Here is a 57,671-nt window from a genome sequence, read left to right as displayed (position 1 = left end):
TGGAGAACGCTGCGAATCGACCCTTAAGCAAGATCGAACAGCGCCGCGACAGTGAGGTGTTCAATCAGACGGGCTACAGCGGAAGGCACGCATCCAGCGTTCCAGGTGGCGTAGTAGTTGCAATCCGGCACGCGGCATGCGCCGCCCGACGCGGGTGACTACGTGAGCCTGAGCCTGACGAAAGCGTGGACAATCGACGTGACGCGCCACCAGCAAGCCATGTTCCAGCTCGCGAGCAGCAGCAAAAGCCGGAAGCAGGGTTATATTTATTTCAGAGAGTACGGCGTGTTTGAGTACCGCCAGCGAGTTGGTTTGAATATCGATTGACGGGCGCAGGCCTGCCTCGCGAAACCCCTCGTCTACCAGTTGGCGCACCCCATGCCCCACATGCCACATGGCCATGGGCTGACGAGACAAGGTCTCCATAGCCACTGGAGCCGTCTCCTCGGCCAGCGGATGCGAGGGCGGCATCAGCACCACCAGTGGCTGCAGACTCGAGTGCCAAAAGCGCAGCTGTGGATGCACGCGCTCATGATACATCAGCCCAATGTGTGCCTCGTCCTCCACCACGGCGTCGATGATTTCACGAGTACTGCCAGTGTCGATTTTCAGTCGCACACCACGGTATCGCTCGCTGAAGGCCCTCAGGGGTGTGTCGATCAGATCGCCCACGAAGCCCTCACCAACCTGCAGCGTGATTTGCCCCGTTTCCAGGCGCTGGTAGGCATCCAGCATTTCACTGAATTCATGATCGAGTTGCCTGCGACGATGGCAGTAATCCAGCAGCATCTCACCCACAGCCGTCGGCTGCACCCCATGGCGTGTGCGCTCCAGCAATGACGCCTCCAACGCCGCCTCGATCAGTGACAATTGACGGCTAACCGCTGAAGGAGCGATATCCAGTCGTGCCGCTGCCCGGCGCACCGAGCCTGCCTCGACCGTTACCTGGAAATAGACCAACCGCTGATGAGGAATGTCCATCGTGAGCGCCTTTTAGATTGGTGCTATTAGCGCACCACTGGCTTACATGGTTTAAAACGGCTATTCCCTCCTCGACCATTCTTTATAGCTAATCCTGCGCGACCACTGCTCGATTACGCCCTTGTGCTTTGGCTTGATAGCTCGCCTGATCGGCCCGCTGCAAGGGTGCATCGATGGTTCGGTCGCTATCTCGAAACGCCGTCACACCCAGGCTCAACGACACCCGATACTGCTTGCCGGCATGTTCGACGCTCAGCGTCTCGACGGCTAGGCGTAGCGCCTGTGCGGTATTCTGCGCCTGCTCCAGCCCACAGCCAGGCATCAGCACGGCAAACTCGTCGCCGCCATGGCGTGCCAGGTAATCGCTCTTGCGCACCTTGAGGCCAATCGTCGCGGCGATCCGCTGAAGCATCTCGTCGCCCAGCGCATGGCCGCCCTCGTCGTTGATGGGCTTGAAGTGATCCAGATCGAACAGGATCAGCGCCGCTGAATTTTGACTTTTCTGCCAATCGGCAAGCGCTTCTTCCAGGCGCCGCTCGAAACCGCGTCGGTTGAGCAGCCCGGTCAGTGGATCGTGCTCGGCTTCCCAGCGTTGCAACGCTTCCATTTCACGACGCTGGGTGATGTCCTTCAGGGTACCGACGAAACCCAGCGGCTTGCCACTCTGCAGGCGAACCAGCGTGGCGTGTGCCTCGACCCAGATCGTTTCCCCACGCGCGGTAATGTAACGATACTGACGCTGGAAATCGCGCCCGGTGGCCAGCGAGTCCGCCCATAGATCTATCACGTCACCACGATCGTCGGGGTGCACGTGATTCAATTGCCCCTGCTGCCGGTACTGGTCCAGGGTGTAGCCTGTCAGGCTACTCATGGCGGGGTTGATGTAACGGATCTCGCCGTCAGGGTCGTAGACGAACATGCCAATCGGCGAAGAGGCCAGCACCGCGTCCAGGAAGGCCTGCCGGTCGAGCAGCCGCCCTTCCGCCTCGCGGCGGCTATGCGCCACGCGGTTGAAGGTTTCGGCGACCTTGGTAAGTTCGGTCGTGTGGGTTCTAAGATCGACCTGGTCGCGATGGCCCTGGCCCACCGCACCGATTTGACGCTCCAGCCGATGCAATGGCAGCAACGCTATATTCAGCAACCACCACAACAGCGCGAACATCACCACCACGGTGAGCGCTCCCACCCACCACAGGTTTCGTACGAACCATTGCAATGGCGCGAAGGCCTGTTCCAGCGGCACGAAGACACCCACGATCCAGCCCGCCGACCACACCTGCTGATAGGCCTGCAGCGCCATTTCACCACTGACCAGCGGCCCTATTGCGGTCCCCTCCCAACCGGACAGCGCCAGGTCCAGCCAGGGATTCTGTTGCGCCGATGGCACTGGGCGTAGCAGCCAATCATAATCGGGATGCACCAGAACCTTTCCCGCAACGGACATTACCGCCGCGAAACCCTGACCACCAATACGAATGCTGCGCAGCTTGTCGAAAAAGCTACCGTGCAAGACACTGATCACGCCTCCCAACACACCCGCGAAATCACCGTTGCGATCGTGCAGCGGCACGCTGATCATGACCAGCGGCGTCTCGCTGGCCCGACCGAAGAAAGGCTCGCTGACGTAAGGACGACCAACGTGGCGCTGAAACTGAAAATACGTTCGATCGGTGACATCCAACCCCGGCCGCCCTTCCTGCCAGGGCCAGTCGGCCAGCACGCGTCCTTCGGATCCGATCACGATCATCCCATCGAACAACGCCAACAGCGCATCATGCTTACGCAGTTCGCCACGTAGCGCCGGGGCATCGAGAGGTTGGGACGGGTCCAGTGTCCTGGCCAAGCGCTTTAGCACTTTGATGCGCAGATCGATTGACTGCTCGATATCCGCGGCGATCAGCCGCGCTTCATAATCCAGGTGCGCGTTGTTGGCCTGGCGTATCAGCGACTGTCCCGATTGCCATGTCCACACCAGAATCACCGCCACCACCACGACCCAGCCAATCGCCAGCCCCAGCAGCAGGCGCTTGTGCATCGACCTGATTCCCATCACCAGACGGCGCGCTATGCCTATGAGTCTTGTGGAAAATGACACTCTCAACTCCCTACCACGCCCAGATCAGGTTTATGGCACCTCGAACGCCAACTTGCCGTCACCTTATCGTTATCCAAACGACGATATAGGAATAATCATTTCCCAACCAGCCTCGAAAAAGTCCGCGCCAATTGGCGCGGACTCTGATCCGACCGATGACTACACCCCTTTCGGCTTCAACTCCCTGCGCCGTTTCGTCTCGTAGACAATCGCCAATATCACCGTGAACAGGATCAGTAAAAGCCCCAGGGCATTGACTGCCGGCGTAAGCCCGGTACGCACCTTCGAGGCGATATATACCGTCAAGGTGGTGTCGTAACCGACCACGAACAACGAGGTATTGTAGTTCTCGAAAGACTGCAGAAAAGCAATCACCGCCGCCGATAGAATCGCCGGCTTGAGAAACGGCAGCAACACACGCCGAAACGCCTGCCAGGGCGTGGCTCCCAGGTCGAGCGCGGCGCGTTCCAGCGTGCGATCGAAACGTTGTAGACGCGCCATGACCATCAGCATCACATACGCTGAGATAAAAGTGGTCTGCCCCAAAATTGTCAGGAATAGCCCACCACTGACATCGAATTGACGCCAGAAAATCAATGTCGAGATACCGATGATCACACCGGGCGTCAGTAGCGGCGAAAGAATCAACCCATAGACGAATGGCTTGGCGCGGCTTTCGACCGTGGTCAAGAATAACGCGCTGGCCACCCCAATGGGTATTGCCATGCATAACACGCCACCCGCCACCATCAAGCTATTGCCCAGCGCCGCCCACATGCCTCCATCGGCCCACAGTTCGCCGAACCACTTGAGCGTGGTGCCATTCCACGGAACGATCGTGGGAAAGCGGCTGTCGTTGAAGGTGGCCGCCGCCATGATCGTCAATGGCAGAAACAGATAAACGAAGAACACACCGATATAAAATCGCAAACCCCAATCGAGCAACCGCTGTGCGCTCATGGCGATTCCCCTATTTGGCGATATCGGCCAGACCGACCTTGAATAGCCGCATCACCAGCGACATGAAACCGATGCACAGCACCAGCAGCATGAAGGCATAGGCCGCCCCCTGGTTCCAATCGCCACCGGCGAAAAACCAGTTGTAGATGATCTGCGTGAACCACCGGCTGCCCGGCGAACCCAGCAGGGCCGGCACCGCATAACTGCCCGCTGCTAGCATGAACGTCATGATGCAACCAGTGGCGATGCCCGGCTTGGCGTGGGGAATGACGATGCGCCAATGGGTGCGCAGGCTGCCGGCGCCGAGATCGCGCGCGGCACGAATCTGATTGCCATCCAGGCTCTCGATCGCGTTATACAGCGGGAATACCATGAACAGGATGTACGCGTAGACCATGCCGATCAGCACCCCGGCATCGCCGCTCATGTAGCGAATCGGCCGCTCGATCAGGCCCATGGACAGCAGCAACTCGTTCAGAGGGCCGCTATAGGCCAACAGGATGAACCACGCAAAGGTGCGCAGAATCTCGTTGACCCAGAACGGGATGACCAGCAGCAACAAGCACAGCGCCGCCTGACCCGGCGAGGCCACCTTGGCCAGAAAATAGGCCAAGGGGTAGCTCACGCATAGCGTCAGCAGGGTCACCAGCACACTTGACCACAGCGTCTTGAAGAAGATCGCCAGATGGATCTCGTTATTGAACAGCGTGACATAGTTATCCAGCGTCCAGTGGTCCTTCGGACCACCGATTTCAGCCGGCAACAGGCTGGGCCGGAACGAATAGTCGATCATCTGCAACTGCGGCAGCGTCACCATGGCGATCAACCATACACCCAGCACGCCGACGACGGCCATGGCGATGGCACTACCGAAGCGCGCCTTAAGCTGGCGAAACATGATCGCCCTCTTGAGCCTGAACACCACCCGGCGACGCCGCTTCCACCACCTCGCCGGTCTCGGTATCGAGGCGTGGAGAACCGTCGTCGACCAACACCCGGGCCTGGCCTGGGTTGTAACCGACGTGCACCCGCTCACCGGGCGCCAGTTCGACTGCGCCATCCGCGCCCTGGCCAAGCAGGATGCGCAACCGCTCGCCGTTGGCGGTTAGCCGCGCCTCGAGCATACGCCAGGCACCCTCGAAACTCAGCGTTTCGACCTCGACTTCCAGTGTCGACTGCGGGGATGACTCGAGCTTCGCGATGCACGGCTGTTCGGGCCGCGCCACGTCAAGTTGTCCCGGGCGCACAACGCGGAGGTGTTCGGGCCGTACAAATAGCGCCGCCGACTGCCCCACCGCCATGTCGCCGCCCGCACAACCGGCAAGCCGACCTAGACCGTCGATCTCGATGATCGCAAGCTCTCCACGGCGCTCGACCACTTGCCCCGCCAAGCGGTTGTTCTCGCCAACGAAGGCGGCAACGAAGCCGGTTTGCGGATGCCTATACAGCGTCTCGGGATCGGCGACCTGCTGAATGCGGCCCGCCGACATGACCGCCACGCGATCGGACATGGTCAACGCCTCGCCCTGATCGTGGGTGATATAGATGAACGTAATCCCGGTCTTGCGCTGAATGGCCTTGAGCTCGTTGCGCATGTGCTGGCGCAACTTGAGATCCAGTGCCGACAGCGGTTCATCGAGCAGCAACACCCGGGGCTCCACCGCCAGCGCCCGGGCGATGGCCACACGCTGTTTCTGGCCACCCGAAAGCGCCGCTATCGATTTATCGCCGCTGCCGGTCAGCGCCACCAGATCGAGCAACTCGTCGGCCTTATTGCGTCGCGTGGCGCGATCCACCCCGCGCACCTGCATGCCGAACTCGATGTTCTGATACACGCTCATCAGCGGAAACAGCGCCAGGTTCTGGAAGATCATCGCCGTGGGTCGCTGGTTGACCGAAACGTTGGTCATCGGCTCGCCACCAATCAACACCCGCCCCTCGCTCGGCGTCAGAAAGCCGCTGATCATGTTGAGCAACGTGGTCTTTCCGCATCCGGACGGCCCCAAAAAGCTGAAGAACTCACCCGACTCGATGGTCAGCGAGGTCGGCTCGATGGCGGTAAAGTCGCCGAATCGCATGACCACTTCTTGCAGGGTGACGCTACCGTCCATCGGTACCTCGTCTTATAAGATCGCCGCTGCGCGGCTCGAAGTCGGAAGAAGAAAGTACGACGCTTCGCGTCTTGAAGCTAGAAGCTAGAAGCTAGAAGCTAGAAGCTAGAAGCTAGAAGCTAGAAGCTAGAAGCCAAGAGTGGCTCGGCCCTTGGTTTTTTCTTCAAGCCGCGCAGCGGCGCTCTTCTAGCTTCCAGCCACGTTAGTGGCGCTCTTCAAGCTTGTGGCTATGCACTCAAATAGCGATCCTGGTACTCATTGCGCAACGCCACGTACCACGGCTCCTGTATCGGCCACCACCACAGATTGGCCAGATCCTGCTTGCTGTAGGATTCCTCGAAGAACTGTCGTGTCGCCTTGGGCAGCAGTTTTTCCGCACCCACCGAGGTGGAGTTATAACCGGTGGATTCGACGAACATGGCGCCCGCTTCCGGGGTGTAATACCAATTGATCAGTTCGTAAACGGCATCGACATTCTGGGCGTTGCGCGGGATCACGAAGCCTTCCATCCACGCCAGGGCGCCTTCCTTGGGAGCGGCATAAGCGATATCCATGCCTTCGCTCTGCAGGCGGAACGCGGTGCTGTCCCAGGTCTGGCCGATGATCGCACCATTGGTACGAAACGCGGCTTGGGCCTCGTTCTCGGTGGTCCAGAACTGCGCGATCATGCCCTTGTGCTTGACCGCTTCTTCAAGGATTACCTCGAAATTGGCACGCATCGCCTCTTCGTTTTTATAGGATTCCAACAGCGGGCGCGGTAGCTTGCCCTGGCTTTCCAGCCACAGGCCGATGCCGACCAATGCCGAATGACTGCGCACGGTCACGCCCTGGCCATTATCCGGGTTCCACAGATCGCCATAGCTAAGGTCGTTGGGATCGACCGCCGCATAGCGACGGTCATAGGTAAGCGCCTCAGTGCCCCAGTCGCTCGGTGCGAAGTAGCGCTTGCCATCGACCACGCCACCCACCTCGGAGCCCTCGATGGCACTATCCAGACAACCGTCCCAGTTGATGCGTGAAACATCCAGCGGCTGAACCAGTTCGTAATCGAGATAGCCCGGCACGCGATCGACCGTGGGCATGATCACGTCGAAGCCGCTGCCGTCGGTGGCACGCAGCGAGTTCATCAACTCGTCGTTGGTGCCATAGGGCGTGAAGGTCGCGTTGACCCCGGTCTTCTCGCGAAAGTCGGCGAGCATTTCATCGGAGAAATAGCCCGCCCAGGCATAGATGCGCAGGGTCTGCTCCTGGGCCAAGGCCTTGTTGATATAAAAACCGGGTAGGCTAGCGGCGGCGCCCGCAGCGAGTGTGCCCTGCACGAAACGACGGCGTGAGATCGACATGACGGCTCATCCTCTTTCTTATGGTTATGCGACATTGCTACAGCCCCACATGATGGGGGCGCAAGCATGACACGCGGATGACGATTGAATGACGGTTCAAGTAGCCTAACCGGCTTCGGGGCGAAGCGCCATGCGCTACATTCACGTTTTCAATACGGTCCCGACGAAACAGATCGCCCCCAGCCAGTAACTACCCTTATCTGTATTCTGACTATAGACTATGACCATGGTCACACATCGCGGAGAAGCCACCATGGAAACTGAAATCTCGAAATCCAAGTTCAAGGCCCACGCGCTAGAGATATTTCGCCGCATCGAATCGAGCGGAAGCCCCGTCATCATTACCGATCACGGCCGCCCCAGCCTGATCATTCAAAGGGTTTGTGCTGGCCGAGTCTCGCATCCGTTAGAACGGCTGAAAGGCTCGGTACTGCACTACGACACTCCTTTCGACAGCGTGGCGGAAGAGGATTGGGAGGCGCTGCGGTGATCGTTCTCGATACTCATGCACTGATCTGGTGGGTCTCGGATGGTGAGCGTTTGTCGGAATCCGCAGCGCTTGCCATACAACACGAACTGGAGAATCAAGGCGATATACTCATATCCGCCATCTCGGCCTGGGAAGTGTCGATGCTGGTGGAAAAAGGGCGAATCGCGCTAAGCATGGACCTGGATGAATGGCTTGATGCCGTTGAGAGCATCGAGCGAGTCTCCTTCATCCCTATTACCCCTCGGATAGCCGTGCAATCGGCACGTCTGCCAGGTGATTTTCATCAAGACCCAGTAGACAGAATGATCGTCGCCCTGGCACGAGAGTTAAACGTCGCGCTGGTCACCGCCGATGGTAAGATTCAAGACTACCCGCATATAAAGTGGATTTGGTAAGTAGATTGCTAATTGGGACAGGTGCAGATCGGGTTTTTCTCATCGAGATGATGCGGCGTGTCGCATCCGTCACGCCGTGCGCGGTCGAATATTGTCGTAATGCCCGGAACGTCGCGCCTCGGTTAAATCGTAGGCGATCTGCAGCCTGAGCCAGTAGCCTTCGCTGGTACCAAAATAGCGGGATAGGCGCAGATCGGTATCCGCGGTGATAGCGCGGGTACCGCGAGTGATCTCTCCGATGCGCGTGGCAGGCACGTTAATCGCGGTAGCCAAGGCATTCTTGGTCAGCCCCATGGGCTCGATATAATCTTCCAGCAGAATTTCGCCCGGATGAATGTTGGGCAACAAATCGACGGTTCTGGTTTGATGACTCATGGCGTTTCCTCAATGCTAAATCGACGATTTCCACCCATCCATTAAAAAGCCGGCCCAGAGGGCCGGCTTCATTGTCATGCGAGACGTGCTTGAGTGTCGTACAGCTTAGAAGCTGTAAGTAACACCGGTAGCAGTGAAATCGCCGAGATCGTCTTCCTGGTCACGCACGCCACCTTCCAGCCATACGTACATGGCAGGAGAGACGTTGTAGGTGACACCCACGAGAATTTCGTTACGTGAGTCGTCGTTCTCGCCGATGTTCTCATCGTCTTCTTCGATGGTTTCTTCGAGGTCGCTACCGCCGATGTCCACGTACTGGTAAGCGGCGTAGATGTCACCCATGCCGTAGCCATAACGCGCGCCGATACCGTAGAAGTTGACGTCGGGCTGAACGTCTTCAACTTCGGACTCGTAACGCTCGTACTTCAGGGCGACGCGCAGCGCACCCATGGTGTACTGGGCGGTCACGCCGTACTGGTCGCCGGCTTCGAAGTCATCACCAGCAGCAATATCGGCAGTACCGTCACCGTCCACATCAACAGCGGTATTGAATTCACCGTCGTAGATAGCCAGGTTGTCGTAGACACCGGCAATGGAGAACGCACCCACGGTGTACTTCACACCGCTGAAGAACGAAGCACGGCCATCAGCCTCAATAAATGCGTTTTTCTCTTCAGCATCGCCCTTGTACTGGGTACCCACGGCGAACTGCAGGCCGCCGAAAGACGGGGAAGTGTACTGGAACTTGTCGCCTTCGCGATCGTCGGCGCCGTAAATATCGACGATCAGACCGCTGGAGTCGGATACGTCGGCAAATTCGTTGTTGGTGATCGGATCCTGGATCCAGTCGTCGATCAGCGGGTCGTAGGAACCCAGACGCGCGTCACCGAAGTTGCCCTTCAAACCGACATACGCCTGGTCGCCAGCATCACGGCCACGCACCTTGATTTCGTCAGCCTTGAAATCATCGAATTCCAACTTCAGGTAACCGGTCAGGCCATCGTTGATGACGTGCTGAGCGGCAAAGCCGAAGGTAGAACCGTTGTCGGCGATTTCATCAACGGATTCGTCACCGGCATCTAGTGAATAATAGGCGATCTGGATGTTGCCGTAGATGTCGAGCTGCGTGCCGTCTTGGTTGTAGACAGTCGCGGCCTGAGCAGCGGCGGAGGCGCCCAGGGCACCGGCAATAGCAGTCGCTAAGAGCGTCTTTTTCATCGCGATAGTTCCTTTTTAGCTTACTGTTCGATCGTTGTCTGCTTATGCAGCCAGCTTGCCGGGTATCGCCCTTTTATGGTTCGGGCGTTAACCACAGCGAAGCCTTGTTGTTATCCAATGCTCGCAAAAGAACCATATACCGGGTTTTTCAGGAACGCAACAAGAAAAAAACACTGTTTTCAATCTTGCCACGAAAGTCTAAATCCCCGTCGACATGGCACCTCTCGCAAACCGGCGACCCCTGCGCGTTCTTACCGCTGATGAGGCCAACACTCGCACCCTAGTTCTTTCGTATGACGAAAGAATGACAGGCCGCGAACAGCGTTCATAATGCCAGAGGTTTCAAGGGTTTCAAGTCCGCCCGCGTTAATTAAAAGGGGCTTTGGCCAACGCCCCGCTAACGGAGAGGGAAAGCTAGAAGCTAGAAGCTAGAAGCTAGAAGCTAGAAGCTAGAAGCTAGAAGCTAGAAGCCAAGAATGATCACTGTTCCCTGGTTTTCTTCAAGCCGCGCAGCGGCGTACTTCCAGCTTCCAGCCGCGTAGTGGCGCTCTTCCAGCTTCCGCCGGCGCTACGCGCCGGCTATTGCCGCCCATGTTTAGCCAGCAATTCACTCAGCTTGTGATCCAGACCCACGGACTTTTTCGTCTCGGATTTTTTCGCCGTTGCCTGCGCTTGCTGCTGAGCCTGCAATGACTCCAGCTTCTTGTGGGCATGACGCGCCTCGCCCTCGCTGACCGATCCTGCCGGCTGGCCATCGAGATCGACCCGCTCGGCGCCGACCCGCACGGCCTTGAGATAGCGCGGCAGGTGAACGTAACAGGCCAGCGCCCGGCGAACGAGTTTGTCGGGCCAAGGTTCGCGCGCCACCAGGTCCTCGTGTATGCCGACCTTGAGCGGGCGAGTGTGGCCCTTGAAGAAGGTATCGGTATAGCGCCGATACCACTCATCGAGCAGCGCCTGGGGCGACGGCGCCTCGCCGATTTCCAGGCGACTCTGGGGAGATTCACCGCGAGCATCATCATTGCCAAGGTGGGGAGGCTCTTGCGGTCCGGTGGTTTCGATATCGTCAACCACGGGAGCCGGCGAAACGACACGACGGGGTATCGATCGGGGCAAGGGATAACCGCGTTCGGCGGCACTGCGTGGTGCGATTGGCTCGCGTGGGGAAGTGTCCTGGCGGGCAAGCCGGTCACGCAGTTCGGCGTTCTCGGCTTTCAGCGCAACAAGTTGCCGGCGTAGACTAGCGATTTCATCCAGGCCCTGCTGGGCTCTACGTTCCAACGAGTTAAAAAGCGCTGCAGCGCGTTGCGTCAACAAGGGTCGACCTCCATGAACTCGGCTCGCGTTGCCTTCCATTTCCCACGATTTCAAGCGGCTTTTTATAACTACTTATAACTACGGCACAACGACAGATGCGGCTGCCATCGGTCGCTGTTATTCAACCAGCATTCAACCAGTCTGTGCCAGACTGGCAGCAATGACAAATGTCGGCGAGTGGCGACAGGTTAGCGGGCGCTTTCAGCGCCGCCGATAAGCGACGAAGGCATAGCTTGGCCGTTCTCCGCCGCTTTCTTCACCCACGACTCTTTGCACTTCCTGCCACTGCTCGCCAGCGATCTCGGGAAAATATGCATCGCCTTCAATATCGACATCGACCTCGGTCAAATACAGACGAGAGGCGCTGGGCATGGCCTGGGTGAATATCTCGCCGCCGCCGATCACGGCGATCTCTTCGGCGCCATCGATGGTCGCCTGCCAGTCGGCGAGCGCCAGTGCGCCGGCCAGATCGTGGCAGACTCGCACGCCGTCGTGGGCAAACGCCGTGTCGCGAGTGATGACGATATTCAGCCGCCCCGGCAATGGCCTGCCGATGGACTCGAAGGTCTTGCGCCCCATCACCAGCGGCTTGCCGAGCGTGATGCGCTTGAAGAACTTGAGATCCTCGGGCAGGTACCAGGGCAGTTGGTTGCCGACACCGATCACCCGGTTGCGCGACAGCGCGGCGACCATGGCCACCGGCACCCGCGTATCGATGCGCTCTACAGAGCTCGCACTCATACCGCCACCTCGGCCTTGATGTGGGGGTGGGGGTCGTAGGCGTCGATGGCGATATCCTCGAAGCGGAAGGCAAACAGGTCGCTGATATCAGGGTTGAGCACCAGGCGCGGCGGCGTGCGGGGCACTCGCGACAGCTGCAACTCGGCCTGCTCAAGATGATTGAGATACAGGTGGGCATCGCCGAGGGTATGAACGAACTCACCGGGCGCCAGACCGCAAACCTGCGCGATCATCTGGGTCAGCAGTGCGTAGCTGGCGATATTGAACGGTACGCCGAGGAAGATATCGGCGCTGCGCTGGTAGAGCTGGCACGATAACCGGCCTTCGGCGACATAGAACTGGAACAGCGCATGGCACGGTGGCAAGGCCATTTCGTCGACCAGCGCGGGATTCCACGCCGAGACGATCAGCCGGCGTGAGTCCGGGTTGCGCTTGATCTGCTCGACGACGCCGGCGATCTGATCGACGTGACCGCCGTTGGGGTGCGGCCAGCTACGCCACTGGTAGCCGTAGACGGGGCCGAGATCGCCATTCTCGTCGGCCCACTCGTCCCAGATACGCACGTTGTGCGCCTTGAGATAGGCGATATTAGTGTCACCGCGCAGGAACCACAGCAACTCGTGAATGATCGAGCGCAAATGCAGTTTCTTGGTGGTTACCAGCGGAAAACCCCGCGCCAGATCGAAACGCATCTGCTCGCCGAAAACGCTGCGGGTACCGACGCCGGTACGGTCGGACTTTTCGACGCCGGAATCGAGCACCCGACGCATCAGATCCAGATAGGGTTGCTCAAGAGCGGGTTGTTCAGAAACGGGCTGCATGACCTGGCCTGTTGAGAATTCAGGAAGAAGTGGCATCGGTGGCCTTTTCGGCGTCGTCCACGCGAGCATCGTCGACCGGCTGGCGACGCGACCAGGCGATCAGCATCAGCCCGGCCACGATCATCGGTAGCGACAGCAACATGCCCATGGTCAACCAGTCGAAGGCGATAAAGCCCAACTGCGGGTCGGGCCGGCGCACAAACTCGACCGCGAAACGGAACACGCCATAGAGCACCAGAAACAGGCCGGAAATCATACCGCGCCGACGCGGCTGGCGCGACACCCACCACAGGACCGCGAACATCACCACGCCTTCGAGCGCGAACTCGTAAAGCGCCGATGGGTGGCGTGGCTGTGGTCCCATGCCGGGAAACGCCATCGCCCAGGGCACGTCGGTCACGCGGCCAGGCAGTTCGGTATTGATGAAGTTGCCGATGCGCCCCGCCCCCAGGCCGATGGGTACCAGTGGCGCGACGAAATCCGTCAACTGGAAAAACGCCAGGCCATGTTTGCGGGCGAACAGCAGCGAGGCGATCAACACACCGATCAAGCCGCCATGAAAACTCATGCCGCCATCCCAGATTTGAAACAGCCACAGTGGATTGTCGAGCAGCCGCTCCAGCCCATAGAACAGCGCGTAACCGATGCGCCCGCCGAGCACCACGCCGAGCGCGCCGTAGAACAGCATATCGCCGATGTCGTCCCGGCTCAGGCCAAGCCGGTCGGCGCGCTTGCGCCCCAGCCACCAGGCACCGATAAAACCAATGACATACATCAATCCATACCAGTGTATCTTCAACGGTCCGAGTGCGATGGCCACCGGGTCGATTTGCGGGTAGTCGAGCATGGCGTGTCCTGAAATATAGGGAGATAGACGACAACGCGGGCATCTTGCATCGCGCCGTCAGTCGTCGACAATGGCGAGAGTTTACGTGCCCACCCGCACTCTGTCATGCCAATGGCGGACCGATAGCCGTTAAGGAATGCGCATGTGTCTGATCGTTTTCGACTGGCGCCCCGGCAGTGCCACGCCGCTGCGTCTCGCCGCCAATCGCGACGAGTTCCACGACCGCCCCAGCGCCGCACTCGCCTTGTGGGACGACGCGCCCGAGATTCTCGGCGGTCGTGACTTGCGCGCCGGCGGCACCTGGCTCGCGGCACACACCCAGGGTCGCCTGGCGGCGGTAACCAACGTGCGCGATCCCGAATTCAAGGCGCATGTCGATGGACCCAGCCGTGGCCAATTGGTTCGCGATGCGCTGGAGTGCCAATCACTAGTGGACTGGCTAAACGCCCTGGCCAGAGGCGACGCCGAAAAATATGCCGGCTTCAATCTGCTGGCCAGTGACGGCCACACGCTCTGGCATTTGCATCATGGCCGCGATGCGACCCGCTTGCAGGAAGTCGCCGCTGGATTGCACGGCCTGTCCAATGCCAGCCTGGATACGCCCTGGCCCAAACTGGAGCGTAGCCGCATGCGACTCGGCGAGGCGCTGGCCGATACCGACAGGGACTTCGCCAATGCCGCCTGGGAATTGCTCGCCGACGATCACCGACCGGACGATGCCGTATTGCCGGACACCGGCGTGGGATTGCCGCTGGAGCGGCTGCTCTCCTCGCCGTTCATCATCGGCGACGACTACGGCACTCGCGCCAGCACCTGGGTGGCGTGGCATGCCAGCGGGGAAATCGCCATCGGCGAGCGTCGTTTCGGCCCGGCGGGCCGCCTGTTGGGAGAAACCCGACTCGGGGTAAGTGTTCCTTCAAAGGATTGAGCATCACAATGCCACTAACTCCAAGGCTCGTGGCTACGGCCCCTGAAAGGTCCGCGGGTTATAAATTGCTTCGCGGGTATCAATCAGCATGATCTTATCCACGGCTGGATGCAGAGGATTCACCACGGCGATATTCTCCAGCCCGCCCGGTACCGCACAACTGGGCACCAGCAGGACCAAGGATGCCCTTTGTCTCAGCCAAGCGGTGCCCAGAGCCTGAGTGCTAGCCGGGTAAGGATAGCGATTCCAATCGACGGGAAGCGTCTCCACTTCCCACTGCTCTGAATTGGCGCTTGGCAGCTCATAGATGCCCAGGCGGTAGGACCGAGGAACCAGGCGAGGCGAAGGCAGGTAGTGGCTCATTTCTAGCAAGGCCACGCCGGGAGACGTGGCAAAATACACAACGGGGATGCCGGGCACATTCCATCTAGCCCCGTCCTGATAGCTGCCGCCGGTACCGGAATAGACCTCCAGAAAGCGCTCCGGGGCAATCCGGTACAGACGCATCAGCTGAACTCTCCGAACTCTATTTTACGCAACGCCTCCATGACCATTTTGCGCCCTTGAAAGGTGTCGCTCAGCGCCAACGGTGTTTCGCCGGCGAGTGCCGGAATGGGGCAGGTCAGCCAATCCCGTGTGGTGGCGAGGTCATCGAACACCTCACAGGCATGGTGGAGCATGCGCAGGGTATCGAGAACCTCTTCGCTATCGGCCCGACTCAGGGCCGCGCGCTTGTAGTAGCGATGCAAGTTGCCCGATGTCGTTTCCAGCAGGGTGATGAAAAGCTCACGGAGCTCGCGACTTTCGCCCATGGAGTGAATGGCGTCACGAATGACGACACCCGGCACGCCTCGCCGTACAACACGGATAAATTCGGCTTTATCGTCGAAGACAGAGGGAGGCAGTGACGGGCCAGCTTCCTGGAACTCAACGAAGGACATGTGGCCGACTCCTCGATTACTCGGATATATCGTCCCAGCATACCATCACATAGATGTTTTCAGCACATCAAAACGATGCAATAGTCGCTAGATTCTCAGTCCTTGGGCGGCAACAAGTGGCTTAGCTGCCACTCGCCGAAACGGGCCGCGAGATGCGAGCGAACCGCCGTCGGCGTGGGCAGTTGCAGTGTGTCGTCGACCAGCGTGCGCGCCGCGTCCAGCGAGACGCGGCGGATCGCGGCACGCACCCGTGGCAGGCTCGGAGCGTTCATCGACAGCGCATCGAAACCCATGCCCATCAGCAGCAACGCCCCGCCGGGGTCGCCGGCCAATTCACCGCATACCGAGGTCGGCATGCCCAGCCGTGCCACTTCGTCGGCCAGCCGCGCCAGCGCCGCCAATACCGCCGGGTGACAGGCATCGTACAGATCCGCCACGCGCGGGTTGTTGCGATCGACCGCCAGCAGGTATTGCGTCAGGTCGTTGCTGCCCACCGAGAAGAAATCGACGCGCGCCGCCAAGGCTTCGAGCTGATACAGCGTCGCCGGCACTTCGATCATCACGCCGACCAGCGGGCGCTCGAGCGCGATGCCTTCCTCGGCCAGTTCGACCAGCGCGCGATCCAGCAAGCGCAGCGCGGCATCGACCTCGTCGACATTGGTGATCATCGGCAGCAGAATCTGCAGGTTCCCCAGGCCATCCGAGGCACGCAGCATGGCGCGCAATTGCACCATCAGCACCTCGGGGTGATCCAGCGTCACGCGAATGCCACGCCAGCCGAGAAACGGGTTGGCTTCGTGGATGGGGAAATACGGCAGGTCCTTGTCGCCGCCGATATCCAGGGTGCGCATCACCACCGGCAGCGGGGCGAAACTCTCGAGCTGATCGCGATACAGCCGCGCCTGCTCCTGCTCGCCGGGAAAGCGCTCGGCGATCATGAACGGCACTTCGGTACGATACAGCCCCACCCCGCTGATTCTCGGCTTGAGCAGCGCCACGGCGTCCACCGCCAGGCCGGTATTGACCATCAACGGCATGGCATGACCGTCGGGCGTTTTGCTGGGCAGGTGCTGCTCGTGTTCGAGCACCTCGGCCAGCGCCTGCTCTTCGGCGATCATGCTCCGGTAGCGATCGACCAGATCGTCGTCGGGACGCACGAACAACCGACCGCGATGACCATCGAGAATCACCGGCGCGCCGTTGAGGCGCGGTAGCGGCAGGTCGATCATGCCCAATACGGTGGGAATGCCCATCGCCCGGGCGAGAATCGCCACGTGCGAGGTGCTCGAACCGCTGATCGACACCAGACCGGCCAGCCTGTCGCGGGGCACTTCACCGAGCATGGCCACGCTGATCTCGTCGCCGACCAGGATGCAGCGCTCGGGGAAAGTATCGGGACCGCGCGGGTCCTCTTCCTGTAGATGCGCCAGCACCCGCCGGCCAAGGTCGCGAATGTCCGCCGCCCGCTCGCGCAGATAATTGTCGTCGACCCGTTCGAGGTATTGCACATGGCGGCGCACCACGTCGGCCAGCGCGCCCGGCGCCCACTGCCCCTCGCGGATGCGTTTCTCGACCTCCTGACCGAGCGCGGCATCGGCCAGCATCTGTTCGTAAACGTCGAACAGCGCCAACTCCTGACTGGAAATGCGGCTGGCCAGGCGCGCGCCCGCGCTGCGGATTTCGTGGCGCACCCGGTCGATGGCTTCGCTCAGCCGGCGAACCTCGTAATCCATGTCAGTGGGAATCAGGTCCGGCACGTTATCCAGATCGGCGAGCGGCGCGATCACCACCGCCTCGCCGATGACCATTCCCGGCGAGGCGGCGACGCCGGTGAAGGTTGCCCTGCCGTCGGCACGGGCCAGCCGGTTGACGGTGCCGGTGGCGAGAGCGTGCGCCAGCACGCCGGCCAATTGCGCGGCCATGGTCACCAGGAAGGCTTCATCGCCTTCGTCGTAGCGCCGCTTGTCCTGCTGCTGCACGACCAGCACGCCGAGCATGCGTCGCTGGTGGATGATCGGCACGCCGAGGAAACTCGAGAAACGCTCCTCGCCGGTTTCCTCGAAGTAGCGGAACTGCGGATGCGCCGGCGCATCCTCGAGATTGAGCGGCTCCTCGCGCTGCCCCACCAGACCCACCAGACCCTCGCCGAGGCTCAGGGCCACCTGACCCACGGCCTGGGTGTGCAGGCCGATGGTGTCCATCAGTACCAGTCGGTCGCTCGCGGCGTCGAACAGGTAGATGGAGCAGACATCGGTACGCATCGCTTTGCGGATGCGGCGCACCATGGTGGCCAGCGCGGCATCGAGGCTGCGCGCTTTATTGACCTCCTGGACGATGCGACGTAGAACATCGAGCATGGCGTTCTTCTTATAGTGATGAATAGGGAAGCTGGCGGCTCAGCCGTCGCCCTGGGCCAGGCGCTGCACGCGAGGCGCCAGTTCACGCAAGGCGCGGCGATAGACCTCGCGCTTGAAAGGCACCACCTGGCCCAGCGGGTACCAGTAGCTGACCCAGCGCCAGCCGTCGAATTCCGGTTTGGGCGTGGTATCCATGCAGACCCGGCTATCCTGGCAGCGAATCCGCAGTAGAAACCACTTCTGTTTCTGGCCGATGCACACCGGCCGCGATTGCGTTCGTATCATGCGTCGTGGCAGACGGTAGCGCAGCCACCCACGGGTACAGGCCAGCACGTCGACATCCTCGGGAGTCAGGCCGATTTCCTCTTCCAACTCCCGGTAAAGTGCCTGTTGCGGCGTCTCGTCCGACTTGATGCCTCCCTGGGGGAATTGCCACGCATTTTGCCCTACCCGACGCGCCCACAGCAGCTGGCCCTCGTGGTTGGCAATGATGATGCCAACATTGGGGCGGAAGCCGTCAGCGTCGATCACGGGCTTCACCTTAATTAAACGAATATTGGGACCATTCTTCCACAAAGCCGGAAAGCGCATCAATACAGCAATGCGACATGCCGCGGTTCCTGCGCCACGCGCGAACCGCAGCCGTGTGTTCATTGTCGGATAGCTCTGCAATAATTGCCTATTTTCCACCGTCCGCCGTGTATCGCTTATACAGGCTGCATCGATACAGATTGGCTTATCCACAGCATGGGGAGCGCGCCTTGAGCCTGGCCATCTTCGATCTCGACAACACGCTGATATCCATCGACAGCGATCATGCCTGGGGCCAGTTTCTGGTCGAACAGGGCGTGGTCGACCCGGTCGGCTATCGCCAGGCCAACGAGAAGTTTCTCAAGGACTACCAGGCGGGCACCCTGGATATTCATGCCTACCTGGCCATGGTGCTCGAACCGCTGGCGGCCAACCCACCCGAGCGACTGGCGGCCTGGCATCGTCGGTTCATGGCCAGCAAGATCGAGCCGCACATTCTGGCCAAGGGCGAGGCGCTGCTGGCCGAGCATCGCTCGCGCGGCGACACGCTATTGATCATTACCGCCACCAACCGCTTCGTGACCGGCCCGATCGCCAAGCGCCTGGGTGTCGATGAATTGATCGCCGTCGACCCGGAGATGGTCGAAGGCCGCTATACCGGACGCGTCAGCGGCACGCCGAGTTTCCGCGAGGGCAAGGTAGCGCGGCTGCAGGAGTGGCTGGCCGAGAAGCAGATCGGTCTCGACGGGGCCTGGTTCTATAGCGATTCGCTCAATGATCTGCCGCTACTCGAGAGGGTCGACAATCCGGTCGCGGTGGACCCGGACGACACGCTAAGGCACGAGGCCGAGACACGTGGCTGGCCAATTATAAGCTTACGTTGAATCTTCACATCGCCGATGTAAAAGTCGGATATTTTCGTCAGCGCCTTTCGTCTCACCATCATGGATGCCTCGATGCGATCGAAACTCTCATTATCGCCCGCCATGATCGCCTTGCTGCTGGGCGTGGCCCTGCTCGTCTGGCTAGTATTGGGCGATATGCAAGGCTTCCGCGATCAGCCTCCCGAGGCCGACGAACCGCATGGCGGAGCGCTGCCGAGTGTCGAGGTTCGCCTATCCAGGGCGCAGCGATACACGCCGCACCTGGTGCTTCAGGGGCAACTCGAGCCGCGCCGCTCGGTGGTGCTGCGTGCCCACCATGCCGGCAGTGTCGTCGCCCTGCCCCAGCCACTCGGCGCGCGGGTCGAAGCTGGTGACTTGCTGCTCGAAATCGACGCCAAAGACCTGCCTGCCCAACTCGCCCGCGCCGAGGCCGAACTCGCATTGCGCCAGGCGGAACTCAATGGCGCCCAGCGATTGCGCGAGCGCAACCTGGTGTCGGACAACGAAATACTGCGCCTGGAAAGCGAACTAGCCGCAACCCGCGCCGAGCTTGCCAGCCTGCGCGAAACACTGGCCGACACGCGCCTAAAAGCGCCCTTCGACGGCATGCTCGACCAGCTCGACGTCGAACTCGGTGAATTCGTTCAGGTCGGCGATGAGATCGGCATGCTGGTCGAGACCGACCGGCTTACTGCCTCCGCCTGGGCACCCCAACGCCGCGCCCCGGCGCTCACCGAGGGGCTGCCGGTCACGGTGACACTGCTCGACGGTCGTGAATTGCAGGGTGAGGTCAGCTTCGTTTCCAGCAGCGCCAACACCGATACCCGCAGCTACGCCCTCGAGGTGGATATCGCCAATCCCGAGCATCTGCGCATCGCCGGCGCCAGCGCGACGCTCGAGATCGCCCTGCCGGCAAGCCAGGCGCACCGGCTTTCACCGGCGCGACTGGTACTCAACGACCAGGGCCAACTGGGCGTCAAGCACGTCGACGACGACAATCGGGTGCGCTTCAGCCCGGTCACTCTGCTGAGTGCCGATGCGACCCATGCCTGGGTCAGCGGCCTGCCCGACCGGGTGCGACTGATCACCCTCGGCGGCGGCTTCGTCAAGCTCAATCAGCAGGTCGCGGCGGTGAACATCGACGATCGGGAAGCTGGTTGAGATGCGCACGCTGATCGAGGCGGCGCTCGACCGCACCCGCACGACCCTGCTGCTGCTGGCGTTCTTGCTGATCGCCGGCAGTGCGGCCTACCAGGCGATTCCCAAGGAATCCAATCCCGACGTCGTCATCCCAATGATCTACGTGTCGCTGGTTCTCGAAGGCGTGAGCCCCGAGGATGCCGAACGACTGCTGATCCGGCCGATGGAGCAGGAGCTGCGCAGTATCCCGGGCGTGGAGCAAATGTCCGCCCAGGCCAGTGAAGGCTATGCCTCGATCACGCTGGAGTTCGATGCCGGCTTCGACCCGCAGCGCGCCCTGGCCGACGTTCGCGAAAAGGTCGATATCGCGCGCGCCTCGCTACCCGAGGAAGCCGAAGAGCCACGCGTCATGGAAGTCAACGTGGCGCTGCTGCCGGTGCTTTCGATAGGCCTTTCGGGGCCGCTGTCCATCAACGAATTGATGACAGTCGCCCGGGAGTTGCAGGACGCCATCGAGGGTATCCCGCAGGTCCTGGAAGTCGATATCGCCGGCGAACGCGAGCCGCTGTTGGAGATCGTCGTCGACCCGCTGGTATTGCAAAGCTATGGCGTCGATTTCGACACCTTGCTCAACCTGGTGTCGCGCAATAACCGCCTGGTGGCGGCGGGCAGCCTCGACAACGGCGCCGGACGCCTGGCCATCAAGGTACCCGGCGTCATCGAGAACATCGATGACATGCTCAACATGCCGGTAAAGGTCGATGGCGACCGCGTGGTCACGTTCGGCGACGTGGCAATGATCCAGCGCACGTTCAAGGACCCCTCCGGCTACGCGCGCATCAACGGCCAGCCGGCGTTGGTGCTGGAAGTCTCCAAGCGTGCCGGGGCCAATATCATCGCCACCATCGATTCGGTCAAGGCGCTGCTGGCGAGCGCCGAGCCCCGACTGCCCGAAGCGCTCGACGTGCGCACCATCATGGACCAGTCGACCGACGTCAAGGCCATGCTCGACGAGTTGCTGAACAATGTCATGGCCGCTGTCGTCCTCGTGCTGATCGTGATTCTTGCCACCATGGGGTTGCGTTCGGCGCTGCTGATCGGCCTGACCATACCCGGCGCCTTCCTTGCCGGCATTCTGATGATCTGGGCAGTCGGCTATACCCTCAATATCGTGGTGCTGTTTGCACTGATTCTGGTCGCCGGCATGTTGGTCGACGGCGCCATCGTGGTCGGCGAGCAGGCCGACCGTTACCTGGCCGACGGGCTGTCGAGCCACGATGCCTGGGCCGGCGCCGCAGGTCGCATGGCCTGGCCGGTGATCTCCTCCACCGCCACAACAATTGCGGTTTTCATCCCGCTGCTGTTCTGGCCCGGCGTGGTCGGCGAGTTCATGAAGTACCTGCCGGCCACGGTCATACTCTGCCTGCTCGCCTCATTGGCCATGGCGCTGGTTTTCCTGCCCACGCTGGGCAACCTGCTCAGTCGCGGTCAGCCACGTGGGGACCCTCAGACCACCAAGGGTGGACGGCTCTATCGGCGCACTCTGGCCAGTCTGCTGCGCCACCCAGGGCTAACCTTGATCGGCGCGCTGCTGCTGATGGCGCTGATCTATGCCGGCTATGCGCGCTTCAATCATGGCGTCGAATTCTTTCCGTCGGTGGAGCCCGATAGCGCCCAGGTACTGGTGCGAGCGCGCGGCGACCTGTCGATCGAGGAAAAGGATGCCGTAGTAAAACGCGTCGAAGCGCGACTCATGGGCATGAGCGAAGTCAAGGCGCTCTATGCGCGCTCGTTCGCCATCACCAGCGAGCAGTCGGAGTTGGGCTCCGATGTCATCGGACAACTCACTTTCCAACTGATCGACTGGCACAAGCGCCGCCCGGCCGACGAAATTCTTGCCGACATGGCCGAGCGCACCGCCGATATTCCCGGTATTCGCCTGGAATTTCGCGAGCAGGAGCAAGGCCCTGTCGGCGGCAAGCCGATCCAGCTCGAGATCAGCGCTCGCGATCCGACACGCATCGGCCCGGCCGTCGACCAGCTACGCGACGCCATGCAGCGTCTCGGCGGGTTCACCGCTATCGAGGACAATCGCAGCTTGCCCGGCGTGGAATGGCGACTGCTGGTCGACCGCGAAGCGGCGGCGCGTTTCGGTGCCGATGTCGCGACCATCGGTAGCGCCGTGCAATTGGTGACAAGGGGTTTGCAAATCGCCACCTACCGCCCCCAGGATGCCAACGACGAGGTCGATATCCGGGTGCGCTTGCCCAGTGCCTGGCGCAGCCTCGACCAGCTCGAGCGACTGACGATCCACACCGATCGCGGCCAGGTACCGATCAGCCAGTTCGTCACGCTCGAGCCCGCGCCCAAGGTCAGCACGCTGCACCGCGTCGACGGTCAGCGCACCATCACCCTGCAAGCCGATGTGGCGCCCGGCTACCAGGTCGATGAACGGCTAAGAGCGCTCGGCGAAGCATTTACGGCACTGCCCGAAGGGGTCAGCGTCGACTTCGCCGGCGAACAGGAAGACCAGGCCGAGACCAGCCAATTCCTGCTGACTGCCTTTGGCGTATCGATCTTCCTGATGGCGATTATCCTGGTCACCCAGCTCAACAGCCTCTACCAGGCGGCGCTGGTTCTCTCGGCCATCGTGTTTTCCACCGCCGGGGTGCTATTGGGCCTGTTGATCAACAATCAGCCGTTCGGCATCGTCATGGTGGGCATGGGCATCATCGCCCTCGGCGGTATCGTGGTGAACAACAACATCATCCTGATCGACACCTACAACCAGTTACGCGGCGAGGGTGTGAGCGCCTTCGAGGCGGCGCTGGAAGCCGGCGGCAGGCGCCTGCGCCCCGTGCTGCTGACGGCGATCACCACCATTCTCGGGTTGATTCCCATGGTGCTTGGCGTGAATGTCGACCTGCTCGCTCCCAGCCTCGGCTGGGGCGCGCCATCGACCCAGTGGTGGACCCAACTCTCGAGCGCCATCGCCGGCGGGTTGGGCTTCGCCACCGGCCTGACCCTGCTGCTGACCCCCTGCATGCTGCTGCTCGGCGCGCGTTGCAGCGAGCGTCTGTTGCGCTGGCTGCCGCGCCGCAAGCCGGCTGGCGAATCGCCAAGGTAGTGAGCCAGCCCACCGGCGCATCAACGAAACGCCCCGCAACGAGCGCATCGTTGCGGGGCGTTTGCGCCAGACTGGTTGACTCGGCTTCTGTTGTCGTCGCCTAGCTTCTGCCTCGAGCCGGTGTGGCGGCCGCGTGGGGCGCGGACTGAGCGGCGGGTGGCGGCGAGTGGGCCGCGTGCAGCCGACCGATCAGCTGATCTTCCAGCGCGAAACGCTCGGTCAATGCCTTGCCCAGACGCTCGAGCCAGGCCGGCAGGCGGAACACATAATGCTGGCAACGCGTGGGCGTCGAGAAATCGTTGTCGAAGTCGAGCACCAGTTGGGTGGACATCTCCAGACGCTCGAGCAGTTTATCGGCCACGGCCAATGCCTCGTGGTCGTTGAAGGCCGCCGCCTCCTCGCGTAGCTGCGGGTAAATCTCGAAATGCCCGGCGCTGATGTAATCCATCAGCAACTCGCTGAAACGATCGATGCGCTCCTTGGTCACCACTTCAGGATCGGCATCGCAGGCTTCCTGCAGCTCCATGAAGGCGACCAGCATTTCGCGACGCTCGTCGAACCAGCGGTCGATCAACCGGTGAACGCCACCCCAGCGTTCCTGGGCAGTCTTGCATTCTTCCAGCATTGTGGCCGCAGCCTCCCTCGGTGCCCTTCTCAAGCGGACACTCAGCGTCACTCCAAGCGTGCCGAGTGTCAATCCCGTAACGCACGAAATATTGCCTCAACGACGGGTAGCGCCGCATAGTTCTCGTAGAATCAACATGATGGGAATGATGGCGAGAATCACGAAACCGAGCAGCGTCCACTGCGGCAACGTCACGCCCAACCACGCCCCCTTGACCTCGGCACACTCGCCGGAGCCCGATAGCACGCGCGAGAGCACGTCCCACATCGGCAGCACTTCCATCATGTAATCGAGCCCCGGGCCGCAACTCGGCACTTCATCGGCCGGCAGCGACTGCAACCATACATGACGACCCGCCACGCCGATGCCCCCGCCCACGGCGGCCAATCCCAGAACACCATAAGCGGCGCCGCCGCGACCGCGTGGATTATGGATGGCGGCAATCAAAAATACCGCCGCCGCCGCCAGCACCGCCACGCGCTGGAATATGCACAGTGGGCAGGGCGTAAGCCCCGCGACGTATTGCAGCGCCAGTGCCACGCCCATCATCAGCGCACAGAACGCCAGGCCGACCAGGCTCCATTGGCGCACGCTCGCGCCGCTCAGGGTGGACCGCATCAATAGAATCTCCGTCGCAAAAGAAGTGCGGCCCACCGTTGTGGGCCGTCGGGATCGAAAGGATCAGACCGCTTGCGTGGCGCGAGGTTCGCGGGCGCGCGCGAAATAGGCCTCGAGAAACTCGCCGAAGCTATCGATATCACCGGCTTCGATATCGCCCTGCTGCTGGTGCGAGGTCTCGGTGAGCTGGCTGAACAACGCATCGCGGGCACGATCCATCGGCTCATCGCGGAACCGTTCGGCCTGGCCCCGCGCCAGTTCCAGCGTGTAATCGACGAATTCGCTACCACTTTCTTGCAAGGCCGCCAATAGCCGCCCCGAGGGCGTCTGGCCAGGATCATTCAGGCGCGGCGCCAGGGCATCGATCGCCGCGACATGAGCATCGCTGGCATCGCCGATATCGAGCAACGCCGCGACTTCGCGCAATTCGGCGAAGATTTCCCCGGCGCGCTCGGCGAGACGGCGCTCGCGCCCGTCCACGGCAAGACCCAAGGCCGGATCGCGCCCGAACTCGACCACTGCCTGGCGGTTGTCGTCAAGACGATCGCACTCCTCGTCGGGAATCCAGGGGCTTTCCGAGAGCAGGCACCACAGCAGGAACGTATCGAGAAAGCGCATCTGGGTTTCATCGATGCCCAGCGACAGGAAGGGATTCAGGTCGAGGCAGCGCACTTCGATGTACTCGACCCCGCGCGCCTCGAGCGCCTGACTCGGCGTCTCGCCGTGGCGCGCCACGCGTTTGGGCCGGATGTCGCTGTAATACTCGTTCTCGATCTGCAGGATATTGGCATTGAGCTGACGCCAATCGCCATCGACGTTGACGCCAAGGCTTTCATAGTTCGGCCAGGGCGTGCTGATCGCGTGGCGCAGTGTGCCCACATAATTGGATAGCGAATTGAAGCAGATCTTGAGTTGCGCCTGAACCTTGTTCTGATAGCCCAGATCGGACATGCGCAGACTGGTGGCATAAGGCGAGACCAGCGTGTCGCGGGCATGGGCGCGCAACTTGCCCGGCGAGGCACCGGCCAGAAAGCTGCGATCCAGCGCCGGCGAGGCGCCGAACAGATACAGCAGCAGCCAGCTATTGCGACGGAAGTTGCGAATCAGGTCGAAATAGCGTGCCGAGCGGAAACCATCAATGCTTTTGCCATCGCCATCGTTCTCCAGCGCATGCAGCAACGGCCAGAAGTTCTCGGGCAACGAGACGTTGTAATGAATCCCGGCGATCGATTGCATGATGCGCCCGTAGCGCACGTCCAACCCCTTGCGATAGACGTGCTTCATGGTGCCGACATTCGAGCTGCCGTAATCGGCGATCGGCACGCTAGCGTTGCCGTTCAGCCGGCTGGGCATGCTCGCCGGCCAGATCAGCTCATCACCCAGGTGACGATAACTGAAACGGTGCAGGTCGCCGAGAAATTCCAGCGCATCCCTGGGGCGGCAATACACCGGCGTGATGTATTCGAGCAGCGCCTCGGAGTAATCGGTGGTGATATGCGGATGCGTCAGCTTGGAGCCCAACGCCCGCGGGTGCGGTGTTTGGGCGATGTTGCCCAGGCCATCGACACGCAGGCCTTCCTTTTCGATGCCGCGACGCAGACGGCCCATCAGGCCCTGACGGGCCGGACCCTTGAGCCGCGCGATGGTGTTGACGAGTTGCTCGGACAAGATGAACACCCCTGGTTGAAGGCGGTTCGCCGGCGCGCGGCACGGCGGTCGATAATCATCAGATTATGGTGACGGAAACGGTCCTTTCAAGACTAACGGTTTCGCACGCTCTTAGCTTTTCTTGCGGGCTTTCAACAACGCCTCGCCCAAGGCGCCCATCTGGCCGCCTTGCGATCGGGCGCCACGCTCTGCATTGCCGCGCCCTCCATTGCTACCATCATGCCGCCGCGGCTTGTCGCGCCCAGCATTTCTATGGCCCTTGCCAGCGGTCGACTTGCCACCGCGTGCCTCGGGGTCGTCACTCAAACGCATCGACATGCCGATCCGCTTGCGCTCGATGTCGACTTCCATGACCTTGACCTTGACGATATCACCGGCCTTGACCACCTGGCGCGGGTCGTCGACGAACTTGTCGGAGAGCGCCGAGATATGCACCAGGCCATCCTGGTGCACGCCGACATCGACGAAGGCGCCGAAGTGAGTGACGTTGGTCACCGTGCCTTCGAGGATCATGCCCGGCTCCAGGTCGCTGAGCTTCTCGACGCCCTCGCGAAACTCGGCGGCACGAAACTCGGGGCGCGGGTCCCGCCCGGGCTTGTCGAGCTCCTTGAGAATGTCACTGACCGTCGGCACGCCGAAGGTGTCGTCGACATAGTCGGCGGGCTTGAGGGTCTTGAGGAAGGCACCGTCGCCGATCAGGCTGGCAAGCTCACGCCCGCCTCGCTCGGCGATGCGCGCCACCACCGGATAGGCTTCGGGATGCACCGCGCTGGCATCGAGCGGATTGTCACCGTTCATGATGCGCAGGAAACCGGCGCACTGCTCGAAGGTGCGCGGCCCAAGTCGGCCGACCTCGAGCAACTCACGACGGTTGCGAAACGGCCCCTCGGCATTACGCCGCAGGACGATATTCTCGGCCAGGGCCGGGGTGAGCCCGGAAACCCGCGCCAGCAGCGCGCCCGATGCCATGTTGAGATCCACCCCCACGGCGTTGACGCAATCCTCGATTACCGCTTCCAGACTGCGAGAGAGCTGCAATTGCGAAACGTCGTGCTGGTACTGGCCCACGCCGATCGACTTGGGCTCGATCTTGACCAGTTCGGCCAGCGGGTCCTGCAAGCGCCGGGCAATGGACACCGCGCCACGGATGGTCACGTCGAGATCGGGAAACTCCCTGGCGGCAAGCTCCGATGCCGAATACACCGAAGCCCCGGCCTCGCTGACCATGACCTTGGCTAGCTTGCGTGGCGCCAGCCTTTTAACCAGTTCGCCGGCCAGCTTGTCGCTCTCGCGGCTGGCGGTGCCGTTGCCGATGGCGATCAGTGTCACATCGTGCTTCTCGACCAGCTTGGCCAGCGTCGCCAGCGCCTCGTCCCAGCGCTTTTGCGGGGCATGCGGATAGATGACGGCGTGATCGAGAAACTGGCCGGTGGCATCGACCACCGCGATCTTGCAGCCGGTGCGAAGGCCGGGGTCCAGCGCCAGCGTGGCCTTGGGCCCGGCGGGCGCGGCCAACAACAGATCCTCGAGGTTGGCGGCGAACACGCCGATCGCCTCGAGTTCGGCGCGCTCGCGCAGCTGCCCCATCAACTCGGTCTCGATATGCGTGTAGAGCTTGACCCGCCAGGTCCAGCGCACCACTTCGCGCAGCCAGCGATCCGCCGCGCGGCCGTCGCTTGCGAGATCGATGGAAAAATGCCGCGCGATGGCGACCTCGGCGGGATGAATCGGCGCCTCGTCCTCGCCCGGCAACTTGATCGCCAGACCCAGCACGCCTTCGTTGCGACCACGAAACATCGCCAGCGCACGGTGCGATGGCACCTTGGCCAATCGCTCGTCGTGCTCGAAATAATCGGCGAACTTGGCGCCCTCCTGCTGCTTGCCATCGATCACCCGCGCGCTGAGCAGCCCTTCGTCCCACAAGCGCCCGCGCAATCGGCCGACCAGTTCGGCATCCTCGGCGAAACGCTCCATGAGTATCTGCTTGGCGCCGTCGAGCGCCGCCTTGGCATCCCCCACCCCCTTGTCGGCATCGACGTAGCCGGCGGCGATGGCCTGCGGGTCCAGCGTCGGATCGCCAAGCAGCGCATCGGCGAGCGGTTCGAGCCCTGCCTCGCGAGCTATCTGCGCCTTGGTGCGGCGCTTCTTCTTGTACGGCAGGTACAAGTCTTCCAAGCGCTGCTTGGTATCGGCCTCGCGAATCAGCGCGGCGAGTTCATCGCTGAGCTTGCCCTGCTCGTCGATACTGGCGAGCACCGCCTCGCGGCGCTCCTCCAGTTCACGCAGATAGCGCAGCCGCTCTTCCAGCGAACGCAACTGGCTATCGTCGAGACCGCCGGTGACTTCCTTACGATAGCGAGAGATAAAGGGCACGGTGGCACCGCCATCGAGCAGTTCCACCGCCGCCGCCACCTGATTGGGGCGAACGGCGAGTTCTTCGGCGAGGCGCTGGGTTATCTGTGTCTGTGCGTCCATGGAATCCTTGGCGATCAAACGACAAAAGTTCGCGACAAGGTATCATAAAGCCCGCCGTGGGCGCAGCGGCGGGCATGGTTCACTCAGCGACGCCAGCCGACATCGTCCCAGAACGGGCGACTCGCCTCCCGCGAGACATCGGCGCGCGACAGGCCGATATCCTTGAGCATCGCATCGCTGAGCCGCCAAAGCTGCCGGCGCTCATGATGCAGTTGCTGCCAGCGCTGGATGCGCGTCCAGACGCGGCGGGCCCAGCCCAGGCGCTTTTCGACCTCGGCGCCACGGACATCGAGTTCAGCGCCATGAGCACCCGCGTTCACCAAGGAACCTGAAAGGGCTTTCGATACGGCATTGATTGAAGCATTGAATAAAGCCATGACTGCTCCCTCACATGAGTTCAACTTACGTTCAGTGGAGGAAGTGTCGGCCTCGGTCTAAAATCAATCCAACGAATGTTTCTGATACAAAACATCAAATCAACTGATGGAACCCGACATGTTTCAGACCATCGATCACGAACTGCTGCGCACCTTCGTCGCCATCGCCGATCATGGCGGCTTCACCCGCGCCGCACAGGCCGTCAATCGCACCCAGTCGGCGGTCAGCATGCAGATCAAGCGACTCGAGGAAGACGTGATCCAGCGCCCGTTGTTCGAGCGCAACGGCCGTTTGATGCATCTGACCAGCGAGGGCAACACCCTGCTCGGCTATGCGCGGCGCATACTCGAGTTGCACGGCGAAGCGCTCAATGTACTGCGCCAGCCGGATATGGTGGGGCGAGTCAGAATCGGCGTGCCCGACGACTATGTGATGCGCTTTTTGCCGGGCATCCTCAAGTCGTTTTCCCAGGCCTGGCCGATGATCGATATCGAGGTGCATTGCGAACCCTCGTCGCAATTGCTGTCGCGCCAGGACGGCAGCCTGGATTTGAGCATCGTGACCCGCGAAGTCGGTCACGAAATCGGCGAGATTCTGCGCCAGGACGCCACGGTATGGGTGGTGGCCGATAGCCATGCCCCCTACCAGCAGGACCCGCTGCCGCTAGCGCTGTTCGACGAACCCTGCTTCTGTCGGCGACATGCCTGCAACGCGCTGGCGCGCGCCGGGCGCCAATACCGCGTCGCCTACAGCAGCCCGAGCCTGGCGACGCTGCAAGCCGTGGTCGGCGCGGGGCTGGCCGTATCGGCCTGGATGAAGAGCCTGGTCGTGCCGGGCATGCGCATTCTTGGCGAGGCCGACGGTTTCCCGCCGCTGCCCGATTCATCGATCGTGCTGCTGCGCACGCCACAGGCACAATCGCCGGTCATCGATTGCCTGGCCAGTCATATCATCGAGGGGTTCCGCGCATGACGGCTCAGGCAGGCACGAAGGTCAACGCCAGGCCGTTATTGCACCAGCGCAGGCCGGTGGGTTCGGGGCCGTCCTCGAAGATATGGCCCTGATGCCCGCCGCAGCGCGCGCAGTGATATTCGGTTCGCGGGAACAGCAGCACGAAGTCGAGCTCGCTGAGCAGGTGCCCTTCGATATGGGCGTAGAAGCTCGGCCAGCCGGTACCGGAATCGTACTTGGTCTCGCTGGAGAACAGTGGCAGGTCGCAACCCGCACAGCGGTATTCACCCTTGCGTTTCTCCGCATTCAATGGGCTACTGCCGGCGGATTCGGTGCCAGCCTCGCGCAGAATATGGAATTGCTCCGCCGTGAGGCGCTCGCGCCATTGCTCCTCGCTCAGTTCCAATGGCTCGATATCCGACGCAGCGGTGAGTTCGAGCTTGGGTCGGGCCGCGGCGACACCGGGTAGCAACCCGGCCAATCCACCGGCGCCCAGCAGGCCCAAAAAGTGACGTCGTTGCATGACGGTTCTCCAGGGTTCGACACGACGCGCGTCGTGAGCTTGCAAACGGTTGTCAGCGTTATACGCAGTGGCGGAGCCATTGGATGCCCGCATACGCCCCACGCAAAACGGGGGAGCCACCGAGTGGTGCTCCCCCGTTGGACGTCGCTGACGCCAAAGCGTTCGCAGCTCGCGTTGGGTCAGTCCAACGACGGCCCCGCCGCGACAATCGCTTCGTCGACGCCGGCGAACTTCTCGAAATTATTGACGAACTTGGCCACTAGGTCGCGCATTTGGCGATCGTACTCGTCAGGATCCTGCCAGGTATCGCGCGGGCTGAGCAGGTTGGAATCGACTCCTGGCACCGCCAGCGGCACATCCAGATTGAGCCCGTCGATGTGCTGCGTTTCGACGTCCTTCAGCGCACCGGACTGAATGGCAGCGATGATGCCGCGCGTGGTGGGTATGCTGAAGCGGCTGCCGCCATGGCCATAGGCACCGCCGGTCCAGCCGGTGTTGACCAGGTAGACGCGCGAGCCGAAGCCGTCGATGCGCTTGATCAGTAGATCGGCGTATTCACGCGCCGGGCGCGGGAAGAACGGCGCACCGAAACAGGTCGAGAACGTCGCTTCCAGTCCCGCCGAGGAACCCATCTCGGTGGAGCCGACCTTGGCGGTGTAGCCCGACAGGAAATGATAGGCGGCGGCTTCCTTGGAGAGTATCGATACCGGTGGCAGTACGCCGCTCATGTCGCAGGTCAGGAAGATGATCGCGTTGGGCTCGCCGGCGCGGTTCTCGTCGACACGCTTGTCGATGTGTTCGAGCGGATAGGCGGCGCGTGAGTTCTGGGTCAGGCCGTCGTCAGCGTAATCCGCGCCGCGACGGTCGTCGAGCACCACGTTTTCGAGCACGGCACCAAAGCGAATGGCGTTCCAGATCACCGGCTCGTTCTTCTCGGACAGGTCGATGCACTTGGCGTAGCAACCGCCCTCGATGTTGAATACCGTACCCTCGCCCCAGCCGTGTTCGTCATCGCCAATCAGGTAGCGCGATGGATCGGCGGACAGCGTGGTCTTGCCGGTGCCGGACAGGCCGAAGAACAGCGTGGTTTCGCCGTCTTCACCCACGTTGGCGCTGCAATGCATCGGCAGCACGTCCTTTTCGGGCAACAGGAAGTTCTGCACCGAGAACATCGCCTTTTTCATCTCGCCGGCGTAACGCATGCCCGCGAGCAACACCCGGCGGCGCGCGAAATTGAGGATCACCACGCCATCGGAGTTGGTGCCGTCACGCTGGGGGTCGCAGGTGAAGTGCGGTGCGTTGAGAATCGTCCACTCGTTCTTGCCCTTGGGATTGAAGCTCCCGGGGCGCACGAACATGGTCCGTCCGAACAGGTTGTGCCAGGCGGTTTCGGTGATCACGCGAATCGGCAGATAGTGCTCGGGATCGGCACCCACGTGCAGCTCGCTGACGAAGCTGTCGCCCTCGGCCAGGTAATCCTCGACACGCTCCCACAGGGCGTCGAAACGCTCGGCATCGAAGGGCCGGTTGACGCTGCCCCAATCGATCAACTCGGCCGTGGAGGGCTCATCGACGATGAAGCGATCCGCCGGCGAGCGCCCGGTGCGCTTACCGGTATTCACTACCAGCGCGCCATTGTCGGCGAGACGCCCTTCGCCGCGTTCCAGGGCGCGTTCGATCAATTCGCAGGCCGACAGGTTGGTATGAATCTTCGCGGCGCGACGCTCGGTCGCCACTTGGGGAGCAGCTTGGTTCGTGGTCATTATGGTGTCCTGGGGCCCGCGGGCCGCTTCTCTCTCGTTAGCCAAAGGCGTGTCGCGTTTTTCCCGCTTAGCCTGGGCGGTATTCGCCTCTTGTACAAACTCTGGCAAGAATTCCATTCAATTGTCATGAACGCTTGCGAAAATCCGGCGCGCGGGGTCGCCATTATGGCAAAAAGTGCTTGCCCGGAAAACGCTGCCTTTTCTCCCCCGCCGCCGATGAGAAGGCTCAGCTTCAAGCGACCGATGGCGACCGCTCAGTGCAGTGTCGGCGCCGGATTATCGGGTGAGTCGATCAGCGCCTCGATTTCGGCCGCACTAAAATGGTAGCGGGTATTGCAGAAGTGGCACTGGGTATCCAGCGCCTGTTGCTCCGCGAGAATCTCGCGCAGTTCCACCTCGCCCAGGCCGAGCAACGCGCCGACGATACGCTCGCGCGAGCAGGTACAGCCGAAACGCAACGCCTTGGGGTCGAAGACACGCACGGTCTCCTCGTGATAGAGGCGATAAAGCAGCTCACGCTGTTCGAGCCCAAGCAGATCCTCACGAGATACCGTGCTCGCCAGCGAAACCAGGCGGTCCCAGGCATCCGGATCGACGTTGCTGTCGTCATTCGGCAATTGCTGGAGCAGTAGGCCGGCGGCACGCCGACCGTCGGCGGCCAGCCACAACCGGGTGGCGAGTTGCTCGGAGCGCTCGAAATAGGCCTCGAGACACGTCGCCAGCGTATCGCCATCCAGCGCCACGATGCCCTGATAGCGGTTGCCTCCACGCGGATCGATGGTAATCACGATCTTGCCGTCACCGATCAGTGCCTTGAACGAGGCATCATCGGCGGGCAGTGCCGCGTCTTCATCGAGCCGCGCGATGCCGCGCAACTCGCCGCCGGGATTGGATTCGGCCATCAGCAAGCCGAGCGGGCCCTGGCCGCGCACCTCGATACTCAGGGTGCCATCGAGCTTGACGGTTTCGGTCAGCAGCGCCACGGCGGCGAGCAGCTCGCCGAGTTGGCGCGCCACCGCCGGCGGATAGGCCTGTTTGCCAAGCACGTCAGCGTAAGCGTTATCGAGACTAACGATCTCGCCACGCACGTTGGTATCGTCGAACAGGAAACGCTGGATCTGGTCGGTCATGGAATGCTCGAATTCTAGAATTGAAGTACGACGCTGATGCAAGCTGGAAGAGCGCCGCTACGCGGCTGGAAGCTGGAAGAACGGCGCTTCGCGCCTTGAAGAAAAAACCCAGTCTCCCTCGGCCCAGGTTACTTTTCTTCTCTTCCTTCTTCTCTCTTCCGACTTCTTTCTTCAGCCCGAAGGGCTCTTCTATCTATTCCTCGGGCCGCTGACGCTGGAAACGCTGAATATCGCGACGTTGTTTCTTGTCGGGCCGCCCGTGGGGCGCCGTCATGGCTTGATTGGCCAGGCGGCGGCTTTCAGTTTCACGCTCGCGGCGGGCTTGGCTCCGTGGTGTTTCGCGATAGAGCTCACGGGCTTCGGGAGCCCCGCGCCGCTGGCTGGAAACCGCCAGCACTTCGACTTCCCAAACATCCCAACCCTGCGGCACCTTGATCAGCGCGCCTGTTTCGACCGTTTTGCTGGTCTTGACCCGCGCGCCATCATACTCAACCTTGCCGCCTTCGATGGCTTTCTTGGCCAGGGCACGAGTCTTGAAGAAGCGCGCCGCCCATAGCCATTTGTCGATACGTACGCTATCCATAAACCTCGGCGATTCAATACAGTCAGTTCAGTCGGTTAGATTGATGGACGCTCGGCTGGCAGTAGCGCCGCGAAGCGATCGAGGGCAATAAACTCCTCGAGTTCACGCTCGGGACGCGTGCTGTCGGGCTTTCTGATACCCAGCAAATGCCGAATGCCATATTCCCGGGCGCTCTCCAGCACCGCCGGGTTGTCGTCGATGAACAGAGTGCGCGCGGGATTGAAGGGCTCGATTTCCTGCAACGCGAACCAGAACTCCTGCGCCTCCTTCGGCACGCCCAGATCGGCGGACGAGACGATGGCGTCGAGATAGTCGTCAAGTCCGGTCAACGGCAGCTTAAGCCCCAGGCTTTCACGATCGGCATTGGTCGCCAGCACCACGCGCGGGTGGGCACGTTTGAGCCATTGCAGAAAATCCAGTGCATCGCCGCGTAGGCCGATCAGATGCTGCACTTCGCGTTTCAAGGCAACGATATCCACCCCTAGTTCACGACTCCAATAGGCCAGGCTGTACCAGTTGAGAGTACCCTGCTCACGGATGATTCGCGCGCGCAGTTCGTCCTGGGTGGCTTCGTCGAGGCGATGCAATTCGCCATAACGGCGCGGCAAGTGTTCGAGCCAGAAGTGACTGTCGAAATGCAGGTCCAGCAGGGTGCCGTCCATGTCGAGAAGCACGGTGTCGATGGCACGCCAATCGATCATTGGCCAAGGGCTCCACAGCGATGGTAAAAGAGTGGGTATCAATGACTCCCAGTGTAATGGATACGCCTGCCATGCCGCCAACGCTTCCCCGCAAACCCAGCATTCTCGAGCGCAAGGAGATCGCACGCAGCCGGCTATTCACCATCGAACAGTTGGAGTTGCGCTTCGCTAATGGTGCCGAGCGTACCTTCGAGCGTCTCAAGGGCGGTGGCCACGGGGCGGTGATGATCGTCGCCATGCCCGACCCCGAGCATGTCCTGCTGATCCGTGAGTACGCGGCCGGTTTCGACGACTATGTACTGACCTTGCCCAAGGGCCTGGTCGACCCCGGCGAAGACATCGTTACCGCCGCCAACCGCGAACTGATGGAAGAGTGCGGCGTCGGCGCCAACAGCATCGAGCCGCTGGTGGAATTGTCACTGGCCCCCAACTACATGAACCATCGCATGCATGTGCTGCTGGCCAGCGACCTTTACGACAAACGCCTGCCCGGCGACGAACCGGAACCGCTGATCGTCGAGACGCATGCGCTGGACGAGATACCGGCATTGCTGGCCCACGAGGAGTTTCACGAGGGCCGCGCCATCGCGGCACTGTTCATCGCCCGCGAGAAACTACGCAACCAGCGCCAGAAAATCGACTGGTGGTAAGCGGCGAGGGCCGGTTTGCGTGATAGCGAACCAACGTCTAGGGTTTGTACAGGATTCATAATCCTTGGTCGCGGGTGAAAGCGAGCACTGGATTAGCAACCCAAGGAGATGCACATGAAAGGATTGCCTTTAACCTCCCTGATATTAGCGTCACTGCTTGCCTTTTCCGGCATGGCTGTCGCACAGGATTCCGGGGACGTCGCGCAAGATTCCGCGGATATGGACACAACGCCCGATGGCGTCGATTCCGCACAGGATGTCGACCCCGGAGAAGTACAGAGCGATACCGATGAACTCGCCAAGGATGAACTGGTGCCGAACAGCGGCGTGGATTCCGCACAGGATGTCGATCCTGAAGAAGCACAAGGCGATTCCGAGGAGCTGCCGGAAGAAGAACTGGCGCCGAGTAGCGGTGTCGACTCCAGCGCGGGTGACGACCCCGAAGGAAATATGTAAGCGCTAGCGAAGGGGCTAACTTAGCTTTCTATACTCTCTATCCATCTACCAGAACCTCGGCGCTTCGCCGAGGTTCTGCTTTACAGCCGTTTATAGCCGTCTTCTTTCATTGATTTTTACCCACCGCGCCTGGCGGGCGCTGTCCAGACCAGCCTCGAGCAGTTGCATGACCGCCAGCGCATCGTCAACCGCGACCGGGCCATCGCTCTCGCCGCGCAGTGCATCGCGTATTCCCGCGTAATAGGCCAGATAGTCGCCTGGCAAGGTGGCATGCTCCCGGGCGATCAAGGACGCGTCTTCGGCTTCGCCCTCGCGCAGCGTCAGGATGCCGTGTCGGCTATCCTCACCCCACTTATTCTCACCACCCGGAGGCGCGGGCGTTTCACCCGCCTTGAGCCGTTCCTCTTGGGGGTCCAGGCCATACTTCACGTAGCTGCCCCGAGTGCCATGCAGGGTGAAGCGAGGCGACTCAGCCGCGACCAGCGCGGCGCCATGCAGCACCACGCGCAGACCGTCGTACTCGAGCAACGCATGGAAGTCATCGTCGATCTGCGCCCCGTCTCGGCGCGCGTGCAAATCGAGCAAGATACTGCGCGGCATGCCGAACAGCATGCGCGCCTGATCGAGCAAATGTGGGCCGAGATCGTACCAGACGCCACCGCCCGGCTTGGGTTGCTCGCGCCAGCGATCGTTCACCTCGGGGCGAAAACGATCGAAATGCGATTCGAAATGCACCAGACGCCCCAGCGTGCCGGCCGCGAGCAGCTCGCGCACCGTGAGGAAATCGCTATCCCAGCGCCGATTGTGAAAAACCGACAGCAGCTTGCCGGCCTCCTCCGCCTGGCCCTTGAGCAGTCGCCCTTCGCTCAGCGTTACGGTAAAGGGTTTATCGATGACCACATGCTTGCCGGCGCTCAATGCCGCCTTGGCCAGCGGGAAGTGGGTCTCGTTGGGCGTGGGAATGACCACCAGGTCGATATCGCGGCGCGCGAACAGCGCCTGCGGCGTGGCATCCACCTCGACATTGGGTAGGTCGGCATGCACCTTGTCGGCATCGCGGCTCGATACGGCGGCAAGCGTCAAGCCCGGTGTCGCCGCGATCAACGGTGCATGAAAGGTCTTGCTGGCGAAGCCATAGCCCACCAGACCGACGTTGAACGTTTCCTTCATGAGTGCTCCTTGTCTCGTTGCTCGTGACTTCCTTCGCTGGGCAGCGACACTAGTTAGGCCATGACAATCGATTATTCACAAAAGATTAAAAGAATCATCATGTCGACCTTGGTCTAAGCAACCATACTTAGCCGTGTATTTTCAACATGGCCCACCTAGGGAGTGATCGACGATGTGCTGTTCAGAAGAAAGCCTCGAATGTCTGGAATTATGGTATGCCTTGGAGTGCGCTCTTCAAGCGCTGGAAGAATCGCCCGAGGCGCTAAGGGAAGCGGCCTGACACGAACAGGGATCGGTTGACTTTCATCGAGGCCCGCACCGCCATGGTGCGGGCCTCGCCCGTCATGGCGGTTCAATCCAGCTTGGACAGATCGCGCACCGCGCCCTTGTCTGCCGAAGTGGCCAGCAACGCATAGGCTTTGAGTGCCGGCGTCACCTTGCGTGGGCGCTGGATGCTCGGCTTCCAGGCCGCCCTGCCGCGCGCCTGCATGGCCTCACGGCGCTGGGCGAGAGCGTCGTCGCTGAGTTTGACGTCGATGCGCCGGTTGGGTATGTCGATACGAATCGTATCGCCCTGCTCGACCAGGCCGATGGCGCCGCCCGCGGCCGCCTCGGGCGAGACGTGGCCGATCGACAGCCCCGAGGTACCGCCCGAGAAGCGCCCGTCGGTGAGCAGCGCGCAGGCCTTGCCGAGGCCCTTGGATTTGAGATAACTGGTCGGGTAGAGCATTTCCTGCATGCCCGGCCCGCCCTTGGGGCCTTCGTAACGGATCACCACCACCGCGCCTTCCTTCACCTCGCCGGCGAGGATGTGCTCGACCGCCTGGTCCTGGGACTCGACCACGTGCGCCGGGCCTTCGAATACCAGAATCGAATCGTCGACGCCGGCGGTCTTGACCACGCAGCCATCCACGGCGATGTTGCCGTGGAGCACCGCCAGCCCGCCCTGCTGCGAGAAGGCGTGCTCGAGATCGCGAATACAGCCGCCAACGCGGTCGCCATCCAGGCTCGGCCAGCGCGCGCTCTGCGAAAACGCTGTCTGGGTGGGCACGCCGCCCGGTCCGGCGCGGAAGAATTCGACCACCGCCTCTCTGGGGTTACGCATGATGTCCCATTCGTCCAGCGCCGCGGCCAGGCTATCGCCGTACACGGTCGGTACGCGGGTGTCGAGCACCCCGGCACGGTCCAGCTCGCCGAGAATCGCCATGATCCCGCCGGCGCGGTGGACGTCCTCGATGTGATACTTCTGGGTGTTGGGCGCGACCTTGCAAAGCTGCGGCACCTCCCGCGACAGGCGATCGATATCGACCAGGGTAAAGTCGATCTCGGCTTCCTGGGCGGCGGCCAGCAGGTGCAGGATGGTGTTGGTCGAACCGCCCATGGCGATGTCCAGGGTCATGGCGTTGTTGAATGCCGCCTTGGAACCGATGGCACGCGGCAACAGGTGTGCTTCTTCGCCCTCGTAATAGCGCTTGGCCAGTTCGACGATGCGGCTGCCCGCGGTCTCGAACAACCGGCGACGATCGGCATGGGTGGCCAGCACCGTGCCGTTGCCCGGCAGCGCCAGGCCCAGCGCTTCGGTCAGACAGTTCATCGAGTTGGCGGTGAACATGCCGGAGCAGCTACCGCAGGTCGGGCAGGCGCTGCGCTCGACCTCGTTGAGCGTGGCCTCGTCGACGCTGTCGTCGGCGGCCATGACCATCGCATCGACCAGGTCCAGGCCGTGGTCTAGCAGCTTGGTCTTGCCGGCTTCCATCGGCCCGCCGGAGACGAAGATCACCGGAATGTTCAGGCGCATCGCCGCCATCAGCATGCCGGGCGTAATCTTGTCGCAGTTGGAGATGCACACCAACGCATCGGCGCAGTGCGCATTGCACATGTATTCGACGCTATCGGCGATGATGTCGCGCGACGGCAGTGAGTACAGCATGCCGTCGTGACCCATGGCGATGCCGTCGTCGACGGCGATGGTGTTGAACTCCTTGGCCACCCCGCCGGCCTTCTCGATCTCGCGAGCCACCAGTTGGCCCATGTCCTTGAGATGCACATGCCCCGGTACGAACTGGGTGAAGGAGTTGGCGACTGCGACGATCGGCTTGTGGAAATCGTCATCCTTCATGCCAGTGGCGCGCCACAGCGCGCGGGCGCCGGCCATGTTGCGACCGGCGGTGGTGGTGCGGGAACGATACTCGGGCATGATGATCCTCGAAGCTCTGCTAGCCATTCAGGAAACCGCGAGGCTCCGCTGGCCGATTGATAGGACTGGAATCAATCGATTCTGTCAGATTGCCCGAGCGCCGACCAGCCGCCCGGGCAGGTTATCAGGCAGCGAACACCACCTTGGCGACATCGCGATAGGTGCGGGCGAAATGCACGCTCACGCCGTCCTTGAGGTAATCCGGCAGCTCTTCGTAATCGCGGCGGTTGGCGTCGGGCAGGATCAGCTCGAATATCTCGCTGCGTCGTGCGGCGATGATCTTCTCGCGAATCCCGCCCACCGGCAGCACCTGCCCGGTCAGGGTCAGCTCACCGGTCATCGCCAACGGTCGGTCGATGGGCTGATTCTTGGCCAGCGACATCAAGGCGGTGGTCATGGTCACCCCGGCCGACGGGCCATCCTTGGGCGTCGCGCCCTCGGGCACATGCAGATGAATGAACGCCTCGTTGAAGAAGTCGCCATCGGCGCCGTATTCATCGAGATGGCCCAGCGTATAGCTGTAGGCGATATTGGCCGACTCCTGCATGACCTCGCCGAGCTTGCCGGTGAGTTTCAGGCCACGCGTCAGCGCATGCACCTTGGTCGCCTCGATAGGCAAGGTGGTGCCCCCCATGCTGGTCCAGGCCAGGCCGGTGACGACGCCCACGCCCTTGAGCACCTTCTCCTTGCGGAACAGCGGCGCGCCCAGGTATTCCTCGAGGTTGTTGACCGAGACCTTGACGCTTTGCTGGTCGTTTTCGAGCAGCTTCACCGCCGCCTTGCGCACGATGCGATGCAGTTGCTTCTCCAACTGACGCACCCCGGCCTCACGAGCGTAACCCTCGATGACCTGACGCAGCGCCGCCTCGGTGAGGTTGATGCGCTTCTTGGGCATCTGGTTGCGCTTGAGCAGCTTCGGCCATAGATGATGCTTGGCGATGGCCACCTTCTCCTCGGCGATGTAACCGGAGAGACGAATCTGCTCCATGCGATCGAGCAGCGCCGGCGGGATGGTGTCGAGCTGGTTGGCGGTGCACACGAACAGCACCTTGGACAGATCCAGGCGCACGTCGAGATAATGATCGAGAAAGTCGACGTTCTGTTCCGGGTCGAGCACCTCGAGCAGCGCCGAGGCGGGATCGCCCTGGAACGACTGGCCCATCTTGTCGATCTCGTCGAGCATGATCACCGGGTTCTCGACCTCGACCTCCTTCAACGCCTGCACCAGCTTGCCGGGCATCGCGCCGATATAGGTGCGCCGGTGACCCTTGATCTCGGCCTCGTCGCGCATCCCGCCTACCGAGAAGCGATAGAACTTACGCCCCAGCGCCTCGGCGATCGAGCGCCCCACCGAGGTCTTGCCGACGCCCGGCGGGCCGACCAGCATCACGATCGAGCCGCCGACATCGCCCTTGAAGGTGCCCTCGGCGAGGAACTCGATGATCCGCTCCTTGACCTCGTTCAGCCCATCGTGGTCGCGATCGAGTATCTTGCGCGCATGCTTGAGGTCGAGCTGATCGTCGGACGTCAGCCCCCAGGGCAAGGAGGTCAACCAGTCCAGATAGTTACGCGTGGTGCCGTATTCTGGCGAGCCGGTCTCGAGCACCGAGAGCTTGTCGAGCTCGTCGTCGATGCGCCCCATGACCCGCTCCGGCACCTCGAGGTTTTCCAGGCGCTTGCGGAAGGTATCGACATCGTTCTCGCGGTCGTCCTTGGAAATACCCAGCTCGCGCTGAATGACCTTGAGCTGTTCGCGCAGGAAGAACTCGCGCTGGCGCTCCTGCATCTGCGCGTTGACCTGTTCGCTGATCTCGCTTTGCAACTGCGCGACCTCGATCTCCTTGCGCAGCAGCGGCAGCACCTTCTGCATGCGCGCCATCACCGGCAGGGTCTCGAGAATCTCCTGCAGCTCAGGGCCCTTGGCCGAGGTGATCGCCGCGGCGAAGTCGGTCAATGGGCCCGGCTCGTGGGGGCTGAAGCGGTTGAGGTAGTGCTTGAGCTCCTCGCCGTACAGCGGATTGATCGGCAGCAGCTCCTTGATGCCGTTGATCAAGGCCATGGCATAGGCACGCGCTTCATCGGCGGTATCGTCGACCGGCTCCTTGGGGTAGCTGACCTCGACCAGATAAGGCGGCTTCTTCGATAGCCAGCGCACGATACGAAAACGCCGCACGCCCTGGGCGATGAACTGGATCTGCTGATCCTCGCCCTGCGCCTTGTGCACTTTGACCGCAGTGCCAATGGTTGGAAAGTGCCCGTAGTCGAGTTCATCGATGCCGGTATCGCCGACATAGGCGACGCCGACCGCATGATGCGGCGTGTCAGCGACCCGCTTCATGGTCTCTTCCCAGCGCTGACGATGTATCACCAGCGGCTGGACCTGAGCGGGAAAGAACGGTCGATTGTGAATGGGCAGCAGATAAAGGCGTTCCGGCAGGTATTCATGGGTCGGCACGACCGCGCCAGCGTATCCCTGGCTCTCCTGCTCCGAGCGCTCGTCGCCCGCTGTCAAGCGCCCGTCGTCCATCACGGCATCCTGCACGTCTTCGTCACGTTCGCTCATCGTTCACCTGATATTGGCTGGGCCGAATCGCCCGGGATGTGCTGAGCAATGCGGGCGGCCTTGGTCAAGTTCAAGAGCCAAGTTCAAGAGCCAGCGAACGATCGTTAGAACAATGGCGGCAAGGGTCGCCCGTTGATACTCACCTCGCCGGCTTCGATGACCACGTCCAGCGTGTCGGTATCGGGCGGCAGACCGAGCTGCATCGCTGCCAACGGTGGCACGCCATAAAGGGTGAATGCGCCATTCAGGTGCCGGCGCCAGGCCTCGGATTCACCGTCGATAACGAGTTCATCGACGGATAGCGCGGCGACATTCTCGCCATCGAAGATCAGTTCGCCGTGCCCGCGCATATCGAAACCGAACATCGGACTGGTCAATGTCAGGCCCTCGAGAATCAGCCGCGGTGAATCGCTCAACATGCCCAATAGCGCCGGCTCCAGGCGCTCGACAAGCGCCTGGCGCTGAGCGTCATCGAGCGCCGAAAGGTCGCCACCGCTTTTCTTGCCAGCGGCTTCCAATTGCGCGACGACGCGCCGCACCGCATCGCCATCGAGCCGATCGACGCTCATGTCGAGGCTACCGGACAGCAGCGTCTCGCCGGCAACGAGCGCCTTTTCCAGCGACACGGAGGCATCCAGGCGCAACTGCTCGGCAAGACGCGTCTCGTCGCGGTAATGCAAGCCGATGAGCGTTATCGGAGGACGCTGCCCGCCGTGATACTCCAGGCGTTCGAGAGACAGCTCGTTACGCTGGTGATAAAAGCCCCCAGCGCTACCGAACTGGTAACGACTATCGATCGTCAGCGGGCCGCTGACGATCTCACCCTGCGCCGCGCCCAGCCGCATCGACGCAACCTGGCCGCGCAGCGAAATATCACCGACTCGCCCCGCGAGCGTGAACCAGGCGCCGCCAAAGGCCAGTCGATCGCTATCACGTGCCAATTCGAAAGCGGCGGCATCAAGGCGTGCTTTTACGCGTCGATCGAGGGTTTCGAAGGTCGCCGTCCAGCGTGGCTCGGCCGACGGCAGCAGATCGCCGAACAGCGCCCGCTCACCGGCGCTCGACGATTCTTTGAGATAGACCTGCAACGCGCCGCTGACATCGGTGCTCAGCAAACCATGGCTAGCCTGGTAGGGAAGCGCCACACGCCAGTTGTCATCGGTGGCAGGAGCCACCAGCAAACGCCCCCGGGACTGAAACCAGCCACGCTCGATGTCATCGCGTTCGACCTGCCACTGGCCGTCGGCGCGCAGCGCTTTCAGGGTGGCCGTTAGTTCGCGTTCGAAAACGTGGCTGGAATACGCCTGCGCCCCCAGATACCCCGCAACCACCACCGCCACGACCGCAATGGCCAGCCATACCTTGCGCATATGTTTTCCTAAGCGATTAATGCAACCAAAACCATAAATGCATCACACTCCACGCAAACACCCCAGCCAGCACGTCATCGAGCATGATACCGAAGCCGCCGGCCACTCGCCGATCGACCCAGCGAATCGGCCACGGCTTGATGATATCGAAGACTCGAAACACCACGAAGCCCCACAGCGCCGCCTCCCATGAAAACGGCACCGCCGCCATGGTTATCCAGTAACCGACGAATTCGTCCCAGACGATGCCCGAGTGATCGTGCACGCCCAAGTCGCGCGAGGTGGTCTCACATAGCCAGATACCGACTAGGCTGGCGACCAGCGTCAGGCTCAGGTACCACGACAGTGGCAACTCGGACATCAGCCAGTAGAAAGGGATTGCCGCCAGGGTGCCGAAGGTGCCCGGGGCGAAGGGCACCGCGCCGCTACCCAGGCCAAAGGCGAAGAAGTGCGTGGGGCGCCGCCAGACGCTGAGCGGAGCGCGATTCATGATGGCGCTCCCGGGAAGTGCTGCCAGCCGGTGGGTAAATCGCCGATGCCCACGCCACCGATACCCGGCGACTCTTTAAGCCGCCCGATGACATTCAGATGAAGTCCAAGGTCGGACAGACGATGCTTGACGCCAGCCAGCGCAGTCGCCGGCAAACTGAACAGCAATTCGTAATCGTCGCCGCCGGTCAACGCCGCCTGGCGGGCCGCGTCCTCGCCCAGCGCCGCCGTCAACCCCTCGGCTAGCGGCAATCGCTCGACATCGAGCTCGGCGCCGAGCTTCGAGGCCGCGCACAGATGACCCAGATCACCGAGCAGGCCGTCGGAAATATCGATGGCACAGTGCGCCAGGCCACGCAGCGCCTGGCCCGCCGCCAGGCGTGGCTGGGGCAGCAGATAAGCGGCAAGCAACGGATCGGCGAGATCGCGTACGCCGCTGCGCCAGGCATGCAGACCGCCCGCCCCTCCACCCAGCGGGCCACTAACCGCCAGGATGTCACCGGCACGCCCGCCGCTGCGTTTGAGCGCCTCGCGGGCCGGCACCTCGCCATGCACGGTCACGGCGATGCTCAGCGCGCCGCGCGTCACGTCACCGCCCACCAGGGCGACACCATGCGCGGCGCATAGCGCATGGAAACCTTCGGCAAAGGCCGCCAGCCAGGCTTCATCCGCTTCGGGAAGAGTGAGTGCCATGACGCACCAACGTGCCCGTGCGCCCATCGCGGCCAGGTCGCTCAACGCCACCGCGACACAGCGATGGCCGATTGCCCACGCTGGCGCGTCGGCCGGGAAATGCACATCGATCACGGATGTATCGACGCTGACCGCCAACTGCTGGCCCGGCGTGGGTGTCAGCAAGGCGCAGTCGTCGCCTGGCCCCATGGCCACGCCCGGCTCCAGAAAGTCCGGGCGCGCGAAATAGCGGGCGATGAGTTCGAATTCGCTCGGCATGTGGCTCGACATCCGGCTCGCGTCAACGACGCCGGGCGTTGACCTCGGCATTTCGCAAACGACTAGCGAGCTTGTCGAGAATGCCGTTGACATACTTGTGACCATCGGTGGCGCCAAACGATTTGGCCAACTCGACGCCCTCGTTGATGACCACGCGATAAGGGACTTCCAGGCGCCGTGTCAGCTCATAGGCTCCCAGGCGCAGAATCGACAGCTCGATGGGATCGAGGTCGACGATACGGCGGTCGAGCAGTGGCGCAATGACGGCGTCGAGTTCGGCCTGCTCGCGCACCACATTATTCAGCAGTTCATGAAACAGGGCCAGGTCGGCGATCTCCATGACCTTGTGCCAGTTTTCGTGATCCTCGAGATCATCGTCGGCGACCTGGCTACGAAATTCGGCTTCGATGCTGGTGACCGAGTTGCCGCTCAACTGCCATTGGTACAAGCCCTGAACCGCAAGCTCGCGGGCCGCATGGCGCGCTTGGCGAGCATCGCTCGAGGCACGGCGACGCTCGCTCATGCCTCACCCCCGAAGCGCTTCATCAACGACACCATTTCCATGGCGGCCATGGCAGCCTCGGCGCCCTTGTTGCCGGCCTTGGTGCCGGCACGCTCGATGGCCTGCTCGATCGAATTGACGGTCAATACGCCATTGGCGACCGGGGTCTCGAACTCCAGTTGCAGGTTGCCAAGCGCCGCGTTGCAGCCGCCCGCGACATACTCGAAATGCGGGGTACCGCCACGAATCACCGCCCCGAGTGCAATCACCGCATCGGGCTTGACCACGCGCAACGCACGCTTGACCGCCAACGGCAGCTCCCAGGCACCCGGCACGTGGACGATGTCGATATGATCCTCGTCGACACCATGACGCACCAGGCTGTCGATGGCGCCTTCCACCAGGCTGTCGACGACATGATGGTTGAAGCGACCGACCACGATCACATAGCGGCCATCGACGTCGGTGAAAGACCCTTCGACTTGGGAAATCGGTTGCATAATCAATCCTGCCAAATAAAAGGGGAGTTATTCTAGCGAATCGTTATCGTCGGGGGTATCGCCCCCCACGCGCTCCACCACTTCCAGATCGAAGCCGGACAACGCCGAGAATTTCCACGGTGAACTGAGCAGGCGCATCTGACCCACGCCAAGCTGACGCAGGATCTGCGAGCCGGTGCCGATCATCAAGTAGTTGCCGGCACCATCGGAATCGCTGCCCCGCGGCGCGCGGCGGCGCTCGAGGAAGACGTCCAGTTGCTCTTGAAGGTCGAGCGGCGCGTGGCCGTCGTCGAGCAATACGAACACACCGGCCTCGGCCTCGGCGACCTGGGCCAGCGCTCCTTGGGCGGTCCAGCTCTGACTGCCTGGCTTTTGCAGCGCCAGCAGGTCACGCAGACTGTCGGCGAGGTGCACGCGCACCGTCGTCGGCTTGTCTGCCCGTGGCTGTCCCTTGACCAGCGCCATATGGTGCGCGCCCTGGATGCTATCGCGGAACACATGCAGGGTCATTTCGCCGAACGAGGTGCAAACCCGCTGCTGCTCGATGGACTCGACGGTCTGCTCGTTATGGATACGGTAATGAATCAGATCGGCGATGGTGCCGACCTTGAGATCGTGCTCGGCGGCGAAACGTTCGAGCTCGGCACGCCGCGCCATGCTGCCGTCGTCGTTCATCACCTCGCAGATCACGCCGCTGGGATCGTAACCGGCCATCGCCGCCAGATCGCAGGCCGCCTCGGTGTGCCCGGCGCGGCGCAGTACGCCGCCCGGCTCGGCCATCAGTGGGAAGATATGCCCAGGCTGGACGATATCGGCGGCCTTGGCGTCACGCGCTACCGCGGCGCGCACGGTGCGCGCGCGATCGGCGGCCGAGATGCCGGTCGACACGCCTTCGGCGGCCTCGATCGATAATGTGAACTTGGTGCCGAACCCCGACCCGTTGTCGCTCACCATCAGCGGCAGGTTGAGGCGTTCGCAGCGCTCGCGGGTCATCGGCAGGCAGATCAAGCCCCGGGCGTGGCGCGCCATGAAGTTGATATGCTCGGCCTCGACCTTCTCGGCGGCCATGATGATGTCGCCTTCATTCTCGCGATCCTCGTCGTCCATGAGAATCACCATCTTGCCTTGGCGAATGTCTTCGACAAGATCCTCGATGCGAGCCAGCCCACGCGAGGCCGGCGAATCCGTGGAAGAGGCCTTTAGCGTAGGGGCCTGGGAAGGGGAAGGCGCCATGGGTTCTCCGGATATCGTTACGTGCGGTTTGTCGGCGAATAACGACGATTTCGCGTGCATTCGCCGGTGTCCCGCGTCAGGTCGGCGGTCAGGGTACCTGTCTGCGTGCACGCACGCCAGCCCTTCTATTGCCTGGCCAGCATCGTCATGCGCGGCTCTCGCGGCAACGCCTGTGCTCAGGCGCCGTTGTCGGGTCGCGCGATGATTCGCCAATCATGGCCCACCGCGCGGATGTCGTCGATGTGCAACGCGCGTTGCTGGGCCATGCGCGCCAGACCGGGCAGTGCGAACAAGGGCCGCGCCTCGCCGCCGAGTAGCGTCGGCGCGACGAACAGCTGCATTTCATCGATCAAGCCGGCGTCGAGCATGGCACCGGCCAGGGTCGCGCCGGTCTCCAGCAGCACCTCGTTACAGCTTTCCTGACTCGCCAGATAGCGCAACAGTGCCTCGAGATCGACTCGTCCGGTACGGTCGCAGGCCAACACCACTATCTGTGCGCCGGCTTCTTCGAGCGACTGGCGCCGGGCTGCATCATCCGAGCAGGTGGCGATCAAGGTACGACCCGGCTCGCGCAGGCAGGCGGCAGCCAGTGGCATGCGTAGCCGGGTATCGACGACGACGCGCAGCGGCTGGCGCGCGGCGATGGCCTCGCCGTCCTCGAGCCCAAGCTGATCGGCGCGCAGCGTGAGCCGCGAATTATCAAAGATGACCGACTCGACTCCGGTCATTATCGCGCTGGAGCGCGCCCGCAGGCGCTGCACTTCGGTACGCGCCGAGGGCCCGGTGATCCATTGCGACTCGCCACTGGCCATTGCCGTGCGGCCATCCAGGCTCATCGCCATCTTCAGGCGCACGAACGGCCGATCACGGCTCATGCGGGCGATGAAGCCGGGGTTCAGCGCTCGAGCCGCGTCTTCCAGCAACCCCACCTCGACCGAGACACCGGCCTCGCGCAGCATCGCCAGCCCCCGCCCCGCGACCAGCGAATTGGGATCCTGCATCGCCACGATCACCGTGACGACGCCGGCATCGATCAGCGCCTGGGCACAGGGGCCGGTACGCCCATGATGCGCGCAGGGCTCGAGCGTGACGTAGGCCGTCGCTCCCCTGGCGTTGTCTCCCGCAGCGCGCAGCGCGTGGATTTCGGCATGCGCCTCGCCGGCACGCCGATGCCAACCCTCGCCGACCACATGGCCGCCATTGACCAGCACGCAACCCACGCGTGGGTTCGGGTCGCTGGTATACAGACCGTGGCGCGCCAGTTGCAGTGCGCGTGCCATCCATCCTTCAGGGGTCGCCTTGGCCATTGTATTCCTTGTCGGGCTTCTTGTTGCGGTAAGTCAGTGCTCGTCGTCGTTGGGCGAGAAGCTGGGTTCCTGCGCCAGGCGATCGATCTCGGCGCGAAATTCGTCGAGATCCTGAAAGCGCCGATAGACCGAGGCGAAGCGGATATAGGCAACCTGATCGAGGCGCTTGAGTGCACGCATCACTTCCTCGCCGATCTCGCGCGCCTCGATTTCGCGCTCGCCGCGTGCACGCAGCCGCTGGCGAATACGCTCGACCGCCGCCTCGGTGGATTCGGCGCTGACCGGGCGTTTCTCCAGCGCGCGAAGCATGCCGTCGCGCAGCTTGCGCGCATCGAACGTCTCGCGCGAGCCATCGGCCTTGACTACCCGCGGCATGATCAGCTCGGCGGTTTCATAGGTGGTAAAACGCTCGCCACAAGCCGCGCACTGGCGGCGTCGGCGAACCTGGTCGCCTTCGGCAACCAGCCTCGAATCGCTCACCTTGGTGTCGTGCGTACCACAGAAAGGACAGTGCATGGGCGTATCCAGCGTGTGCGTTATCCATTCATTGTAACGGCTTGTCGCATAACGCGGAAACGATGACTCTCCTCAAACTACACGGCGGGAAACGGCATGAACATGCTCGGCCATATTCGCCGCCAGCGTGGTACTGGAATGGTTGCATAAGGCATCACCGAGCCGCCTCAGTCGCCTTGCAACAAAAAAATGGCGTCTTGCGTCAAATTCTATCAGCGGCTTTGTTCAATCTAGAAGGCACGACATCAACCATGACGAGACATGCCATGCTTACAATAACGGGCTTACGCAGCCTGACGGCCGGCGCCTTGTGCGCTGGACTATCCGCGATCCCGGTCGCCCAGGCCGCTTCCAGCGACCAGCCCACCCTCGATGAAGTGCGCTTCGGCGTTCCTCCGTGGCCGGGTATTACGGTCAAAAGCGAAGTCGCCAGCCAGATTCTCGAGGCGCTAGGCTACCAAACCAAGCAAAACCAGCTGGCCGTCAGCGTGATTCTCAATGCACTCGCCAACGACGATCTGGATGTCTACCTGGCCGGCTGGTATCCCCAGGAAAAGCACATGCTGGCTCCGCTGCTCGCGGAGGGATCGGTCAAGGAGCTGGTCAACAATATTCCCGAGGTACTGACGGGGATCGCCGTTACCGATGCCGCCTGGCAAGGCGGAGTGCGAAGCATCGCCGATCTCGACGATCATGCCGAGCGTTTCGACCATCGCATCTACGGCATCGAAGCCGGCTCGGGTATCAACGACGCGGTACTCAAGGTCATCGAAGCAGGCCGCTTCGGTCTCGACGACTGGCAGCTACAGGCCTCCAGCTCCGCGGCGATGCTTGCCCAGGTGGGCCAGAAGGTCGAGCGGGACGAATGGACCGCCTTCATCGGTTGGCAACCGCACTGGATGAACATCGTCTATGACATGCATTATCTCGAGGATGTCGACGACTCAGGCGCCGCCGAGCTCAAGGGTCATGTCGCGACGGTCGTGCGCGCCGATCTCGCCGAACGCGATCCCGACGTGGCACGCCTGTTCTCACAGTTGGTAGTCGACAGCGAAATACAGAGTAACTGGGTCTATGCCTTGTCGTACGAACAACAGGACGTCGAGGATATCGCCACGAACTGGATCGGCAGCCATCAGGATATCGTCGCGACCTGGCTCGAGGGTGTCGAAGCCACGGACGGCACACCGGGCATCGAGGCCGTGCGCGCCCAGTTCGAATAACCCCCATGCCATGATCCATAAGCAGCGACCCGGAGCATTTCGCTCCGGGCCGCCTGTTTCCCGCCTGATCGATGATTCAGCTCGATGAGTTCTGCGTCTCTTTGCGTTCCTTCATCAGGCTGGCGGTCGTGGTAACGACCAGAATACCGACGATGATCGACAGGGAGAGCCAGGTGGGAATGTGTGGCGCCCAGGCAATCGGCTCGCCGCCGCTCAGGAAGGGCAAGGTGTTCTCCGCCAGCGCCAGCAGAATCAGCTTGACGCCGATAAAGCCGAGAATCAGCGCCAGTCCAATCCCCAGATACACCAGTCGATCCAACAGGCCACCAAGCAGGAAGTACAATTGCAATAACCCCAGTAGCGCGAAGGCATTGGCCGTGAAAACGATGTAGGGCTCTTGGGTCAGACCGAAGATGGCCGGGATCGAATCGAGCGCGAACAGTAGATCGGTGACCCCGAGTGCGATGACCACGATGAACAGTGGCGTGACCAGGCGCTTGCCATTTTCCCGCGTAAAGAAGTGCTGCTCATGGAACTCTTCGGTGACCGGCAAGTGGCGTTGGGCGAACTTGACCAGGAAGTTGGGCTCGTAATCCTCGGCGCTCTCCGGCTCTTTTTTGCCGAAGCTCTCCCACGCCAGGTGGCCAGCGGTATAAAGCAGAAACAACCCGAAGATATAGAAGACCCAACTGAACTGACTGATCGCCGCCGCGCCAACGGCGATAAAGATGCCGCGCATGACCAACGCCATGATGATGCCGATCATCAGCGCTTTCTGTTGATACTCGCGTGGTACCGCGAACTTCCCCATGATCACGACGAAAACGAACAGATTATCGACCGACAGGCTCTTCTCGGTAATGAAACCGGCAAGGTATTCCACGCCATACCGATGCCCCGCGATCACCCACAGTCCAGCGCCGAAAACCAATGCCAGCACCACGTAGAAGACCGTCCACCAACCGGCCTCCTTCATCGACGGTATGTGGGGCTTTCTCACATGGGCAAAAAAATCGAAAATGAATAGCGCCGCGAATGCAGCCAGAGTGGCAATCCATACCCACAGGGGAACATCCATAGTACGTTACCGGGAAAATGAAATTTACCCAGCCCAATGGCGCGGCTGGGGGCAGCGACAGTCTCGGCCAACTCATCAGGGCGTGCAACGCCATCGCGTGTCCGCCGCACCGATCAGAGAACCGCTTCGTCATGGGGAGGAGACATCGACGAACTCCCTACCAAGCCAGTGATTCAGCCCTTCAACCCAACCGTGAGGCCCCGTGTCGCGGGTATGGTACAAGGCGGGGTGCATGACTTCTACCGACTGCCGATGAGCGCCGCGAATCAACACGGCCTGATCCACTGCCTCGAGTAGCGGCGCATCGTTGGGGCCGTCGCCCAGGCCCAGGGTACAGGGGGATGCACCGCGCAGGGCAATGAAGCGAGATATCAGCCAACGCACCGCCCTGCCCTTATCGACATCGCCCGTTACATGCCAGAAGCGCCCTCCGCGCGTCAGCTTCAGCCCATCGTTGCGCAGCACTTCGCGAAACGCGTTCAACGCCTGGTCGCTGTCATCCCAGATCAGCGGCTCGCTGCCCTCGCGCACGCGTGCCAGGCGCGCTGCCGGCTCACTCAACTCGGTCGCCGCGACGATCTCGTCGAGCGTCATCTCGCCCATGCCGCGAAAGTGCACCTTCATACGAGTGCGCAGTACATCGAGTCGCCAGCGTAGAAAATCGATATCCACGCCCAGCGTCTTGATACTCAGCCCGCCGATATCGCCGGGGTTGCGATCCAGGCGAGCGTGCTGCCAACTCGGCGGCAGACCGATCACCGCCCCATTCTCGGCGATGAAGGGGGTTTCCTTGAGCCCGAGATCGAGGCGCAGCGCCAGCAGTTCGGCGCGCGTCTTGCTGGTGACCGGAATCACCGACACCCCTGCCTGCGCCAGTCGTTGCAACCAGGGAACGGCCGGTTGCCAATCGTAGCTGTGATGATCGAGCAGGGAACCGCCCAGGCCGGTGAAGATCAGGCGCGGTGCCTGGAGGATGGTCGATATCGCCATCGCACTACCTCTAGTAGTGACCGGCGACTCCAGTAGGGAGACGCCCTGGGGCGGGATTCACCGATGCCAGCGCCGTGCACGCCGAGGTGAATCTGCCTTACGCCGTCAATGGTAAATAATGCCGGGGGGCGGCTACCACTTCTTTTCAGCGACTATTCGCGCAACCTGAAAGCCACCGGCGGCCGGGCTCGATGCGCAGCTGGCCCGACAGTTCGCCACCGAGTACCACTTCCTCAATGCCCTCTCAAGAATATGTACATGACAATAGTCAAAATCACACCCGAAAATGCTATGATTTAACCCATCAACCAAGGAACTCAGGCGCAAGCGAATCCCGAATGAAAACGTCACCGATCTGCATACTTGTCATGGGAGTTTCAGGCTCAGGGAAGTCACATATCGGTCGCGAAATCGCCAGACGCATCGGCGCCACCTTCATCGATGCCGACGATCATCACAGCGCGACCAGCATCGCTAAGATGTCACGTGGCGAGCCACTCAACGATGGGGATCGTGAAGGCTGGCTGGTGACACTATCGGGCTTTTACCAGCAACATATCGAGCGTCACGAGACGCTGGTGATTGGCTGCTCCGCCCTGAAACATCGCTATCGGGACCTGTTGCGCCGGGGAGCCCCCGACTTGAAGATTCTTTATCTACATGGCAATCGCGACACGCTATTGGCACGTCTCAATACTCGACAGACACATTTCTTCCATGGCGAAAGCATGCTCGACAGCCAATTACGCGATCTTGAACCGCCATCGAGTGAAGAAGCCTTTCGTGTCGATATTCGTCTAAGCCCTTCACAGATCGTCGAACGATTTCTTCAACGAATCGCTTAAAAAGTTACTTGTTTATTCCTTTAAACGGGCCAACGATATTTTTCAATAAACCCACAGAAAAACCGGCAATTAAATGTGTGGCTGTTCGTTTTTACCAACACTTCAGCATTGACTGAAAAGTGACGAAAGAGCCTCGTCAGTCGTTCATTGACGCATGCCGATCTTTACCGTGGTGTTTGGCCAGCGCGCACAGCCCCGCCAGCGTTGCCGTATCGCTATCGATTTCTCGCACCCTGAAGCCACTCTGCTCCGATGCCAGCCGGTACAGCCGATTGAGTTCGCACGACCCCACCAACAATATATCGACGGCAGAGGGATACATGGCGCGTTGGGTTCGCACTTCAGTGCCGATCAATACACCCGACAGAAAACTACCCACCTGTTCTCGGGACAGCCCCGCATAGAGATGACGGCTGCGCGCCTCGAACAAGGCATGCAGCACGCCGGCCGGATGCGCCGCCGCAAGTAGCCCTTGATGAAAACCCTCGGCGTCGAAATCGGCCGACTCACGCGCGGGTTCGCCGGGCAGGGTATGAAAGCGCACCGCATGGTAGAGCTCGCCGGTCATCGCCGTGGAGAAATCGCTCAGGCAGCCATCTTCGAGGCGCGCCCATTTGCTATGGGTGCCCGGCAGGCAACATAGCGCATCGCGCTCACCGGCAAGCGCCAATGCGCCGAAGGCCTGTATCTCCTCGCCGCGCATCACATCGACATGCCCGGGCCGCACCACCTTTACGCCGGGAACGATCCAGGCGTTTTCCAGCCCCGGCGCCGCGACGACATGCCGGGCCAGGTCGTCGGCCGTTACCGGCAGGTCGAGTTGTGGCGCCTCGGCCCAACCCCGCCTGGAACCGACCATGCCGGCAAGATAAATCGGTACCTGCCGCTCGCCGCCACCGGCGGCACGCCACTGCCCAACCTGCGCCGCGCAGTAGTGCGGAAACTCGCGGCTTGCCAACGCCCGTAAGCCGGCATCGGAGCGTCGGCTGTCCAGGCATTCCCCGCTATCGAGATCGACCAGAAAAGCGCGAAAATTGCTGGTCCCCCAATCCACGGCGATCAGCCGCCGCGCTAGCGCCTCGCTCATGCGTCGGCCTCGCGCTCGAGCCCTTCGGCCTGCGAAAAGCTTTCACGCAGGCGCCGCCATTCCGCGATCAACTCGCCGGCGCAGCGGCCCACTTCATCGGCCGACCAGCCGGGGCGATAGACGCTGCCGCCAAAGCCGAAGCCGTCGATGCCGGCATTGACCCACTCGCTCATGTTGCTCCTGTCGATGCCACCCACGGCGAAAACCGGCAGGCCGGCGGGCAATACGGCCTTCATATCCTTGAAGTAACCGATGCCCAGCCGCGCCGCCGGGAACAGCTTGAGCGCCTTTGCTCCGGCGCGCGCCGCCGCCAGTGCCTCGCTCGGCGTCATGCAGCCGATCATCGGTGCCAGGTCGCGGGTCACCGCCTCATCGATCACCGCCGTGTCGGTATTGGGCGTGATCACCAACGGCGCCTCGAGATCGGCCAAGCGACCACAGGCGTCGGGATCGAGCACCGTGCCCGCGCCGATTACCACGTCGTCGGGGCAACGCTTGCTGATTCGCTCGATGCTCTCCCAGGGACGCGGCGAATTGAGCGGAATCTCGATCAGCTTGAAGCCCGCCGCCACCAATGCATCGAAGATCGCGTCGATTTCGTCCGGTCTGACGCCGCGCAGAATCGCCACCAGTGGTAGCGTGTCGAGAGCCGCCTCCAGCGCGGCTCGGCGTGTCTCGTTCATATTGCCTCCTCTACCATTCCGCGATGGAACCGTCCTCGTGGGTCCAGACGGGGTTTCTCCAGCGATGACCCACCTTGGCACGCTCCTCGACGAACGCCTCGTCGATCTCGACGCCCAACCCCGGCCCTTGCGGTATCGCGCAGAAGCCGTCTTCGATGGCCAGCGCCGACTTGTCCACCAGGTAATCGAGCACGTCGTTGTCTCGATTGTAGTGGATGCCCATGCTCTGTTCCTGGATGAAGGCGTTGTGGTTGACCGCATCGACATGCAACGACGCCGCCAGGGTCAAGGGCCCCAGCGGACAGTGTGGCGCCAACGCCACGTCATGACAGGAGGCCAACGTAGCGATCTTCATGCCCTCGCTGATCCCGCCGCAGTGCGACAGGTCGGGCTGAACGATGTCGACCATGCCCTCCGCCAGCAGATCGCGGAACTGATAACGCGTGTGCAACCGCTCGCCGGTGGCGATGGGATAGCCCAGACCGGTGGCGATGTGCTTGAGGCTCGGCAGATGCTCGGGCAGCACCGGTTCCTCGACGAACATCGGATGGAACGGCTCGAGTTCGCGCAGCAACGCCTTGGCCATCGGCCGGTGCACGCGGCCATGAAAGTCGATGGCGATGCCCACCTCGGGGCCCACCGCCTCGCGCGATTCACTGACCCGCGCCACCGCTTCGTCGATGCGGGCGTGCGAGTCGACGATGGCCAGTTCCGCGGTGCCGTTCATCTTGAACGCGGTGAAGCCCTGCGCGACCAACGCCTTGGCGCCCGCGCCCACGTCATGGGGACGGTCGCCGCCGGTCCAGGCATACATGCGCATCTTGTCGCGCACCGCACCGCCCAGCAATTGATGCACGGGCACGCCGAGATCGCGCCCCTTGAGATCCCACAATGCCTGATCGATACCGGCGATGGCACTCATCAGGATTGGCCCGCCGCGATAGAAGCCCGCCCGATAGAGCGTATTCCACAGGTGCTCGATACGATGCGGGTCCTGGCCGATCAGATAATCGGCCAGTTCGTGCACCGCCGTCTCGACGGTCGCTGCGCGGCCCTCGACCACCGGCTCGCCCCAGCCATAGCAGCCCTCGTCGGTCTCGATCTTGAGAAACAGCCAGCGTGGCGGTACCTGCCAGGTCTTGAGTTGGGTAATTTTCATGACGATCCTTTTACACCAGCCACATGGCGAGTTGCGGATAGAACAGCAGCAGTGCCAGCACGCACAGCTGAATGGCGATGAACGGCAGCAGCGCGACGAAGATGTCCTTCAGGCTGATGCTGGGTGGCGCCACGCTCTTGAGATAGAACGCCGCCGGGCCGAACGGCGGCGACAGGAACGACACCTGCATGTTGACCGCGAACAGGATGCCGAACCAGATCGGGCTGTAGCCCAGTTGCTCGACGATCGGCACGAAGATCGGCAGGGTCAGCATCGCCACGCCGATCCAGTCGAGGAACATGCCCAGCACCAGCAGGATCGCCATCATCACCAGCAGGATCACGATCGGCTCGACCTCGAGCCCCATGATCAGTTGCGAGATGAAGCGATTGCCGCCCATCAGGTTGTAGACCCCGACCAGCGCCGCCGCACCGATGCCGATCCAGATGATCATGCCGCAGGTGGTCATGGTCTGGCCGAGGCTCTTGTGCAGCGTCTCGGCACTCAGCTCGCCGCGTGCGAGGATCGCCAGCAGCACGCCGAACACGCCCATCGCCGCCGCCTCGGTCACCGAGGCCACGCCCGCGTAGATCGAGCCCAGCACCAGAAAGGCGATCAGCCCCGGCACGATGACCGCCTTGAGCGCCTGCCAGCGGCTCGAGAAGCTTTCTTCGCGGTCGGCCTCGGTCATCGGCGGGCCGAGTGCGGGGTTTCTCAGGCAGCGCACCAGCACGTAGGCGATATAGCTGCCCATCAGCAGCGCCGCCGGGGTGATCGCCGCGGTGAACAGGTCGGCGATCGACTCGGACGCGATCAGTCCGTAGATGATCAGCACGATCGACGGCGGCATCATGGTGCCCAGCGAGCCCCCGGCACAGACCACGCCGATCGACAGCGACTTGTCGTAGCCCAGGCGCAGCATCTGCGGCAGGGCGAGAATCCCCAGCAGCACGATCTCGCCACCGATGATCCCCGACAGCGCGGCGAGGAAGAACGCCACCACCACGGTCTGTACCGCCACCCCGCCGGGCAGGCGGCCGGCGAACACGCGCATGGCGTTGAACAGGTCCTTGGCGATCCCCGAGCGGTCGAGCAACGAGGCCATGAACACGAACATCGGCACCGCCACCAGCGAATACTCGGTGACGAAGCCGAACACCCGGCTGGTGACCAGCGGCAAGGCATTGGTGCCGAACCAGCCGAAGGTAAACACCAGCGCCACCAGGCCGGTGATGAAGGCCAGTGGCAGGCCGGTGACCAGCAGGGCGAAGATCGCCCCGACCATCAACAGGCTCGCGTCGGCAATATCCATCAAGCCGCCCCTCCGCGATCGTGGGACGGGGGCGTGGCCCGTGCGCGCAGCGACTGGATCAGGTGCAGCAGCGCCTGCAACGTCATGATCATCAGCGCGAGCATGATCATGCCCTTGGCCAGCGACGGAAACGGCGGGTTCCAGGAGGTCCCCGAGCGCTCCAGCGACCACTCGCCGAAGGGATTGTGGGCGGAGTCCCAGAACATCACGAAGGCGGCGTAACTCATCGCCACGCAGAAAACGAAGGTCACCAGGTCGTTGAAGCGGTCGAGCCAGCGCTTGAGCGACGGCCCGGCGCTGTCGTAGAGCACCCGCACGCGGATGTGCTTGTTGGCGGCCAGCGCCACCGGCCCACCGAGGGCGAAGGTCGCCG

Annotated in this window: 55 protein-coding genes; 11 read left to right on the top strand and 44 right to left on the bottom strand. The window is 62.0% G+C overall.

All coding sequences use genetic code 11. From position 1 onward, the window contains the following. Positions 1-60 precede the first annotated feature (60 nt). The 6 genes from BLR92_RS18665 to BLR92_RS18640 form a co-directional block, all read right to left on the bottom strand. A complete protein-coding gene (locus tag BLR92_RS18665) occupies positions 61-981 on the bottom strand; it encodes a LysR family transcriptional regulator (RefSeq protein WP_089730796.1) in 921 nt (306 codons plus the stop codon). Positions 982-1,069: 88 nt separating this feature from the next. Next, positions 1,070-3,016: a diguanylate cyclase gene (locus tag BLR92_RS18660; RefSeq protein WP_245704270.1), complete on the bottom strand. Its 1,947-nt coding sequence runs from the start codon at positions 3,014-3,016 to the stop codon at positions 1,070-1,072. Positions 3,017-3,235: 219 nt separating this feature from the next. Beyond that, positions 3,236-4,036 (bottom strand): ABC transporter permease, encoded by an 801-nt coding sequence (locus tag BLR92_RS18655; RefSeq protein ID WP_089730794.1) that lies wholly within the window; start codon positions 4,034-4,036, stop codon positions 3,236-3,238. Between the two features lie 10 nt (positions 4,037-4,046). Further along, positions 4,047-4,934, bottom strand: a complete 888-nt coding sequence (locus BLR92_RS18650; RefSeq protein WP_089730793.1) for an ABC transporter permease — start codon at positions 4,932-4,934, stop codon at positions 4,047-4,049. Further along, positions 4,918-6,147: an ABC transporter ATP-binding protein gene (locus BLR92_RS18645; RefSeq protein WP_089730792.1), complete on the bottom strand. Its 1,230-nt coding sequence runs from the start codon at positions 6,145-6,147 to the stop codon at positions 4,918-4,920. Before BLR92_RS18645 ends, BLR92_RS18650 begins: the two co-directional genes overlap by 17 nt. A 227-nt stretch (positions 6,148-6,374) precedes the next feature. Next, a complete protein-coding gene (locus BLR92_RS18640; RefSeq protein ID WP_089730791.1) occupies positions 6,375-7,490 on the bottom strand; it encodes a substrate-binding domain-containing protein in 1,116 nt (371 codons plus the stop codon). 253 nt (positions 7,491-7,743) lie between these two features. Between BLR92_RS18640 and BLR92_RS18635 the strand changes: the two genes are divergently transcribed. Both BLR92_RS18635 and BLR92_RS18630 read left to right on the top strand, forming a co-directional pair. Then, entirely contained in the window at positions 7,744-7,980 is a 237-nt protein-coding gene (locus BLR92_RS18635) for a type II toxin-antitoxin system Phd/YefM family antitoxin (RefSeq protein WP_089730790.1), read from the top strand. Next, a complete protein-coding gene (locus tag BLR92_RS18630; RefSeq protein ID WP_089730789.1) occupies positions 7,977-8,375 on the top strand; it encodes a type II toxin-antitoxin system VapC family toxin in 399 nt (132 codons plus the stop codon). Before BLR92_RS18635 ends, BLR92_RS18630 begins: the two co-directional genes overlap by 4 nt. 69 nt (positions 8,376-8,444) lie before the next feature. Here BLR92_RS18630 and BLR92_RS18625 read toward each other — a convergent pair whose 3' ends face one another. The 6 genes from BLR92_RS18625 to lgt all read right to left on the bottom strand — a co-directional run bounded on the left by BLR92_RS18625 (position 8,445) and on the right by lgt (position 13,694). After that, on the bottom strand, positions 8,445-8,750 hold the full coding sequence (locus BLR92_RS18625) for a HigA family addiction module antitoxin (RefSeq protein ID WP_089730788.1): 306 nt from the start codon (positions 8,748-8,750) through the stop codon (positions 8,445-8,447). 105 nt (positions 8,751-8,855) lie between these two features. Beyond that, on the bottom strand, positions 8,856-9,968 hold the full coding sequence (locus BLR92_RS18620; RefSeq protein ID WP_089730787.1) for a porin: 1,113 nt from the start codon (positions 9,966-9,968) through the stop codon (positions 8,856-8,858). Positions 9,969-10,547: 579 nt separating this feature from the next. After that, complete coding sequence (locus BLR92_RS18615; RefSeq protein WP_245704269.1) at positions 10,548-11,285, bottom strand: ProQ/FINO family protein; 738 nt, start codon at positions 11,283-11,285, stop codon at positions 10,548-10,550. Between the two features lie 201 nt (positions 11,286-11,486). Then, entirely contained in the window at positions 11,487-12,002 is a 516-nt protein-coding gene (locus tag BLR92_RS18610; protein WP_370659235.1) for a dihydrofolate reductase, read from the bottom strand. 20 nt (positions 12,003-12,022) lie between these two features. Continuing rightward, positions 12,023-12,847, bottom strand: coding sequence for a thymidylate synthase (locus tag BLR92_RS18605; protein ID WP_089730784.1), 825 nt, complete (start codon positions 12,845-12,847; stop codon positions 12,023-12,025). A 19-nt stretch (positions 12,848-12,866) separates the two neighbouring features. Beyond that, complete coding sequence (lgt, locus tag BLR92_RS18600; protein ID WP_089730783.1) at positions 12,867-13,694, bottom strand: prolipoprotein diacylglyceryl transferase; 828 nt, start codon at positions 13,692-13,694, stop codon at positions 12,867-12,869. Positions 13,695-13,836: 142 nt separating this feature from the next. On the opposite strand from lgt, the gene BLR92_RS18595 reads away from it, so the two are divergent. Further along, positions 13,837-14,622 carry an NRDE family protein gene (locus BLR92_RS18595; protein WP_089730782.1) on the top strand — a complete coding sequence of 262 codons (786 nt, stop codon included), beginning with the start codon at positions 13,837-13,839 and terminating at the stop codon, positions 14,620-14,622. A gap of 33 nt (positions 14,623-14,655) precedes the next feature. Here BLR92_RS18595 and BLR92_RS18590 read toward each other — a convergent pair whose 3' ends face one another. The 4 genes from BLR92_RS18590 to BLR92_RS18575 form a co-directional block, all read right to left on the bottom strand. Next, the gene (locus BLR92_RS18590; protein ID WP_089730781.1) at positions 14,656-15,129 is read right to left on the bottom strand and encodes an RES family NAD+ phosphorylase; all 474 of its coding nucleotides are present in this window, start codon (positions 15,127-15,129) and stop codon (positions 14,656-14,658) included. Continuing rightward, entirely contained in the window at positions 15,129-15,563 is a 435-nt protein-coding gene (locus tag BLR92_RS18585) for an MbcA/ParS/Xre antitoxin family protein (RefSeq protein ID WP_089730780.1), read from the bottom strand. Before BLR92_RS18585 ends, BLR92_RS18590 begins: the two co-directional genes overlap by 1 nt. 95 nt (positions 15,564-15,658) lie before the next feature. Next, positions 15,659-17,920 (bottom strand): phosphoenolpyruvate--protein phosphotransferase, encoded by a 2,262-nt coding sequence (ptsP, locus tag BLR92_RS18580; protein WP_089730779.1) that lies wholly within the window; start codon positions 17,918-17,920, stop codon positions 15,659-15,661. 39 nt (positions 17,921-17,959) lie between these two features. Then, a complete protein-coding gene (locus BLR92_RS18575; RefSeq protein WP_217636612.1) occupies positions 17,960-18,451 on the bottom strand; it encodes an RNA pyrophosphohydrolase in 492 nt (163 codons plus the stop codon). Between the two features lie 230 nt (positions 18,452-18,681). Here BLR92_RS18575 and BLR92_RS18570 point away from each other — a divergent pair, with 230 nt between their 5' ends. The 3 genes from BLR92_RS18570 to BLR92_RS18560 all read left to right on the top strand — a co-directional run bounded on the left by BLR92_RS18570 (position 18,682) and on the right by BLR92_RS18560 (position 23,602). Next, positions 18,682-19,335 carry a histidinol-phosphatase gene (locus tag BLR92_RS18570; protein WP_089730810.1) on the top strand — a complete coding sequence of 218 codons (654 nt, stop codon included), beginning with the start codon at positions 18,682-18,684 and terminating at the stop codon, positions 19,333-19,335. A gap of 72 nt (positions 19,336-19,407) precedes the next feature. Next, the gene (locus BLR92_RS18565) at positions 19,408-20,496 is read left to right on the top strand and encodes an efflux RND transporter periplasmic adaptor subunit (RefSeq protein WP_089730777.1); all 1,089 of its coding nucleotides are present in this window, start codon (positions 19,408-19,410) and stop codon (positions 20,494-20,496) included. 1 nt (position 20,497) lies between these two features. Beyond that, positions 20,498-23,602, top strand: a complete 3,105-nt coding sequence (locus BLR92_RS18560; protein ID WP_089730776.1) for an efflux RND transporter permease subunit — start codon at positions 20,498-20,500, stop codon at positions 23,600-23,602. Between the two features lie 100 nt (positions 23,603-23,702). On the opposite strand, the gene rsd is transcribed toward BLR92_RS18560, so the two are convergent. The 5 genes from rsd to BLR92_RS18535 all read right to left on the bottom strand — a co-directional run bounded on the left by rsd (position 23,703) and on the right by BLR92_RS18535 (position 29,365). After that, the gene (gene rsd / locus BLR92_RS18555; protein WP_089730775.1) at positions 23,703-24,227 is read right to left on the bottom strand and encodes a sigma D regulator; all 525 of its coding nucleotides are present in this window, start codon (positions 24,225-24,227) and stop codon (positions 23,703-23,705) included. 96 nt (positions 24,228-24,323) lie between these two features. Then, a complete protein-coding gene (locus BLR92_RS18550) occupies positions 24,324-24,845 on the bottom strand; it encodes a disulfide bond formation protein B (RefSeq protein ID WP_089730774.1) in 522 nt (173 codons plus the stop codon). 63 nt (positions 24,846-24,908) lie between these two features. Beyond that, entirely contained in the window at positions 24,909-26,513 is a 1,605-nt protein-coding gene (gene gshA, locus BLR92_RS18545; protein WP_175488853.1) for a glutamate--cysteine ligase, read from the bottom strand. Positions 26,514-26,624: 111 nt separating this feature from the next. Next, positions 26,625-28,988 carry a Tex family protein gene (locus BLR92_RS18540; RefSeq protein WP_089730772.1) on the bottom strand — a complete coding sequence of 788 codons (2,364 nt, stop codon included), beginning with the start codon at positions 28,986-28,988 and terminating at the stop codon, positions 26,625-26,627. An 83-nt stretch (positions 28,989-29,071) separates the two neighbouring features. After that, complete coding sequence (locus BLR92_RS18535; RefSeq protein WP_089730771.1) at positions 29,072-29,365, bottom strand: DUF1127 domain-containing protein; 294 nt, start codon at positions 29,363-29,365, stop codon at positions 29,072-29,074. Between the two features lie 118 nt (positions 29,366-29,483). On the opposite strand from BLR92_RS18535, the gene BLR92_RS18530 reads away from it, so the two are divergent. Next, the gene (locus BLR92_RS18530) at positions 29,484-30,338 is read left to right on the top strand and encodes a LysR substrate-binding domain-containing protein (RefSeq protein ID WP_089730770.1); all 855 of its coding nucleotides are present in this window, start codon (positions 29,484-29,486) and stop codon (positions 30,336-30,338) included. Between the two features lie 4 nt (positions 30,339-30,342). Here the strand turns inward: BLR92_RS18530 and msrB are convergent, their stop codons facing one another. From msrB to yrfG, 5 genes are all read right to left on the bottom strand, one after another. Continuing rightward, positions 30,343-30,840 (bottom strand): peptide-methionine (R)-S-oxide reductase MsrB, encoded by a 498-nt coding sequence (gene msrB, locus BLR92_RS18525; RefSeq protein WP_089730769.1) that lies wholly within the window; start codon positions 30,838-30,840, stop codon positions 30,343-30,345. A gap of 179 nt (positions 30,841-31,019) precedes the next feature. Further along, complete coding sequence (locus tag BLR92_RS18520) at positions 31,020-32,603, bottom strand: phosphoenolpyruvate carboxykinase (RefSeq protein WP_089730768.1); 1,584 nt, start codon at positions 32,601-32,603, stop codon at positions 31,020-31,022. A gap of 254 nt (positions 32,604-32,857) precedes the next feature. After that, positions 32,858-33,733, bottom strand: coding sequence for an Hsp33 family molecular chaperone HslO (gene hslO / locus BLR92_RS18515; protein ID WP_089730767.1), 876 nt, complete (start codon positions 33,731-33,733; stop codon positions 32,858-32,860). Between the two features lie 193 nt (positions 33,734-33,926). Further along, positions 33,927-34,316, bottom strand: a complete 390-nt coding sequence (locus tag BLR92_RS18510; RefSeq protein WP_089730766.1) for an RNA-binding S4 domain-containing protein — start codon at positions 34,314-34,316, stop codon at positions 33,927-33,929. 35 nt (positions 34,317-34,351) lie between these two features. Continuing rightward, entirely contained in the window at positions 34,352-35,017 is a 666-nt protein-coding gene (gene yrfG, locus BLR92_RS18505; RefSeq protein ID WP_089730765.1) for a GMP/IMP nucleotidase, read from the bottom strand. Between the two features lie 41 nt (positions 35,018-35,058). Between yrfG and nudE the strand changes: the two genes are divergently transcribed. Then, on the top strand, positions 35,059-35,667 hold the full coding sequence (gene nudE / locus BLR92_RS18500; RefSeq protein WP_089730764.1) for an ADP compounds hydrolase NudE: 609 nt from the start codon (positions 35,059-35,061) through the stop codon (positions 35,665-35,667). A 114-nt stretch (positions 35,668-35,781) separates the two neighbouring features. Beyond that, positions 35,782-36,123, top strand: coding sequence for a hypothetical protein (locus tag BLR92_RS18495; protein WP_139171622.1), 342 nt, complete (start codon positions 35,782-35,784; stop codon positions 36,121-36,123). A 90-nt stretch (positions 36,124-36,213) separates the two neighbouring features. Here the strand turns inward: BLR92_RS18495 and BLR92_RS18490 are convergent, their stop codons facing one another. From BLR92_RS18490 to nrdR, 11 genes are all read right to left on the bottom strand, one after another. Further along, positions 36,214-37,293: an oxidoreductase gene (locus BLR92_RS18490; protein WP_089730762.1), complete on the bottom strand. Its 1,080-nt coding sequence runs from the start codon at positions 37,291-37,293 to the stop codon at positions 36,214-36,216. Between the two features lie 352 nt (positions 37,294-37,645). Continuing rightward, positions 37,646-39,490 carry a dihydroxy-acid dehydratase gene (gene ilvD, locus BLR92_RS18485; protein ID WP_089730761.1) on the bottom strand — a complete coding sequence of 615 codons (1,845 nt, stop codon included), beginning with the start codon at positions 39,488-39,490 and terminating at the stop codon, positions 37,646-37,648. A gap of 124 nt (positions 39,491-39,614) precedes the next feature. Further along, the gene (lon, locus tag BLR92_RS18480; RefSeq protein WP_089730760.1) at positions 39,615-42,053 is read right to left on the bottom strand and encodes an endopeptidase La; all 2,439 of its coding nucleotides are present in this window, start codon (positions 42,051-42,053) and stop codon (positions 39,615-39,617) included. A 104-nt stretch (positions 42,054-42,157) separates the two neighbouring features. Then, positions 42,158-43,423, bottom strand: coding sequence for a DUF945 family protein (locus tag BLR92_RS18475; RefSeq protein WP_089730759.1), 1,266 nt, complete (start codon positions 43,421-43,423; stop codon positions 42,158-42,160). A gap of 16 nt (positions 43,424-43,439) precedes the next feature. Next, a complete protein-coding gene (locus tag BLR92_RS18470; RefSeq protein WP_089730758.1) occupies positions 43,440-43,913 on the bottom strand; it encodes a phosphatidylglycerophosphatase A family protein in 474 nt (157 codons plus the stop codon). Then, entirely contained in the window at positions 43,910-44,863 is a 954-nt protein-coding gene (gene thiL, locus BLR92_RS18465) for a thiamine-phosphate kinase (RefSeq protein ID WP_089730757.1), read from the bottom strand. The genes BLR92_RS18470 and thiL overlap by 4 nt, the downstream gene beginning before the upstream one ends. 22 nt (positions 44,864-44,885) lie before the next feature. Further along, positions 44,886-45,386 (bottom strand): transcription antitermination factor NusB, encoded by a 501-nt coding sequence (gene nusB, locus BLR92_RS18460; RefSeq protein WP_089730756.1) that lies wholly within the window; start codon positions 45,384-45,386, stop codon positions 44,886-44,888. Beyond that, positions 45,383-45,865: a 6,7-dimethyl-8-ribityllumazine synthase gene (gene ribH / locus BLR92_RS18455; RefSeq protein WP_089730755.1), complete on the bottom strand. Its 483-nt coding sequence runs from the start codon at positions 45,863-45,865 to the stop codon at positions 45,383-45,385. The genes nusB and ribH overlap by 4 nt, the downstream gene beginning before the upstream one ends. A gap of 27 nt (positions 45,866-45,892) precedes the next feature. Continuing rightward, entirely contained in the window at positions 45,893-47,098 is a 1,206-nt protein-coding gene (gene ribBA, locus BLR92_RS18450) for a bifunctional 3,4-dihydroxy-2-butanone-4-phosphate synthase/GTP cyclohydrolase II (RefSeq protein ID WP_089730754.1), read from the bottom strand. Between the two features lie 176 nt (positions 47,099-47,274). Further along, entirely contained in the window at positions 47,275-48,405 is a 1,131-nt protein-coding gene (gene ribD, locus BLR92_RS18445; RefSeq protein ID WP_089730753.1) for a bifunctional diaminohydroxyphosphoribosylaminopyrimidine deaminase/5-amino-6-(5-phosphoribosylamino)uracil reductase RibD, read from the bottom strand. Between the two features lie 33 nt (positions 48,406-48,438). Further along, a complete protein-coding gene (gene nrdR, locus BLR92_RS18440) occupies positions 48,439-48,921 on the bottom strand; it encodes a transcriptional regulator NrdR (protein WP_089730752.1) in 483 nt (160 codons plus the stop codon). Positions 48,922-49,187: 266 nt separating this feature from the next. Here nrdR and BLR92_RS18435 point away from each other — a divergent pair, with 266 nt between their 5' ends. After that, positions 49,188-50,144, top strand: a complete 957-nt coding sequence (locus BLR92_RS18435; protein ID WP_245704268.1) for an ABC transporter substrate-binding protein — start codon at positions 49,188-49,190, stop codon at positions 50,142-50,144. Positions 50,145-50,220: 76 nt separating this feature from the next. Here BLR92_RS18435 and BLR92_RS18430 read toward each other — a convergent pair whose 3' ends face one another. Next, positions 50,221-51,222: a TerC family protein gene (locus BLR92_RS18430; RefSeq protein ID WP_089730750.1), complete on the bottom strand. Its 1,002-nt coding sequence runs from the start codon at positions 51,220-51,222 to the stop codon at positions 50,221-50,223. 129 nt (positions 51,223-51,351) lie between these two features. After that, complete coding sequence (locus tag BLR92_RS18425) at positions 51,352-52,212, bottom strand: HAD-IIB family hydrolase (protein WP_089730749.1); 861 nt, start codon at positions 52,210-52,212, stop codon at positions 51,352-51,354. A 236-nt stretch (positions 52,213-52,448) separates the two neighbouring features. Between BLR92_RS18425 and BLR92_RS18420 the strand changes: the two genes are divergently transcribed. Then, complete coding sequence (locus tag BLR92_RS18420; protein WP_340148226.1) at positions 52,449-53,057, top strand: gluconokinase; 609 nt, start codon at positions 52,449-52,451, stop codon at positions 53,055-53,057. A 136-nt stretch (positions 53,058-53,193) separates the two neighbouring features. Here BLR92_RS18420 and BLR92_RS18415 read toward each other — a convergent pair whose 3' ends face one another. From BLR92_RS18415 to BLR92_RS18395, 5 genes are all read right to left on the bottom strand, one after another. Further along, positions 53,194-54,144, bottom strand: coding sequence for a 2-dehydro-3-deoxygalactonokinase (locus tag BLR92_RS18415; protein WP_089730747.1), 951 nt, complete (start codon positions 54,142-54,144; stop codon positions 53,194-53,196). Beyond that, on the bottom strand, positions 54,141-54,827 hold the full coding sequence (locus tag BLR92_RS18410; protein WP_089730746.1) for a 2-dehydro-3-deoxy-6-phosphogalactonate aldolase: 687 nt from the start codon (positions 54,825-54,827) through the stop codon (positions 54,141-54,143). Before BLR92_RS18410 ends, BLR92_RS18415 begins: the two co-directional genes overlap by 4 nt. A gap of 10 nt (positions 54,828-54,837) precedes the next feature. Continuing rightward, positions 54,838-55,986: a galactonate dehydratase gene (gene dgoD / locus BLR92_RS18405; protein WP_089730745.1), complete on the bottom strand. Its 1,149-nt coding sequence runs from the start codon at positions 55,984-55,986 to the stop codon at positions 54,838-54,840. 10 nt (positions 55,987-55,996) lie between these two features. Next, positions 55,997-57,298, bottom strand: coding sequence for a TRAP transporter large permease (locus BLR92_RS18400; RefSeq protein WP_089730744.1), 1,302 nt, complete (start codon positions 57,296-57,298; stop codon positions 55,997-55,999). Next, positions 57,298-57,671 (bottom strand): TRAP transporter small permease subunit (locus BLR92_RS18395; protein WP_139171621.1); only part of this gene is annotated, 374 nt, incomplete at its 5' end. The genes BLR92_RS18400 and BLR92_RS18395, both read right to left, overlap by 1 nt.

Source organism: Modicisalibacter muralis, from assembly GCF_900102945.1.
GTDB classification, from domain to species: Bacteria; Pseudomonadota; Gammaproteobacteria; order Pseudomonadales; family Halomonadaceae; genus Modicisalibacter; species Modicisalibacter muralis.
The sequence above is the reverse complement of the archived record's forward strand: the minus strand, read 5'-3'. Positions and strand labels throughout refer to the sequence as shown.

Coding starts and splice junctions, on each gene's coding strand:
- BLR92_RS18665 (WP_089730796.1), bottom strand. CDS start 981: ATGGACATTCCTCATCAGCGGTTGGTCTATTTCCAGGTAACGGTCGAG.
- BLR92_RS18660 (WP_245704270.1), bottom strand. CDS start 3,016: ATGCACAAGCGCCTGCTGCTGGGGCTGGCGATTGGCTGGGTCGTGGTG.
- BLR92_RS18655 (WP_089730794.1), bottom strand. CDS start 4,036: ATGAGCGCACAGCGGTTGCTCGATTGGGGTTTGCGATTTTATATCGGT.
- BLR92_RS18650 (WP_089730793.1), bottom strand. CDS start 4,934: ATGTTTCGCCAGCTTAAGGCGCGCTTCGGTAGTGCCATCGCCATGGCC.
- BLR92_RS18645 (WP_089730792.1), bottom strand. CDS start 6,147: ATGGACGGTAGCGTCACCCTGCAAGAAGTGGTCATGCGATTCGGCGAC.
- BLR92_RS18640 (WP_089730791.1), bottom strand. CDS start 7,490: ATGTCGATCTCACGCCGTCGTTTCGTGCAGGGCACACTCGCTGCGGGC.
- BLR92_RS18635 (WP_089730790.1), top strand. CDS start 7,744: ATGGAAACTGAAATCTCGAAATCCAAGTTCAAGGCCCACGCGCTAGAG.
- BLR92_RS18625 (WP_089730788.1), bottom strand. CDS start 8,750: ATGAGTCATCAAACCAGAACCGTCGATTTGTTGCCCAACATTCATCCG.
- BLR92_RS18620 (WP_089730787.1), bottom strand. CDS start 9,968: ATGAAAAAGACGCTCTTAGCGACTGCTATTGCCGGTGCCCTGGGCGCC.
- BLR92_RS18605 (WP_089730784.1), bottom strand. CDS start 12,847: ATGCAGCCCGTTTCTGAACAACCCGCTCTTGAGCAACCCTATCTGGAT.
- lgt (WP_089730783.1), bottom strand. CDS start 13,694: ATGCTCGACTACCCGCAAATCGACCCGGTGGCCATCGCACTCGGACCG.
- BLR92_RS18595 (WP_089730782.1), top strand. CDS start 13,837: ATGTGTCTGATCGTTTTCGACTGGCGCCCCGGCAGTGCCACGCCGCTG.
- BLR92_RS18590 (WP_089730781.1), bottom strand. CDS start 15,129: ATGCGTCTGTACCGGATTGCCCCGGAGCGCTTTCTGGAGGTCTATTCC.
- BLR92_RS18585 (WP_089730780.1), bottom strand. CDS start 15,563: ATGTCCTTCGTTGAGTTCCAGGAAGCTGGCCCGTCACTGCCTCCCTCT.
- ptsP (WP_089730779.1), bottom strand. CDS start 17,920: ATGCTCGATGTTCTACGTCGCATCGTCCAGGAGGTCAATAAAGCGCGC.
- BLR92_RS18565 (WP_089730777.1), top strand. CDS start 19,408: ATGCGATCGAAACTCTCATTATCGCCCGCCATGATCGCCTTGCTGCTG.
- BLR92_RS18560 (WP_089730776.1), top strand. CDS start 20,498: ATGCGCACGCTGATCGAGGCGGCGCTCGACCGCACCCGCACGACCCTG.
- rsd (WP_089730775.1), bottom strand. CDS start 24,227: ATGCTGGAAGAATGCAAGACTGCCCAGGAACGCTGGGGTGGCGTTCAC.
- BLR92_RS18550 (WP_089730774.1), bottom strand. CDS start 24,845: ATGCGGTCCACCCTGAGCGGCGCGAGCGTGCGCCAATGGAGCCTGGTC.
- BLR92_RS18540 (WP_089730772.1), bottom strand. CDS start 28,988: ATGGACGCACAGACACAGATAACCCAGCGCCTCGCCGAAGAACTCGCC.
- BLR92_RS18535 (WP_089730771.1), bottom strand. CDS start 29,365: ATGGCTTTATTCAATGCTTCAATCAATGCCGTATCGAAAGCCCTTTCA.
- BLR92_RS18530 (WP_089730770.1), top strand. CDS start 29,484: ATGTTTCAGACCATCGATCACGAACTGCTGCGCACCTTCGTCGCCATC.
- msrB (WP_089730769.1), bottom strand. CDS start 30,840: ATGCAACGACGTCACTTTTTGGGCCTGCTGGGCGCCGGTGGATTGGCC.
- BLR92_RS18520 (WP_089730768.1), bottom strand. CDS start 32,603: ATGACCACGAACCAAGCTGCTCCCCAAGTGGCGACCGAGCGTCGCGCC.
- hslO (WP_089730767.1), bottom strand. CDS start 33,733: ATGACCGACCAGATCCAGCGTTTCCTGTTCGACGATACCAACGTGCGT.
- BLR92_RS18510 (WP_089730766.1), bottom strand. CDS start 34,316: ATGGATAGCGTACGTATCGACAAATGGCTATGGGCGGCGCGCTTCTTC.
- yrfG (WP_089730765.1), bottom strand. CDS start 35,017: ATGATCGATTGGCGTGCCATCGACACCGTGCTTCTCGACATGGACGGC.
- nudE (WP_089730764.1), top strand. CDS start 35,059: ATGACTCCCAGTGTAATGGATACGCCTGCCATGCCGCCAACGCTTCCC.
- BLR92_RS18495 (WP_139171622.1), top strand. CDS start 35,782: ATGAAAGGATTGCCTTTAACCTCCCTGATATTAGCGTCACTGCTTGCC.
- BLR92_RS18490 (WP_089730762.1), bottom strand. CDS start 37,293: ATGAAGGAAACGTTCAACGTCGGTCTGGTGGGCTATGGCTTCGCCAGC.
- ilvD (WP_089730761.1), bottom strand. CDS start 39,490: ATGCCCGAGTATCGTTCCCGCACCACCACCGCCGGTCGCAACATGGCC.
- lon (WP_089730760.1), bottom strand. CDS start 42,053: ATGAGCGAACGTGACGAAGACGTGCAGGATGCCGTGATGGACGACGGG.
- BLR92_RS18475 (WP_089730759.1), bottom strand. CDS start 43,423: ATGCGCAAGGTATGGCTGGCCATTGCGGTCGTGGCGGTGGTGGTTGCG.
- BLR92_RS18470 (WP_089730758.1), bottom strand. CDS start 43,913: ATGAATCGCGCTCCGCTCAGCGTCTGGCGGCGCCCCACGCACTTCTTC.
- thiL (WP_089730757.1), bottom strand. CDS start 44,863: ATGCCGAGCGAATTCGAACTCATCGCCCGCTATTTCGCGCGCCCGGAC.
- nusB (WP_089730756.1), bottom strand. CDS start 45,386: ATGAGCGAGCGTCGCCGTGCCTCGAGCGATGCTCGCCAAGCGCGCCAT.
- ribH (WP_089730755.1), bottom strand. CDS start 45,865: ATGCAACCGATTTCCCAAGTCGAAGGGTCTTTCACCGACGTCGATGGC.
- ribBA (WP_089730754.1), bottom strand. CDS start 47,098: ATGGCGCCTTCCCCTTCCCAGGCCCCTACGCTAAAGGCCTCTTCCACG.
- ribD (WP_089730753.1), bottom strand. CDS start 48,405: ATGGCCAAGGCGACCCCTGAAGGATGGATGGCACGCGCACTGCAACTG.
- nrdR (WP_089730752.1), bottom strand. CDS start 48,921: ATGCACTGTCCTTTCTGTGGTACGCACGACACCAAGGTGAGCGATTCG.
- BLR92_RS18435 (WP_245704268.1), top strand. CDS start 49,188: ATGCTTACAATAACGGGCTTACGCAGCCTGACGGCCGGCGCCTTGTGC.
- BLR92_RS18430 (WP_089730750.1), bottom strand. CDS start 51,222: ATGGATGTTCCCCTGTGGGTATGGATTGCCACTCTGGCTGCATTCGCG.
- BLR92_RS18425 (WP_089730749.1), bottom strand. CDS start 52,212: ATGGCGATATCGACCATCCTCCAGGCACCGCGCCTGATCTTCACCGGC.
- BLR92_RS18420 (WP_340148226.1), top strand. CDS start 52,449: ATGCCCTCTCAAGAATATGTACATGACAATAGTCAAAATCACACCCGA.
- BLR92_RS18415 (WP_089730747.1), bottom strand. CDS start 54,144: ATGAGCGAGGCGCTAGCGCGGCGGCTGATCGCCGTGGATTGGGGGACC.
- BLR92_RS18410 (WP_089730746.1), bottom strand. CDS start 54,827: ATGAACGAGACACGCCGAGCCGCGCTGGAGGCGGCTCTCGACACGCTA.
- dgoD (WP_089730745.1), bottom strand. CDS start 55,986: ATGAAAATTACCCAACTCAAGACCTGGCAGGTACCGCCACGCTGGCTG.
- BLR92_RS18400 (WP_089730744.1), bottom strand. CDS start 57,298: ATGGATATTGCCGACGCGAGCCTGTTGATGGTCGGGGCGATCTTCGCC.